General features: G+C 48.7%; 55 protein-coding genes (2 of these 55 running past the window's edge). 31 read left to right on the forward strand and 24 right to left on the reverse strand.

Annotated features, from left to right (window positions below; all coding sequences use genetic code 11):
- From ACN0VA_RS02165 to acs, 6 genes are all read left to right on the forward strand, one after another.
- Positions 1-289: the end of a hypothetical protein gene (locus ACN0VA_RS02165; protein ID WP_417819550.1), read on the forward strand. 638 nt of this gene lie to the left of the window's left edge; the window shows 289 of its 927 coding nt (coding positions 639-927); its start codon lies off the left edge, out of view; its stop codon occupies positions 287-289.
- Between the two features lie 63 nt (positions 290-352).
- Complete coding sequence (locus tag ACN0VA_RS02170) at positions 353-1,342, forward strand: NAD(P)H-dependent glycerol-3-phosphate dehydrogenase (RefSeq protein WP_417819551.1); 990 nt, start codon at positions 353-355, stop codon at positions 1,340-1,342.
- 2 nt (positions 1,343-1,344) lie between these two features.
- Entirely contained in the window at positions 1,345-1,629 is a 285-nt protein-coding gene (locus ACN0VA_RS02175; protein WP_417819552.1) for a YciI family protein, read from the forward strand.
- A gap of 14 nt (positions 1,630-1,643) precedes the next feature.
- Positions 1,644-2,051, forward strand: coding sequence for an EVE domain-containing protein (locus ACN0VA_RS02180; protein WP_417819553.1), 408 nt, complete (start codon positions 1,644-1,646; stop codon positions 2,049-2,051).
- Positions 2,052-2,053: 2 nt separating this feature from the next.
- Positions 2,054-2,395, forward strand: a complete 342-nt coding sequence (locus tag ACN0VA_RS02185; protein ID WP_188662640.1) for a Rieske (2Fe-2S) protein — start codon at positions 2,054-2,056, stop codon at positions 2,393-2,395.
- A gap of 210 nt (positions 2,396-2,605) precedes the next feature.
- Positions 2,606-4,543: an acetate--CoA ligase gene (gene acs, locus ACN0VA_RS02190; protein WP_417819554.1), complete on the forward strand. Its 1,938-nt coding sequence runs from the start codon at positions 2,606-2,608 to the stop codon at positions 4,541-4,543.
- Between the two features lie 94 nt (positions 4,544-4,637).
- On the opposite strand, the gene ACN0VA_RS02195 is transcribed toward acs, so the two are convergent.
- The 5 genes from ACN0VA_RS02195 to ACN0VA_RS02215 form a co-directional block, all read right to left on the reverse strand.
- Positions 4,638-5,303 (reverse strand): hypothetical protein, encoded by a 666-nt coding sequence (locus ACN0VA_RS02195; RefSeq protein WP_417819555.1) that lies wholly within the window; start codon positions 5,301-5,303, stop codon positions 4,638-4,640.
- 107 nt (positions 5,304-5,410) lie between these two features.
- Positions 5,411-5,680 carry a type II toxin-antitoxin system RelE/ParE family toxin gene (locus tag ACN0VA_RS02200; RefSeq protein ID WP_417819556.1) on the reverse strand — a complete coding sequence of 90 codons (270 nt, stop codon included), beginning with the start codon at positions 5,678-5,680 and terminating at the stop codon, positions 5,411-5,413.
- A complete protein-coding gene (locus ACN0VA_RS02205) occupies positions 5,680-5,889 on the reverse strand; it encodes a TA system antitoxin ParD family protein (RefSeq protein ID WP_417819557.1) in 210 nt (69 codons plus the stop codon). The genes ACN0VA_RS02200 and ACN0VA_RS02205 overlap by 1 nt, the downstream gene beginning before the upstream one ends.
- Positions 5,890-5,969: 80 nt before the next feature.
- The gene (gene fghA, locus ACN0VA_RS02210) at positions 5,970-6,812 is read right to left on the reverse strand and encodes an S-formylglutathione hydrolase (protein ID WP_417819558.1); all 843 of its coding nucleotides are present in this window, start codon (positions 6,810-6,812) and stop codon (positions 5,970-5,972) included.
- A 20-nt stretch (positions 6,813-6,832) separates the two neighbouring features.
- The gene (locus tag ACN0VA_RS02215; protein ID WP_417819559.1) at positions 6,833-7,951 is read right to left on the reverse strand and encodes an S-(hydroxymethyl)glutathione dehydrogenase/class III alcohol dehydrogenase; all 1,119 of its coding nucleotides are present in this window, start codon (positions 7,949-7,951) and stop codon (positions 6,833-6,835) included.
- Positions 7,952-8,055: 104 nt separating this feature from the next.
- On the opposite strand from ACN0VA_RS02215, the gene ACN0VA_RS02220 reads away from it, so the two are divergent.
- Positions 8,056-8,937 (forward strand): LysR substrate-binding domain-containing protein, encoded by an 882-nt coding sequence (locus ACN0VA_RS02220; protein WP_417819560.1) that lies wholly within the window; start codon positions 8,056-8,058, stop codon positions 8,935-8,937.
- 278 nt (positions 8,938-9,215) lie between these two features.
- Here the strand turns inward: ACN0VA_RS02220 and ACN0VA_RS02225 are convergent, their stop codons facing one another.
- Positions 9,216-9,650: a hypothetical protein gene (locus tag ACN0VA_RS02225; RefSeq protein ID WP_417819561.1), complete on the reverse strand. Its 435-nt coding sequence runs from the start codon at positions 9,648-9,650 to the stop codon at positions 9,216-9,218.
- Positions 9,651-9,878: 228 nt separating this feature from the next.
- On the opposite strand from ACN0VA_RS02225, the gene purH reads away from it, so the two are divergent.
- A complete protein-coding gene (purH, locus tag ACN0VA_RS02230) occupies positions 9,879-11,450 on the forward strand; it encodes a bifunctional phosphoribosylaminoimidazolecarboxamide formyltransferase/IMP cyclohydrolase (protein ID WP_417819562.1) in 1,572 nt (523 codons plus the stop codon).
- Between the two features lie 276 nt (positions 11,451-11,726).
- On the opposite strand, the gene ACN0VA_RS02235 is transcribed toward purH, so the two are convergent.
- Positions 11,727-13,499 (reverse strand): tetratricopeptide repeat protein, encoded by a 1,773-nt coding sequence (locus ACN0VA_RS02235; RefSeq protein ID WP_417819563.1) that lies wholly within the window; start codon positions 13,497-13,499, stop codon positions 11,727-11,729.
- Positions 13,500-13,631: 132 nt separating this feature from the next.
- On the opposite strand from ACN0VA_RS02235, the gene ACN0VA_RS02240 reads away from it, so the two are divergent.
- A complete protein-coding gene (locus ACN0VA_RS02240) occupies positions 13,632-13,955 on the forward strand; it encodes a heavy metal-binding domain-containing protein (RefSeq protein WP_417819564.1) in 324 nt (107 codons plus the stop codon).
- A 50-nt stretch (positions 13,956-14,005) separates the two neighbouring features.
- On the opposite strand, the gene ACN0VA_RS02245 is transcribed toward ACN0VA_RS02240, so the two are convergent.
- Positions 14,006-15,229 carry an RsmB/NOP family class I SAM-dependent RNA methyltransferase gene (locus ACN0VA_RS02245; protein WP_417819565.1) on the reverse strand — a complete coding sequence of 408 codons (1,224 nt, stop codon included), beginning with the start codon at positions 15,227-15,229 and terminating at the stop codon, positions 14,006-14,008.
- A gap of 140 nt (positions 15,230-15,369) precedes the next feature.
- On the opposite strand from ACN0VA_RS02245, the gene ACN0VA_RS02250 reads away from it, so the two are divergent.
- On the forward strand, positions 15,370-16,686 hold the full coding sequence (locus tag ACN0VA_RS02250) for a hypothetical protein (protein ID WP_417819566.1): 1,317 nt from the start codon (positions 15,370-15,372) through the stop codon (positions 16,684-16,686).
- Here the strand turns inward: ACN0VA_RS02250 and htpX are convergent.
- Positions 16,667-17,587, reverse strand: coding sequence for a zinc metalloprotease HtpX (gene htpX / locus ACN0VA_RS02255; RefSeq protein ID WP_417819567.1), 921 nt, complete (start codon positions 17,585-17,587; stop codon positions 16,667-16,669). The two genes, ACN0VA_RS02250 and htpX, sit on opposite strands and share 20 nt — an antisense overlap.
- Before the next feature lie 85 nt (positions 17,588-17,672).
- On the opposite strand from htpX, the gene ACN0VA_RS02260 reads away from it, so the two are divergent.
- The 9 genes from ACN0VA_RS02260 to ACN0VA_RS02300 all read left to right on the forward strand — a co-directional run bounded on the left by ACN0VA_RS02260 (position 17,673) and on the right by ACN0VA_RS02300 (position 27,374).
- On the forward strand, positions 17,673-17,882 hold the full coding sequence (locus ACN0VA_RS02260; protein ID WP_417819568.1) for a DUF1674 domain-containing protein: 210 nt from the start codon (positions 17,673-17,675) through the stop codon (positions 17,880-17,882).
- Positions 17,883-17,993: 111 nt separating this feature from the next.
- Positions 17,994-18,431 carry a thermonuclease family protein gene (locus ACN0VA_RS02265; RefSeq protein ID WP_417819569.1) on the forward strand — a complete coding sequence of 146 codons (438 nt, stop codon included), beginning with the start codon at positions 17,994-17,996 and terminating at the stop codon, positions 18,429-18,431.
- A 65-nt stretch (positions 18,432-18,496) separates the two neighbouring features.
- Positions 18,497-19,915, forward strand: a complete 1,419-nt coding sequence (locus tag ACN0VA_RS02270) for a hypothetical protein (RefSeq protein ID WP_417819570.1) — start codon at positions 18,497-18,499, stop codon at positions 19,913-19,915.
- Between the two features lie 101 nt (positions 19,916-20,016).
- Positions 20,017-21,033: an NAD-dependent epimerase gene (locus ACN0VA_RS02275; protein ID WP_417819571.1), complete on the forward strand. Its 1,017-nt coding sequence runs from the start codon at positions 20,017-20,019 to the stop codon at positions 21,031-21,033.
- Positions 21,030-22,316, forward strand: a complete 1,287-nt coding sequence (locus tag ACN0VA_RS02280; RefSeq protein ID WP_417819572.1) for a nucleotide sugar dehydrogenase — start codon at positions 21,030-21,032, stop codon at positions 22,314-22,316. Before ACN0VA_RS02275 ends, ACN0VA_RS02280 begins: the two co-directional genes overlap by 4 nt.
- Positions 22,317-22,329: 13 nt before the next feature.
- Positions 22,330-23,454 carry a glycosyltransferase family 4 protein gene (locus ACN0VA_RS02285; protein WP_417819573.1) on the forward strand — a complete coding sequence of 375 codons (1,125 nt, stop codon included), beginning with the start codon at positions 22,330-22,332 and terminating at the stop codon, positions 23,452-23,454.
- Between the two features lie 22 nt (positions 23,455-23,476).
- Positions 23,477-24,475 carry an MraY family glycosyltransferase gene (locus tag ACN0VA_RS02290; protein WP_417819574.1) on the forward strand — a complete coding sequence of 333 codons (999 nt, stop codon included), beginning with the start codon at positions 23,477-23,479 and terminating at the stop codon, positions 24,473-24,475.
- The gene (locus ACN0VA_RS02295; protein ID WP_417819575.1) at positions 24,468-25,412 is read left to right on the forward strand and encodes a UDP-glucose 4-epimerase family protein; all 945 of its coding nucleotides are present in this window, start codon (positions 24,468-24,470) and stop codon (positions 25,410-25,412) included. The genes ACN0VA_RS02290 and ACN0VA_RS02295 overlap by 8 nt, the downstream gene beginning before the upstream one ends.
- Before the next feature lie 60 nt (positions 25,413-25,472).
- Positions 25,473-27,374 carry a polysaccharide biosynthesis protein gene (locus ACN0VA_RS02300; protein ID WP_417819576.1) on the forward strand — a complete coding sequence of 634 codons (1,902 nt, stop codon included), beginning with the start codon at positions 25,473-25,475 and terminating at the stop codon, positions 27,372-27,374.
- Between the two features lie 32 nt (positions 27,375-27,406).
- On the opposite strand, the gene ACN0VA_RS02305 is transcribed toward ACN0VA_RS02300, so the two are convergent.
- The 6 genes from ACN0VA_RS02305 to ACN0VA_RS02330 all read right to left on the reverse strand — a co-directional run bounded on the left by ACN0VA_RS02305 (position 27,407) and on the right by ACN0VA_RS02330 (position 35,484).
- Positions 27,407-29,053, reverse strand: coding sequence for a heparinase II/III family protein (locus ACN0VA_RS02305; protein ID WP_417819577.1), 1,647 nt, complete (start codon positions 29,051-29,053; stop codon positions 27,407-27,409).
- 150 nt (positions 29,054-29,203) lie between these two features.
- Positions 29,204-31,123, reverse strand: a complete 1,920-nt coding sequence (gene cysN / locus ACN0VA_RS02310; RefSeq protein WP_417819578.1) for a sulfate adenylyltransferase subunit CysN — start codon at positions 31,121-31,123, stop codon at positions 29,204-29,206.
- Complete coding sequence (gene cysD, locus ACN0VA_RS02315; protein WP_417819579.1) at positions 31,123-32,031, reverse strand: sulfate adenylyltransferase subunit CysD; 909 nt, start codon at positions 32,029-32,031, stop codon at positions 31,123-31,125. The genes cysN and cysD overlap by 1 nt, the downstream gene beginning before the upstream one ends.
- A gap of 188 nt (positions 32,032-32,219) precedes the next feature.
- On the reverse strand, positions 32,220-33,452 hold the full coding sequence (locus ACN0VA_RS02320; RefSeq protein ID WP_417819580.1) for an ammonium transporter: 1,233 nt from the start codon (positions 33,450-33,452) through the stop codon (positions 32,220-32,222).
- A gap of 352 nt (positions 33,453-33,804) precedes the next feature.
- Positions 33,805-35,133, reverse strand: a complete 1,329-nt coding sequence (locus tag ACN0VA_RS02325; RefSeq protein WP_188662698.1) for an ammonium transporter — start codon at positions 35,131-35,133, stop codon at positions 33,805-33,807.
- A gap of 12 nt (positions 35,134-35,145) precedes the next feature.
- Positions 35,146-35,484 carry a P-II family nitrogen regulator gene (locus tag ACN0VA_RS02330; protein ID WP_188662700.1) on the reverse strand — a complete coding sequence of 113 codons (339 nt, stop codon included), beginning with the start codon at positions 35,482-35,484 and terminating at the stop codon, positions 35,146-35,148.
- A 307-nt stretch (positions 35,485-35,791) separates the two neighbouring features.
- Between ACN0VA_RS02330 and ACN0VA_RS02335 the strand changes: the two genes are divergently transcribed.
- The 3 genes from ACN0VA_RS02335 to asnB all read left to right on the forward strand — a co-directional run bounded on the left by ACN0VA_RS02335 (position 35,792) and on the right by asnB (position 40,233).
- Positions 35,792-37,018: a tetratricopeptide repeat protein gene (locus ACN0VA_RS02335; protein ID WP_417819581.1), complete on the forward strand. Its 1,227-nt coding sequence runs from the start codon at positions 35,792-35,794 to the stop codon at positions 37,016-37,018.
- Between the two features lie 81 nt (positions 37,019-37,099).
- Complete coding sequence (locus ACN0VA_RS02340; protein WP_417819582.1) at positions 37,100-38,320, forward strand: UbiH/UbiF/VisC/COQ6 family ubiquinone biosynthesis hydroxylase; 1,221 nt, start codon at positions 37,100-37,102, stop codon at positions 38,318-38,320.
- Complete coding sequence (asnB, locus tag ACN0VA_RS02345; RefSeq protein WP_417819583.1) at positions 38,320-40,233, forward strand: asparagine synthase (glutamine-hydrolyzing); 1,914 nt, start codon at positions 38,320-38,322, stop codon at positions 40,231-40,233. The genes ACN0VA_RS02340 and asnB overlap by 1 nt, the downstream gene beginning before the upstream one ends.
- 27 nt (positions 40,234-40,260) lie before the next feature.
- On the opposite strand, the gene ACN0VA_RS02350 is transcribed toward asnB, so the two are convergent.
- From ACN0VA_RS02350 to hisB, 8 genes are read right to left on the reverse strand one after another with little or no spacing between them, the layout of a single operon-like run.
- The gene (locus tag ACN0VA_RS02350; protein WP_417819584.1) at positions 40,261-40,599 is read right to left on the reverse strand and encodes a 5-carboxymethyl-2-hydroxymuconate Delta-isomerase; all 339 of its coding nucleotides are present in this window, start codon (positions 40,597-40,599) and stop codon (positions 40,261-40,263) included.
- A 16-nt stretch (positions 40,600-40,615) separates the two neighbouring features.
- The gene (locus ACN0VA_RS02355; RefSeq protein WP_188662712.1) at positions 40,616-40,942 is read right to left on the reverse strand and encodes a phosphoribosyl-ATP diphosphatase; all 327 of its coding nucleotides are present in this window, start codon (positions 40,940-40,942) and stop codon (positions 40,616-40,618) included.
- Positions 40,939-41,703, reverse strand: a complete 765-nt coding sequence (gene hisF / locus ACN0VA_RS02360; protein WP_417819585.1) for an imidazole glycerol phosphate synthase subunit HisF — start codon at positions 41,701-41,703, stop codon at positions 40,939-40,941. Before hisF ends, ACN0VA_RS02355 begins: the two co-directional genes overlap by 4 nt.
- An 8-nt stretch (positions 41,704-41,711) precedes the next feature.
- The gene (hisA, locus tag ACN0VA_RS02365) at positions 41,712-42,443 is read right to left on the reverse strand and encodes a 1-(5-phosphoribosyl)-5-[(5-phosphoribosylamino)methylideneamino]imidazole-4-carboxamide isomerase (RefSeq protein ID WP_417819586.1); all 732 of its coding nucleotides are present in this window, start codon (positions 42,441-42,443) and stop codon (positions 41,712-41,714) included.
- Between the two features lies 1 nt (position 42,444).
- Positions 42,445-43,086, reverse strand: coding sequence for an imidazole glycerol phosphate synthase subunit HisH (gene hisH / locus ACN0VA_RS02370; protein WP_417819587.1), 642 nt, complete (start codon positions 43,084-43,086; stop codon positions 42,445-42,447).
- A gap of 20 nt (positions 43,087-43,106) precedes the next feature.
- Positions 43,107-43,481 carry a DUF2628 domain-containing protein gene (locus tag ACN0VA_RS02375; RefSeq protein ID WP_188662720.1) on the reverse strand — a complete coding sequence of 125 codons (375 nt, stop codon included), beginning with the start codon at positions 43,479-43,481 and terminating at the stop codon, positions 43,107-43,109.
- A gap of 3 nt (positions 43,482-43,484) precedes the next feature.
- Positions 43,485-44,093 carry a glutathione S-transferase family protein gene (locus ACN0VA_RS02380; RefSeq protein WP_417819588.1) on the reverse strand — a complete coding sequence of 203 codons (609 nt, stop codon included), beginning with the start codon at positions 44,091-44,093 and terminating at the stop codon, positions 43,485-43,487.
- Between the two features lie 25 nt (positions 44,094-44,118).
- Positions 44,119-44,706, reverse strand: a complete 588-nt coding sequence (gene hisB / locus ACN0VA_RS02385; protein ID WP_417819589.1) for an imidazoleglycerol-phosphate dehydratase HisB — start codon at positions 44,704-44,706, stop codon at positions 44,119-44,121.
- 189 nt (positions 44,707-44,895) lie between these two features.
- Between hisB and hslV the strand changes: the two genes are divergently transcribed.
- Both hslV and hslU read left to right on the forward strand, forming a co-directional pair.
- Positions 44,896-45,447: an ATP-dependent protease subunit HslV gene (gene hslV, locus ACN0VA_RS02390; RefSeq protein ID WP_417819590.1), complete on the forward strand. Its 552-nt coding sequence runs from the start codon at positions 44,896-44,898 to the stop codon at positions 45,445-45,447.
- A gap of 3 nt (positions 45,448-45,450) precedes the next feature.
- Positions 45,451-46,761, forward strand: a complete 1,311-nt coding sequence (gene hslU / locus ACN0VA_RS02395; protein ID WP_417819591.1) for an ATP-dependent protease ATPase subunit HslU — start codon at positions 45,451-45,453, stop codon at positions 46,759-46,761.
- A gap of 63 nt (positions 46,762-46,824) precedes the next feature.
- Here the strand turns inward: hslU and tsaD are convergent, their stop codons facing one another.
- Positions 46,825-47,901: a tRNA (adenosine(37)-N6)-threonylcarbamoyltransferase complex transferase subunit TsaD gene (gene tsaD, locus ACN0VA_RS02400; RefSeq protein WP_417819592.1), complete on the reverse strand. Its 1,077-nt coding sequence runs from the start codon at positions 47,899-47,901 to the stop codon at positions 46,825-46,827.
- 214 nt (positions 47,902-48,115) lie between these two features.
- On the opposite strand from tsaD, the gene hemC reads away from it, so the two are divergent.
- The 7 genes from hemC to ACN0VA_RS02435 form a co-directional block, all read left to right on the forward strand.
- A complete protein-coding gene (gene hemC / locus ACN0VA_RS02405) occupies positions 48,116-49,060 on the forward strand; it encodes a hydroxymethylbilane synthase (protein ID WP_417819593.1) in 945 nt (314 codons plus the stop codon).
- Between the two features lie 53 nt (positions 49,061-49,113).
- Positions 49,114-51,135, forward strand: coding sequence for a uroporphyrinogen-III synthase (locus ACN0VA_RS02410; protein ID WP_417819594.1), 2,022 nt, complete (start codon positions 49,114-49,116; stop codon positions 51,133-51,135).
- Positions 51,135-52,481 carry a heme biosynthesis protein HemY gene (locus ACN0VA_RS02415; protein ID WP_417819595.1) on the forward strand — a complete coding sequence of 449 codons (1,347 nt, stop codon included), beginning with the start codon at positions 51,135-51,137 and terminating at the stop codon, positions 52,479-52,481. The genes ACN0VA_RS02410 and ACN0VA_RS02415 overlap by 1 nt, the downstream gene beginning before the upstream one ends.
- Before the next feature lie 113 nt (positions 52,482-52,594).
- Positions 52,595-53,548, forward strand: a complete 954-nt coding sequence (locus tag ACN0VA_RS02420; RefSeq protein WP_417819596.1) for a tRNA dihydrouridine synthase — start codon at positions 52,595-52,597, stop codon at positions 53,546-53,548.
- Positions 53,538-55,082, forward strand: coding sequence for an ABC transporter ATP-binding protein (locus ACN0VA_RS02425; RefSeq protein ID WP_417819597.1), 1,545 nt, complete (start codon positions 53,538-53,540; stop codon positions 55,080-55,082). Before ACN0VA_RS02420 ends, ACN0VA_RS02425 begins: the two co-directional genes overlap by 11 nt.
- On the forward strand, positions 55,079-56,152 hold the full coding sequence (locus ACN0VA_RS02430; RefSeq protein ID WP_417819598.1) for an ABC transporter permease: 1,074 nt from the start codon (positions 55,079-55,081) through the stop codon (positions 56,150-56,152). The genes ACN0VA_RS02425 and ACN0VA_RS02430 overlap by 4 nt, the downstream gene beginning before the upstream one ends.
- Positions 56,149-56,735: the 5' portion of an ABC transporter permease gene (locus ACN0VA_RS02435; RefSeq protein ID WP_417819599.1), read on the forward strand. It continues 349 nt past the right edge of the window; 587 of the gene's 936 nt are visible here — the first part of the coding sequence; its start codon is at positions 56,149-56,151; its stop codon lies beyond the right edge, outside the window. Before ACN0VA_RS02430 ends, ACN0VA_RS02435 begins: the two co-directional genes overlap by 4 nt.

Below are 56,735 nucleotides of genomic sequence, written 5' to 3' on the forward strand. Positions count from 1 at the left end.
TCGTTTGGTTTATCAAGGCGGGCAATCCCCTGCCCTGCAATTGGTGCGCCATTACAGCAATAGTGCGGCTGTCGTTGCACGCTATGATATTTTAAAGCTGGAAGATCAGAAAAATCACAAACTGGTGTGGAAACGTGGATCTGGTGGACGGATCACGGTGCGTGTGGATGATACAGTTGTGATTGACGTGAATGATCATAGTTTCAAGGATGATTTTACCGGATTTATTTTGACCAATAAAAAGGGTGATTTCACCGTCAAATCCATTTCCATATTGAATGCGCAGTAATATTTGACCCTGTCTGTTTTTCCTCGCATAAAGGGAAGAACAGAATAAACGGAAAGGCCCGAAATGAACAAAGTTGGTATTATAGGTGCCGGTGCGTGGGGTACGGCGCTGGCCTGTGCGATGCAACGCGCAGGCAATGAGGTTTTATTGCAGGCTTATGAGCCGGAAGTCGCCGAGGCGATCAATCGCAGCCACGCCAACCCGATTTATTTACCCAACACAAATTTGAATCCCAATATTCGTGCGACATCGGATTTAACAGATATCATCGGCAGCGATGTGATTTTGATGGTTGCCCCGGCCCAGCATGTGCGCGCAACCTGTCAGGCCTTGCGCCCGATTTGGAAAAAAGGCACGCCTTTGTTGATCTGTGCCAAAGGGATTGAACTGGATAGCGGTTTGATCATGAGCGAGGTTGTTGGTGAAGAATTACCGGATGCGGAAATTGGTATTTTGTCCGGTCCGACCTTTGCGATTGAAGTTGCCAATGCTTTACCGTCGGCCTGTACCTTGGCGATGAAAGAAATGGACCGGGCCATGATAATGGCCAAGGTGGTGGGGTCCAGCCGTTTTCGGATTTATGCCAGCGACGATATTGTCGGGGCGCAGGTCGGCGGTGCGGTGAAAAACGTCTTGGCGATTGCCAGTGGCATGGCATCGGGCAAAGGGTTTGGCGATAATGCACGTGCGGCCTTGATCACGCGGGGAATTTCTGAATTGACCCGTCTGGGTGTGGCCAAGGGGGCAAAGCCGGAAACCCTGATGGGCCTGTCCGGTATGGGGGATTTAACACTGACCTGTAATTCCATGCAATCGCGCAACTTTTCCCTTGGTGTCGCCTTGGGACAAGGGGAAAAACTGGAAGATATCCTCAAAGTTCGCAAAGCGGTGACCGAAGGGGTCTTTACCGCGCGATCTGTGTGTAAACTGGCTGCCAGCCTGCATGTGGACATGCCGATCTGCAAGGCCGTAAACCGGATTTTAAATGAAGGCGCCGACATTAATCAAGTTGTCGATGACCTGCTTGCCCGTCCCTTTAGAGAAGAGATTTAAATATGCTGTTTGTTGTGAAATGCGTTGATAAAGCTGACCATTTGCAAGTCCGTTTGGATAACCGCCCCGCCCATGTGGAGTATTTAAAATCCTATGGCGATAAATTATTTGCGGCTGGCCCAACATTAAGTGACGAAGACGATCAGATGAATGGTTCGGTGGTTATTCTGGATTTGGACACCCGGGCAGAGGCTGAAGAATTCTGTGCCAATGATCCTTATGCAAAAGCCGGTCTGTTTGAATCCGTAACGATTTCCAAATGGAAAAAAGTTCTGCCGGCTGAATAAGGAAACAGGTTGCCGTGAACTATTGGCTGGTAAAATCCGAACCTGGGTGTTGGTCTTGGGCCGATCACGTTCAAAAAGGCGTGGAACCGTGGGACGGTGTGCGCAATTTTCAGGCTGCGAAATATATGAAAGCGATGGAAGTCGGTGATCTTGCCTTTTTCTATCACTCCCAAAAAGAAAAGGCCGTTGTCGGTGTGCTCGAAGTTGTGACAACGGCTTATCCTGATCCCAGTGATGAAAGCGGACGTTTCGTTTGTGTTGATTTCAAAGCTTTGCACCCCCTAAAACATCCTGTTAGCCTGAAACAAATCAAAGACGACCCGCGCCTTGCGGATATGGCTCTGGTGAAACAGGCGCGTCTCTCTGTTCTGCCGGTTGCGCCGGATGCGTGGGAATTGATCAATGCCTTGGGAGGCTTATAAGAATGAGCGAGCATAAATTATGCAGCATTCACGAAATTGAAGACGAAGACAGCAAAGAATTCTTTGTTACACGCGGCGAAAGCGACCAATCTATCTTGGTGGTGAAAAAGGATGGGCAGCTTTCCGTCTTTATCAATAATTGCCCGCATTTGGGGATTCCCATGAACCTGGAACCGGATCGATTCTTGGATATGGAAAAGAATTTCATCATGTGTTCGACACATGGGGCCCTTTTTAAAATTGAAGATGGCGAATGCGTATATGGCCCTTGTCTGGGTAAGAAGTTAGCCCCCGTTCCTTATGAAATAAGGGGGGAAGAACTCTTTGTCCCCAAAGACTTGTAAGGCTTTTACCACAAAGAGAGTAGGGATTTCCCCTAATGCCTGCTCCGGTAAGACCAATTTTAAAACAATGTTGCGTCGACGAACAGTGATTTATTCACTTGTTTCGCGCTGAGTTTCTGACATAATCACGCGCAGTGCAATGCACACACGTTTAACCGAAGCACGAAAATACGTGCTCATAACAGACACACCTAGGGAGATTCGCACCAAATGTCCGACATTTACCCCGTCAACCCCGAGATTGCCCAAAAGGCACATGTTGACAACGAAAAATATTTGGAAATGTATAAGCAATCCGTTGAAAACCCTGATGCCTTCTGGGGCGAACACGGTAAGCGGATCGATTGGTTCAAGCCTTATACCAAAGTAAAAAACACGTCTTACGATACACACAACGTTGATATTCGTTGGTTTGAAGATGGCACGACAAACGTTGCTCACAACTGTTTGGACCGCCACCTTGAAACACGTGGCGATCAGGTTGCGATTATCTGGGAAGGTGACGATCCGTCAGAATCTGAAAACATCACTTATAAAGACCTGCATGCGCGCGTTTGTAAACTCGCCAACGCTATGAAGGCCCGCGGTGTTGCCAAAGGCGACCGTGTGACTCTTTATATGCCGATGATCCCGGAAGCCGCTGTTGCCATGCTGGCTTGTGCGCGTATCGGTGCAATCCATTCGATCGTCTTTGGCGGGTTCTCCCCGGATGCATTGGCAGATCGTTTGAGAGGCTGCGATGCAAAATGCTTGATCACAGCGGACGAAGGTTTGCGCGGTGGTCGTAAAGTCCCGTTGAAAGCCAATGCCGATGCAGCGATGGAAAAATTTGATGTGGAAACCTGTATCGTTGTGAAACGCACAGGCGGCAACATCAATATGAAAGAGGGTCGCGACGTTTGGTACGAAGATGTGACGGCTGCGGCATCCAGTGATTGCCCGGCAGAAGAACTTGATGCTGAACACCCGCTGTTCATTCTTTATACATCCGGCTCCACGGGTCAACCGAAAGGCGTTCTGCATACGACAGGTGGCTATTTGGTTTATGCCTCCATGACGCATCAGTATGTGTTCGATTACCATGAAGGCGATGTTTATTGGTGTACAGCCGATGTGGGCTGGGTAACCGGTCATTCGTACATCGTTTATGGTCCGCTTGCCAACGGGGCGACCACCTTGATGTTTGAAGGCGTACCGAATTACCCGAGCGTTTCACGTTTCTGGGAAGTTTGCGACAAGCATAAAGTCAATATCTTCTACACCGCACCGACGGCTATTCGTTCCTTGATGCGTGAAGGCGATGAGCCGGTGAAAAAATGCTCACTGGACAGCCTGCGTGTTCTTGGTTCTGTAGGTGAGCCGATCAACCCGGAAGCCTGGAACTGGTACAATACCGTGGTTGGTAAAGGCAAATGCCCGATCGTTGATACATGGTGGCAAACCGAAACAGGCGGTATCTTGATTACGCCGCTGCCGGGTGCAACGGATCTGAAGCCGGGTTCTGCGACCCGTCCGTTCTTTGGTGTTCAGCCAGAACTGGTGGATAACGAAGGTAATCCGCTGGAGGGTGCGACCGAAGGCAACCTGTGTATTGTGGACAGCTGGCCGGGCCAGATGCGCACATGCTATGGCGACCACGAACGCTTTATCCAGACGTATTTCTCCACATATCCGGGTAAATACTTCACCGGTGACGGCGCGCGCCGGGATGAAGACGGTTATTACTGGATTACAGGGCGTGTGGATGACGTGATCAACGTTTCCGGTCACCGTATGGGCACAGCCGAAGTTGAATCCGCCCTTGTGGCCCACCCGAAAGTGGCAGAAGCCGCCGTTGTCGGGGCACCGCATGACCTGAAAGGTCAGGGGATCTACGTTTATGTGACCCTGAACGCCGATGAAGAACCCAGTGACGAGCTGAAAACAGAGCTGGTAAAATGGGTGCGCCAAGAAATCGGCCCGATCGCGTCACCGGATTGGCTGCAATGGTCACCGGGCTTGCCGAAAACCCGCTCCGGTAAAATCATGCGCCGTATCCTGCGCAAGATCGCCGAAGACGATTTCGGTTCCTTGGGTGATACATCGACCCTCGCTGACCCGGGCGTTGTGGATGAGCTGATCGAAAACCGTCAGAACCGTTCAGACTAATCTTTTGATTATTTGACAGGTAAAGTAAAAAAACACCCCTTCTGCGTGATGTGGAAGGGGTGTTTTTATTTTGTGGGTTGTAGGTGGGGAATATTTAAACTTTAATAGGGCCATACATTCCGGTATTAATAATAGAATTCCAAACTTTCTTCATCGCCTGTCCGGCTTCTTGGTCTACAAATAATGAAGATCGACTACCGTGGGGACACCCCAGAAAATATGGGCGCATGGTCTCCCAAGTTTCCCCATAATCAGAGTTCCGCCAGCAAGGAACTTCTGTTTCCAACATCATTGCAACAGCCAAACGTTTAGGTATCATGCCATCATCTTGCATATTTAGGTTCCAATGGCATTCAACTAAAACAGGTTCAGTGCCCGTATTGTGTAATTCGACGTTTAAGCGTTCAGCTGTGATGTGAAAAATATCACTGTTAGGAAAACTTTCAACAGAATGAATGACTTCTTGACTATTATTGTACGGGCACGTCACAAATCCATTCATGAAATGCACAGTATGCTCTAATCTTTTATATCCACATCGATTATTAGGTATGGTATTTGGGCAACGCTCATCCTGATTATGTGAAACCAAGGGATGCCATGACGGATAGGCGTCAACAACATTTCCTAGACGGTTAATCAATTCTAAAACAAAGTCTTCACGTTCTCGTTTTTCTTTCCCTGTTAAACTATGGGGGACAAGGTTTTGAACTGCTCTTTCCCTGCCTTTTATTACTGCTTCATCCGCTCTAAAAGCCATATCAACTCCTATTCATAAAATTAAATTATTGCGCATAATAATTCAAAAACATGCGTAAATAAAGATTATTATGTGGAGTGTTATCCGCTGATTACTTGCGTAGACCTTTATCGTTTCAAATCACGATAGAAGTTCTCATGGCTTCCCAAGGCTAATAATTTGATGGTATCTGCTAGAGGTTCGTAAGCCAAAAGGGTCAATTGTTTGTTCATTTTAAATTTATGAACTCTGACACCGGCCAGATCTCCCATTTTTGCTTCGCCTGTGTTGGGAGCAGTGGCAATGGTGCGTATAGCTTTATCAAGCTCTTGCTTTTCCTGTTTATGCAGACGTTTGATTGCTCTTTTAAAAGTGGGTGTTTGAAGAATTTTAACCATTAATCAAAGCTATATTCTTCTGTTGCCTCTTCTTCACGGGCAATTAGAATATCTTTAATCATGGCAAAGGGTAGATCGGGGTTTTCTTCCGCGATCTTGCCCATTTGTGACCAATATTCAATTTGTTTGGGCAGGGATCGGTGATGAACTTTCCCCAAACGCTTTGCCTCGGCTACTAACTCTTCGGATAATTTCACATTCACAGACATAATAAACTCCAAAATTTAATTGGAGTTATTATAGTCCTTTTTGGACCTTTTCGGAACCTAATTATTCTTTTTTTGAGCGTTTATTCCCGATGTCCATTATGAAAACGCAAATGATCCTCGATGAAGCTCGCGATGAAGTAGTAGCTGTGGTCATAGCCTTCGTGTTGGCGCAAGGTTAGGTTTGTGCTGTTTTCTTGTGCGGCCGCAGCTAAACGTTCCGGTTTGAGTTCTTTTTCGAGAAAGTCGTCACTCAGGCCTTGATCGACCAGAATGGCTTGTGAGGCTTTGCCCTTTTTCAGTAATTCACATGCATCATAGTCTTTCCAAATTTCGCGGTCATCGCCGAGATAATGTTGAAAAGCCTTTTGTCCCCACGGGGTCTGGGTTGGGTTGCAGATGGGGCTGAAGGCGGTGATGGAACTATAAAGATCCGGGTTTTTAAGCCCGATGGTCAAGGCCCCATGCCCACCCATAGAATGCCCGCTGATGAAGCGTTGTTTCGTAACCGGAAATGTCTTTTCAATCAAGGTGGGCAGCTCAGACACCACATAATCATACATGTGATAATGTGTGTTCCACGGGCTTTGTGTGGCATTCAGGTAAAACCCTGCCCCCAGACCAAAATCGTAAGACCCGTCCACGTCATCGGGGACATCGTCGCCGCGTGGGCTGGTGTCCGGGGCGACAATGGCAATGCCAAGTTCTGCCGCGATGCGATGGGCGCCTGCTTTTTGCATGAAATTTTCATCCGTGCAAGTCAGGCCGGACAGCCAGTAAAGCACCGGAACGGGTGACTTTTCGCTGGCTTGTGGGGGTAGAAAGATCGCAAAGCGCATGTCACAGTTCAGGCTTTCGCTTGGGTGGCGATATTGTTTATGCCACCCGCCGAAGCTTTTGTTGGTCGATAGATTTTCCAAGGTCATAGCAGGGTTATCCTTTTTATTTACTTATCGAAATGAATAACGCTGCGGATACTTTTGCCTTCATGCATCAGATCAAAGGCCTCGTTGATGTCTTCCAGCTTCATGGTATGGGTGATGAAATCATCCAGTTTAAATTCACCGGCGAGATAACGTTCCACATAATCGGGCAGTTCTGAGCGCCCTTTCACCCCGCCAAAGGCGGTTCCGCGCCAGACACGCCCGGTGACAAGCTGAAATGGACGGGTGCTGATTTCCTGACCGGCCCCGGCTACCCCGATAATCACGGACTCGCCCCAGCCTTTATGGCAGCATTCAAGGGCGGAGCGCATAACGTTGACATTGCCGATACATTCAAAGGAATAATCGACCCCGCCATCGGTCATATCCACAATTACATCTTGAATGGGTTTGTCGAATTTTTGCGGGTTGACGCAATCGGTTGCCCCCAGTTTTTTGGCAAGTTCAAATTTGCTTTCGTTAATATCAATACCGATGATGCGTGATGCTTTGGCCATTGCCGCACCGATGATGGCAGACAAACCAATCCCGCCGAGGCCGAAGATTGCGACCGTATCGCCTTCCTGTACTTTGGCGGTATTCATAACCGCGCCCATGCCGGTGGTGACGCCGCAACCCAGCAAACAAACTTCTTCCAACGGGGCCTTTGGGTTGACCTTTGCCAACGAAATTTCCGGCAGGACCGTATATTCGGAAAAAGTCGAGGTGCCCATATAGTGATAAATCGGTTTTCCATCTTTATAAAAACGGGTGGTTCCGTCCGGCATCAAGCCCTTGCCTTGTGTCTCGCGGATTTTCTGGCACAGGTTGGTTTTACCGGATTTACAGAACTTACATTCCCCACATTCCGGTGTATAAAGCGGAATAACATGATCCCCAACAGCGACGCTGGTGACGCCTTCGCCAACCTGTTCAACGATACCGCCGCCTTCGTGACCTAAAATGGCGGGGAAAATCCCTTCAGGGTCTTCGCCCGACAGGGTGAAGGCATCGGTATGACAAACCCCGGTTGCCACGATCTTTACAAGGACCTCGCCTGCCTTTGGGGGCATGACCTCAATCTCTTCGATAGAGAGGGGCTGTTTCGGACCCCAGGCAATGGCGGCTTTACACTTGATCATGGTTTTGTCCTTTTCAAAGAATGAATGCGTTAAAAGGAGTATAATTATTTCTGTTGGAATGATAATGTATGAAAATAACAAAACATTTTTACTAAATAGACATAATGAAAGATTTTGACGGGCTTCTCGAATTTATCCATGTGGCGGAAACAGGCAGTTTCACAAGCGCTGCCAAGCGTTTAAGCAGTTCTGTTGCCCATATCAGTCGTCAGGTCGGCGCATTGGAAGACCGTTTGGGCGTAAAGCTGTTTCATCGCACCACACGCAAAGTCTCCTTAAGCGAGGTTGGGCATTTGTATTTTCAACATTGTCGGCCCTTGTTGGATGGCCTGCGGGAGGCGGAACGCGCGGTTTTAAACCTGCAGGACAAACCCGTGGGCAAGTTGCGTTTTACGGCACCCGTGGCCTATGGGGAAAAGATTTTGGCCCCGCTTATCGGGGATTTTATGGTCTTGCATGATGGTTTGCAGGTTGATTTGGAATTGACCAATCGACAACTGGACCTGATTGACGGTGGTTTTGATCTGGCGATCCGCTTGGGTAAACTTGAAGATTCATCCATGATTGCGAAAAAACTGGCGAGTCGCACCCTGCATATCTGTGCGGCCCCCGATTATTTAAACAGATATGGGGAACCGCATACTTTGTCAGAACTTGAAAATCATAATTGCCTGCTGGGGACGTTGGATTACTGGCGTTTAACGGTGGAAGGCAAAGCGCGCAATATCCGGGTAAGCGGCAATATGCGCTGTAATAATGGGCCGACATTGTTAAGCATGGCGCTGGCCGGGCGCGGGATTGTCCAATTGCCGGAATATTATCTGGGGGACGTGTTAAGGCGTGGCGAGATCGTGACGATCCTGAAAAATTTTCAGCCCGAACGTGAAGGCATCTGGGCCATCTATCCACCGAACCGCCATTTGTCTTCCAAAGTGCGGATTTTTATCGATTATTTGACGGAGAAATTGGCAAAACCTTTGCCTTAGAGGCAATTATTGGGGCGATTGTGTATCCATAAGCTTCTGATCCAGTGAATCCATTATGGTTCTGGCATTTTTGGACCGTTTCGAAATGACAAAATAGGCGGAGTATTTAGAGATTAAATCAATATGAAAGTCATCGGGGGCCATTTGATTTCTTTTTATGGCATTTTGTATCGGGCGTTCATAATCCAGTAAATAATCCACATTGCCGTTTTGCAATTGCCGGATGGCATCTTGATGTTTGGCTGTTTCAAGGACGGTAATTTTATTTGCGGGGTCTTTTAAGAACTGGATCCGCCCGTCATAGGCATAACCCCGAATGACCAGAACACTCTTGCCCCGTAATTCGGATAGATCGGAAATTGGGGGCGGTCTTTTTTATGGTAAGCGTTTAATGTAATGCGGCCAACCGGGTGATTGCCGTAAAAAACATGATCACTGACATTGATGTGATGGGCGGAAATGGTCATATCTATGCGCCCTAATATAATGTTTTGGGCAAGGCGTGGTGGCGGCAAGGCTTTGTAAACTGGTTGCAGGTCTAACTTCCCAAGTTCTTGATCTAAAAGGTCTTTCCATATGCCGCCGAGGGTGCCATCTTCGGCAATGATAAAATAGGGTTCAAAAGAATAGACGCCGACCGTCAATACCTGTTTGCTCTGCGCAGGCGTGTGCCATGTCAGAAGTAAGACAAGAATGATGAGAACCCGTTTCATATAAAACTCCGAATAAGGGGTTGTTCGGACGGTAACGGTCTTTTCTTTTTTTTGTTTTATATTCTAACAGTTGAATTATACAATTTCTATTATGCAGAAGTGTAATGATATAAATTCTGCCAAAGGCACGATATTTCGCATTGTACCCTTAACAAGTGCCCCTACATCTGGTATGAGGTGCGCCATATATTCCAACCCATATTATTTTGTAGGAGCTTGGGTCGTATCATGGCTACTCCCATCCGTCGCGCATTGCTTTCCGTTTCCGATAAAACCGGCCTTGTTGAGTTCGCTCAGGCCCTGGCTGACAAAGGTGTTGAGCTGTTGTCCACGGGCGGCACGTTCAAAACATTGAAAGATGCCGGTATCCCGGTGATCGAGGTTTCTTCCCATACCGGTTTCCCGGAAATTATGGATGGTCGTGTTAAGACTTTGCATCCTAAAATCCACGGTGGCTTGCTGGCCCTGCGCGACAATGACGAACATGTCGCCGCGATGGCAGAACACGATATTGCCCCGATTGATTTGCTGGCAGTGAACCTGTATCCGTTCGAATCCACTGTGGCGGCGGGTGCGGATTTCGATACCTGTATTGAAAATATCGATATTGGCGGTCCGGCGATGATCCGCGCGGCAGCGAAAAACTGGCAAGGTGTCTGTACCGTCGTGGATGTTGAAGATTACGCGCTGGTTCTGGAAGAGTTAAACGCAAACAACGGCACAACCGAAGAGTTCCGCAAAAAAATGTCGGCAACGGCTTATGCACGAACTGGTGCTTATGATGCGGCCATTTCAAACTGGTATGCCAAACAGCTGGAAATCGATTACCCGAAACGAAAAGTGTTTGCCGGGGAATTGAAACAAACCATGCGTTATGGTGAAAACTCCCACCAGTCTGCAGCCTTTTATGTCACAGGCGAAAACCGCCCCGGCGTGGCAACGGCAGAACAGTTGAACGGCAAAGAACTATCTTATAACAACGTCAACGATACGGACGCCGCGTTTGAACTGGTGTCAGAATTTAAAGACGATACGGCTTGCGTGATTGTCAAACATGCCAACCCTTGTGGTGTGGCTGTTGGCGATAACCTGAAAGACGCTTACCTGCGTGCTTATTCGTGTGATACCGAAAGTGCTTTTGGCGGGATCGTGGCCTTTAACAAAACATTGGACGGTGCAACGGCTGAAGAACTGTCTAAAATCTTCCTCGAAGTGGTGATTGCCCCGCAAATTGACGAAGATGCACTAGCGATTTTGTCCGGTAAGAAAAATGTTCGTGTTTTGCAAACTGGTGGCATGCCCAATGCAGGCGATACGGCTGATATGGTCAAAACCATGTCCGGTGGTTTGCTGGTTCAATCCAAAGACAACCAGATTTTCTCCGACGACTTCAAGGTTGTGACCGAACGTCAACCGACAGAAGCGGAAATGAAAGACCTGCGCTTTGCCTTCACCGTTTGTAAGCATGTGAAATCAAACGCGATTATTTACTGTAAAAACAACATGACCGTTGGTGTTGGCGCGGGTCAAATGAGCCGGGTAAATTCTTGCCGAATTGCCGCTTTCCGGGCTGAACAAGCGGCGAAAACCGCAGGGGATTCTGAAAGCTGGGCAAAAGGGTCTGTTGTGGCCTCTGATGCGTTCTTCCCGTTTGCTGACGGTTTGATCGAAGCGGCTGAAGCCGGTGCCACTGCCGTCATCCAGCCGGGTGGTTCTATCCGGGATGAAGAAGTCATTGCCGCAGCCAATGAACGTGGCCTCGCCATGGTCTTCACCGGTATGCGCCACTTCCGCCACTAAGGCGAAAAAGGGTTTAAACCTAAAGACAAAAAGAGCCCGTCGGACAATGACGGGCTCTTTTTTTGTCGGCAATGGATGAAAGAGATTTCCATTGTGACGCTATCGTTTTGCATTTTCCATTTTTCTCCCCCCTCCCCCCGATATACCGCCCTCCGTCATCCCGCACGTGATACGGGATCCAGCCAAATCAAAGGGTTTGTGCTTTATATCCGGGGCAGACTGGATCCCCGATCAAAGTCGGGGATGACGAAAAAGATGGGATACCGCACCACCTCCTTACTGTGCCGCAGCCTTTTCTGCCGCCAGATTTTTTTGACACTGTTCAATCATCCAATGGTCCACGGGATTTAAAATCCCTCGTTTTTCCATTGCCAATACTTGATCCACTGCCTGCTGCCAACTCACCTTGCTGCCCGGTGTGCTGGCAAGCTTGGCATAACTTACCAAGAGATCGCGTTGCCACTGGGTATTTTCCGGGTCGTGCTTTGCAAGGTTTTGCCGAATTTCCAAGGATTTTTGATAGTGGTTCAGGGCGTCATCGGCTTTTCCTTTGTCGCGTAAGACATTTGCGATTTTATTATAAGAAACGGAAAGATCGCGTTGCCACTGGGCATTTTCGGGATCGTGCTTTGCAAGTTTTAGGACAATCTCCAAGGATTTTTGATAGTGGTTCAGGGCGTCATCGGCCTTTCCTTTGTCGCGTAAGACATCTGCGATTCTGTCATAAGAAACCGAAAGATCGCGTTGCCATTCGGCATTTTCCGGATCGTGCTTTGCAAGGTTTTGCCGAATTTCCAAGGATTTTTGATAGTGATTCAGGGCGTCATCGGCCTCTCCTTTGTCGTGTAAGACATCTGCGATTTTGTCATAAGAAATGGAAAGATCGCGTTGCCACTCGGCATTTTCCGGATCGTGCTTTGCAAGTTTTAGGACAATCTCCAAGGATTTTTGATAGTGGTTCAGGGCGTCATCGGCCTTTCCTTTGTCGTGTAAGACATCTGCGATTTTATCATAAGAAACGGAAAGATCGCGTTGCCACTGGGTATTTTCGGGATCGTACTTTGCAAGGTTTTGCCGAATTTCCAAGGATTTTTGATAGTGGTTCAGGGCGTCATCGGCCTTTCCTTTGTCGCGTAAGACATCTGCGATTTTATTATAAGAAATGGAAAGATCGCGTTGCCATTCGGTATTTTCAGGGTCACGGTTGGCACGCGCTAACATATATTGGTGGACGGTTTGTAAATTGCTGTGTGCGTCTTCTCGATCACCGATGAGGATTGAAATTTTACTTTTTTCAGCCAGTAAAACAAAATAATCACGATCTTTCGCATCAATAACGGTCAGGCCTTGTTCAACGGTTGCCAAGGCATTCTCTCGTTGAGCGCTGTTGATATAAAGGCGCGCAAGATAGATATAGTCCCATGCTTGGGCATGTGGGGTCAGTTCCATCACTTTTTCAAACGCAGCGAGGGCACGTTTTCGGTCCACGCCATAGGCCAATTCCCCAATGCGTCGCCATTGATTGATGGCTTCGTGTTGGGCGGTTTCTGCATTTTCGCTGGCTTTTTGGGCTTGTGATGCCAAAAGATCAAGACCGCCGTCGATATTACCCTCGGCAATTAACGACAGGGCCTTTCGCTGTTGATCATCTTTGGCGTGAACAACCAGTTCTTTGACGGCTTGATCACGTTTTTCATCGGCTTCATCTTCAATCAGGATCCCTTGCTGGGCGGCGCGTTCGACCAGACTATCATCAATACGTTTTTCGATTTCTTCCTGAATTTTGCGCAGGCGTTCAAAACGGGGGTCTGATGGGTCTTGAATATTTTCAAGCTGCTTTTTTAAATCGTCATATAGAACGTAGAGGTCAGAAACGGCTTGGTCTTTGATGTCCTTTTTTTCGAAAACTTTGAACAGCCGAACAATACCCCAAGCGGCAATGCCAAAAGGTATAGTCAAAATTGCCAGAAGACTATCAAAGGCCCCTAAAATATCAGAGTAATTTTTGATTGTCGTGATCACTTCATTCCATAGACTTTGCTCTGCCATTTACCCTGCCCCTTATGAGTTGGGTTGATCTTACAAAACATGACATAAGGTTGCAAAATCTTTCTCCTTCCCTCTCGTCGTGATCCTGCTATTCTGTTGGGAATTGTTTTTTTGATTTAAGGGATTAAAGATATGATCGTAACCACGACCGATAGTGTTGAAGGCAAATCTGTAACGCAATATTGCGGGATCGTTTCTGGGGAAGCAATTTTGGGGGCGAACCTGTTTAAGGATTTCTTTGCCGGGATCCGTGATGTTGTGGGCGGTCGGTCCGGTGCCTATGAAAAAGAATTTCGCAAAGCCAAAGAAGCTGCCTTGGCTGATATGATGGAAGACGCGCAAAGTCTGGGGGCCGATGCGGTTGTTGCGGTTGATCTGGATTACGAAGTTATCGGTGGCGATCAAAAAACCATGTTGATGGTGTCCGCCAACGGCACAGCGGTAAAGCTGGGCTAAGTGATATAATTTAAAAGAGAAATCCCGGCTTAAGGCCGGGATGTTTCTTTTCAGGATGTTCGTTTAACTGCAACGGCGAAGAAACCGTCACCACCTGCACCGGGCAGGTTGCGATAGACATCGCCGACTTGTTCGAAATTGGCATGGCCTTTCAAGAAAGCCTTTAACATCAGCTCGCCTTCTTCGGGTTGCAGGGAACAGGTGCAATAAACGATGGTGCCGCCGACTTTTACCCAACGGCTCGCACGGTGCCAAAGGGTGCCCTGAATATCAGCCATCGCCCGGATATCGTCTGATTTTTTCGTCCATAACCCATCAGGGTGGCGGCGCAAGGTGCCGGTTGCGGTGCAGGGCGCATCCAGCAATATGGCATCAAATTCACAATCCGGTTGCCATTCCATCAGGTCTTTGGTCAGAATGTCTGCCTTAAGATGGGTGCGGGTTAGGTTTTCTTCCAATTTTTTCAGGCGGTTGGTGGATTTATCCACGGCGGTTACGTTTGCGCCAAGCGCCGCAAGCTGCATGGTTTTGCCCCCGGGGGCCGCGCAAAGATCCAGCACGGTCTTGCCTTTGACATCGCCTAACAGAGTGACGGGATGGGTGGCAGCCGCATCCTGCACCCACCATGACCCATTGCCATACCCGTCCAGTTCCTCAATCCGCCCGCCGATGGACAGACGGATGCTGCCGTTGGGCAGAATTTCCCCGTTCAAACGCTTGGCCCAAATGGCGGCTTCGTCGTTATATTTTGGGGTAATGTCCAGCGGGGGTTCTTTCAGGTGTGCCAGGGCAATGGCTTGGGCAGCCTCTTCACCATAGGCGTTTTTCCAGCTTTCGATCAACCAGATGGGAATATTTTTTTCTGCGATAAAGGCCGGGGGAAATTCTTTTTCAGCTTGTTCACGATCAATTCGGCGCAGGACCGCATTGACCAGTTTTTTATACTGCATAAAATCGACCCGCCCGGTCAAAATTTGTGCTTCGGACAAAACCGCATGCGCCGGTACATGCATAAAATAAAGCTGGGCGACGCCAAGACGCATCACGTTCAGAATATCACGGGCCGCCCCTTTGGGTCGTTTGTCCAGACATTCATCGATTAAATGATCGATAAAACCCTTATGGCGCATGGTTGTGGTTAGAAGCGCGCGGGAAAAAGACTTGGCTTTCGGCGTGAGCTTATCCAGATGGGGATGCGAATTAAAAGCCTCGTCCATCGGGCGTTTTTTACCCAAAACCTGACAAAGTACATCATAGGCAATTCGGCGTGGCATAACGATCATCCCTTTATTTGTCTGAATGGCCGACTCTTAGTTTAAAAAGGCAGAGGGGACAAGTATATTAAACCGTTCACATCCTTTCATAGAAAATGCTAAGTAGATTAATGTCATATGTTGAGTCAGGGAAGTGTCCGATGTTTTTTGTCCGTTTCTTATCGTTTCTATTTGTTGTTATTACGTTTTCTGGCTGTGTGACAAATAATAACCTGCCATCTGATTGTAAGGGGGCACGGGCCCATACTGAAGAATGTGAAAACCTTGTGCGTATGGTGGTGTATGGAAAAAAAGCGGCTCAATTTGCGGATCGAAAACAATATGAGCCAGCGATTGACTATTACAAAAAAGCCGCACAGTTGGCTTTGGCGTTCAAACCGGAACTCTATATGGAATATAAGCTCAATCAGGTGCTTTATATTCGTGAAAAAAGCAAGGATACAAACGTTGTTTATGGGTTGAAAAACGCCTTATCCGTCTTGCAACAGGTGGTTCCAGATCTGGAAAAGATTAAAAACGCTAAAACGCGCGCGCATTTCTATAACCAGTTGGGCGCAACACTCAGTGATTTAAGTGATGTTGAAGACGATATCAAATGGGCACAAGGCGCGACCAGTGCGTTTAAGGCCGCCCTTGATCAGATTGACCAAGCAGAGCATCCACAATTGTGGGCGAACCTGCATCATAGTTTGGGAGTCTCTTATTCATCTTTATATTATCTGGATCGTGATATCGCCAATTTAACATTGGCCAAAATGGCTTTTCAAGAAGCGTCTCAGGCTTATTCGCAAGAGAAAAATCTGGAACGTTGGGCCATGTCGATTAATGCGATTGCAGATATTGAAGCCATGCAAGCCATTGAAAATATGACAGAAAAGCAAGTCAAAAAGGCAACGGATGCCTATTTGTTGGTTTTGGATCGTCTAAAGGATACAGATTTATATTATACGTTAGCAACGTCCTTGCATAATCTAGGCATTTTGGTTCAAGAAGTTGGAAAAGCGCAGAAAAATATAGAATTTCTGGATCAATCCATTGGGTATTTTGATAAATCAATGGATTTTTATAATAAATCACGCGATTTAATGCCGTGGATTTCTGCGCAATCCCATCAGGCCCGCTCGATGAAACTCAAGGCGCAATTGACAGGTAAAAAGGCTGATTTTGAAGAAGCGGTTTCTTTGTATCGCAATGCAATTGAAACGCTGCCAAAAGATAAAGCCCCAATAATCTGGGCCAAATTACATCGCCAGTTAGGGTACGTTTATTCCAGTTATGGGGAGCAACTGTCCGACCCGAATGGGTTTGAATATGCGATTGGTCTGTATGAAACGGCCTTGACCGTCTATCAACGTGCCGACAATAAAACCGAGGAAGATAGACTGTTGCGTTTAATCGAGCGCAGCAAACTGTCTATGCTGGAGTTAAGGGCCGCGTCTACCCCCAAGGACCCTTGATGTTATCATTTGTTTTTGTTTCAGGAATACGCGAACGGCTGGTGCGGCGCGTGGGTTGGGTTTGTGCCATTTTTTTGAGGGCAGCGATGCGGTTTTCCATATTGGGGTGGGTGGAAAATAAACTGTCGGTTTTGCGTCCATGCAGCGGATTGACAATAAACATATGGGCGGTTGCCGGATTATTTTCCGCTGCATGATTATCAATGAGGGAAGCCCCTTGATGCATTTTGTTCAAGGCACTGGCCAGCCACATGGGTTGCCCGCAAATCTCGGCCCCGATCCGGTCCGCTTCATATTCACGGGTTCTGGAAATCAGCATTTGCACCAGCATAGCCGCCATTGGGGCGAGGATCATAATTAAAATCCCGCCGATGGGACCGAGTGGATTATTGCGGTTATCACTGGACCCGCCAAAGAAAAAGGCGAAGTTGGCCAGCATGGAAATGGCCCCGGCGATTGTGGCTGTGATGGTCATAATCAAGGTATCGCGGTTTTTAACATGGGCGAGTTCGTGCGCCATAACGCCTGCGATTTCTTCAGGTGACAGCATGTTCAGCAAGCCCGTGGTGGCGGCAACGGCTGCATTTTCAGGATTGCGCCCGGTGGCAAAAGCGTTGGGTTGCGGATTTTCCATGATATAGACTTTGGGCATGGGCAGGTTGGCCCGTTTGGCAAGGTCTGCGACCATCTGGTAAAATTCCGGTGCGCTTTGGGCATCGACGGGGCGTGCGCCATACATGCGCAAAACCACTTTGTCGGAATTCCAGTAGGAAAAGGCATTCATGCCCAAGGCAATGACAAAGGCAATGACCATACCGCTTTCGCCACCGATCATATATCCGATCGCGAGGAACAAACCGGTCATGCCAGCTAGTAACAAGGCGGTGCGTGCGTAGCTCATAGGCTCTAATTCCATTGCAAAATTACTGAACACTGAGTATTTAGGGAGAAAGAACTTAAATCCGCAACCCCTTTGAGGTTCCGTCATGTCTGAATCATCCGAAAATAAGCCGAAGTTTACAGCAACCGACGTTGTGCGCAACGAAGATGGCCGCCCGATTGCCCCGCAACCGGCCCGTAAATTTGAAACAATGGCGGATCAGGAAGATAAACCGGCAGAAGTCGGTGGACGCGAAGGCCCCGACCCGACCCGTTTTGGTGATTGGGAAAAAGGCGGGCGTTGCGTCGATTTTTAAGGGCATCTTGTAGCCTGTCTTAGACTTAGACAAATACACTTATTGGTGTGTAGATAAAATTATACTCGTTATGATATATTTCTGTTGTCGTCAGGATGGCAGGAATGATCAATGCGGTCGGTTTTCTTTTTTATCATATCAATGTGCATGATGTTGTTGGCACAGAAGGCTGAGGCCAGGGATGTTCTGCCCGGTCCGATCCGTGCCGAGGTTTTGCAGGTGATTGATGGCGATACATTGGATGTTCGTGCGCAAATTTGGCTCGGACAGTATATTCAAACCCGTGTACGGTTATCCCAAATTGATACACCGGAATTACGTGGGCGGTGCGCGGCTGAAATTGATCGCGCGCAGCAGGCTAAGAATGCGCTGACAGACATTGTCAAATCTCGCAAAATCTGGTTAAAAAATATCCATTATGGCAAGTATGCGGGCCGGGTTTTAGCGCAATTGGAAACCGATCAAGGGGTGGATCCGGTCGCATTCCTGATCGAAAAGGGGTTGGCGCGACTCTATGACGGTAAAAAACGCCGTTCATGGTGTCCGTGATTTTTATTCCATCTTAACAGTCTTTGCGCTATCCCTAGTGCTGAATGTGACGCACGGATACGTTAATGGTTACGATTTTCAACCAATTTGTAGACTGGTTTTTAAAGCGCGAAGAAGGTACTGGCGAAGAAGGTCAGGGGCCGTTGGCGCTTATGCAGGATATTGGTGACGTCCATGTGTTAATCGCCGAGCCTGAAGGAAAATTTGCCAGTGATGAAGCCAAGGAAGCCTTGCTTCAGGGCGTTGTTATCCCCTTAAATGAACGTGCCGGGTTATCTGCGCGTCGTACGGCCCATGTTTTTAAGCGAACCAATAAAGGAACGTTGGAAAATCAATTTGAAGATGTTTTGCGGGATGGGCGCGCGTTATTGCAAAAAGAAGGGGCCGACCTGTTGATTTGGGGCAAGGTGGAACCTGAATTACAGTCTGTGCGGTGGTATTTTTTAAGTGGTGTTGTGGGAAATGCCAATTTAGGCATGCCCGGTTTTGCCGAAAACTTGTTGGTGCCGTTTGAACCGGATATGGGATCACTGGATGTTTTGTATGCGGCTATTTTTGCAGCGTGTGTGCCATCTCATCCCAGTCAGGCATTGAAGATCGGTGAACATTTATTGAATGCGGTTGATCCGTTGACCAAATTACCCGCTGGATTAAGCCCGCGTAAAACCAGTCAGCCGGTGAAGGTTTCCACAATGGGCATGTGTGCGGTTGTTCTGGCCAATATTGCGCGTCGCGCCAAGGAACTTGGCTGGTTCGACCCGGCCTTAAAAGCCTTTAAGACTTGGGAAGATTTGGTTGAAAAAGAAAAAACACCGCAGGAATGGGCCTTGGTCAATAATCATTATGGTTGGTTGTTTGAAGAAATGGCAACCCATAAGGAAGATAAGCAGGCGGTTGAACATATTGAACAGGCCATTCGCCATTTTGAAGGGGTTTGCACTGTTTTCACCCCCAAATCCTATCCGTTGGAATGGGCCGCTGTTCAGATGCGTATTGCGGGTATGTGCGCGCGCATGGGCCGTAGTTTGAGCGAGCCGGATTATCTGCAAAAAGCAGCACGTTATTTTAAAAAATCTTTGGATGTTTACACACAAAAACGATATCCGCTGAATTGGGCCGATGCTATGTCGCATATGGCAAAGGCTTTGATGTTGCATGGGCAAATGGTGAAAGGGGCGCAGTCATTGGAACAAGCCGGTGTGGCCTTTCAGGCGGTGTTAAAAATCTATACACCGGAAAAATATCCCGCCCAATGGGCGAATACGCAAAATAATTTGGGGGCAACTTTATTTGCCTTAGCCAAACGTGACCCGTCAACGGTGGCCTGGATTGAACATGCCCTGATGTGTTTTAACGAAGCGCGGTCCTATTATGCGGAAAACGGCAAAGTGCAATTGGCGCATGTGATTGATAAGAATATTTTGCGGGCACAAAGTCTGAAGGAACAGATTGAAGAAGATATTGAAAATGACTTGTTAAATTGAGTCAAATAAGCCGGAAAAACGCTGAATTCGTTATTTACCCTTCTCTGCCTTGAAGCTATGATGCCGCCAAGCTGAGCTTCGCATAAGGAAAACCTGAGAAAATGAAAGTCCTCGTTACAGGAACGGCCGGTTTTATCGGTTATCATCTGGCTGAAAAATTAATTGCCAACGGCCATGAGGTGGTTGGTATTGATTGTGTCACCGATTATTACGATGTTTCCTTGAAAGAAGCGCGTCTGGCTCGTTTAAAACAACATGCGGCGTTTACGGAAATTCGCGAAGATTTGGCCAATGCTGAGGCCATTATGCAGGCTTTTGCCGATCATAAACCGACGCATTGTGTGAATTTGGCGGCTCAGGCCGGGGTGCGATACTCGTTGGAAAACCCGGCAGCTTATACCCATTCAAACATTGATGGTTTTCTCAGCATTTTAGAAGCGTGCCGTCATCATCCGGTGGACCATCTGGTCTTTGCATCGACCAGTTCTGTTTATGGCGGCAATAAGAATATGCCGTTTTCTGAACATGACAGTACCGAACATCCCATGACATTGTATGCGGCAACCAAAAAAGCCAATGAACTGATGGCCCATAACTATGCGCATTTGTTCAATATTCCGGCAACCGGAATGCGCTTTTTTACGGTTTACGGACCGTGGGGTCGACCGGATATGGCATTGTTTTTATTTACCAAGGCCATTCTTGAAGGCAAGCCGATCAATGTCTTCAATCATGGTAATATGGAACGCGATTTTACCTTTGTTGAAGATATCGTTGAAGGGATCTTCCGCCTGTTGTCCAAACCGCCGCAGAAGGATGAAAACTGGGATGCCAAGAACCCGGATCCCTCTACCAGCGGTATTGGCCCTTACCGTATTGTCAATATCGGGAATTCGCGCTGTGAAAAACTGACCCGCTATATCGAAATTCTGGAAGAAAAATTGGGTCGTAAGGCTGAAAAGAATATGTTGCCCATGCAGGACGGTGATGTCCCGGCGACCTGGGCGGATACAAGTGAATTGAATAAAATTACCGGCTATGCCCCCAATACCAGCATTGAAGAAGGCGTTGGTCGGTTTGTTGAATGGTATCTTGATTTTTATAATGTGGACGTATGATGCATAATCGTAAAATTGCCGTTATCGGCCTTGGATATGTGGGTTTGCCGGTTGCCGTGTCTTATGGTCGGGCCGGCTATCAAACCATCGGTTTTGATATTGATCAGGGCCGCGTTGCGGAACTGAACACAGGCTATGATCGCACCGAAGAAGTGGATGAAGGTGACGTTTTACACGACAGTCTAACCTATACATGTGATCTGGATGAATTGCGCAAGGCCGATTTCTTTATTGTGACGGTCCCGACCCCGATTGACGATGCGCATCGTCCCGACATGGGGGCTGTTTTGGCGGCATCGCGCACGGTTGGTTCTGTCTTGAAAAAAGGCGATATTGTTGTTTATGAGTCCACCGTTTATCCCGGTGCGACCGAGGAAGAATGCGTCCCGGTTCTGGAAGATATTTCCGGCTTGTCCAATCAAGGTGATTTTGCAGTGGGTTATTCGCCGGAACGGATCAATCCGGGCGACAAGCAACACCGTTTTGAAACCATCTTGAAGGTGGTCTCCGGTCAGGATGCAGACACACTGGATATTGTTGCAAAAGTTTATGAGTCTGTTGTGACGGCGGGTGTGCATCGCGCGGCGAACATCAAAACGGCTGAGGCCGCAAAGGTGATTGAAAATACACAACGGGATTTAAATATCGCTTTTGTCAATGAATTGTCGCAAATTTTCGAACGTGTCGGCATCGACACCCATGATGTTTTGGAAGCTGCCGGCACAAAATGGAATTTCCTGAAATTTACACCGGGTCTGGTGGGCGGTCACTGCATCGGTGTAGACCCCTATTATCTGACGCATAAGGCAGAACAACTGGGCCATCATCCGCAAGTGATTTTGGCGGGGCGCCGTGTGAATGACCGTATGGGATATCATATCGCCATGCAGGCGGTAAAAATGCTGATGAAGCGCGGGGGCAAGGATGATCCGGTCGTGACTATTTTGGGTCTGACATTCAAAGAAAACGTTCCCGATCTGCGCAATTCCAAAGTTGTGGACATTATTACGGAATTGCAGGATATGGATATTCAGGTACAAATTACCGATCCGTGGGCAGAAAAAGACGAAGCCCATGAAGAATACGGTGTAACCCTGATTGATGAAAGTGATCTCGCGCCAGCCGATGTGGTGATTATGGCGGTATCGCATCAGAAATTCCTTGATAAAGGTTGGGCGCTGCCCGTTTCCTTGTTGAAGGAGAATAAAGGCGCGGTTATCGATATTAAATCCTGTCTGGATCGCAACAGTTGTCCGGCAGATATCGAACTTTGGCGCCTGTAAGCGAGGCTCCGCCATGCAGCCCAAAGCCCTCATCGTTGTATCGGAAGACTGGTATTTTTTATCTCATCGTCTTCCCTTGGCAAAACGACTAAAGGCAGAAGGGTATGATGTGGCGCTGGCTTGTCGTTTTTCCGACAAACGCAAAGAAATTGAGAACCACGGCGTGCGTTGTTTATCTGTAGACTTTCAACGCGACGGCATTTCACCGCTTAAGGCCTTGAAAACGGTTTCGGCTTTGCGTGCGATTTATAAACAAGAACGCCCCGATCTGGTGGTTCATGTTGCCTTGTTTACCGTGCTTCTCGGTACAATAGCGTCTATTTTCTCACCGGCTAAAAAAGTACTAAATCTTGTCACAGGTCTTGGGTTTTCCTTTATTTCCAATAGCCTGAAAGCCCGTATTATTCGCACGGTTGTATCCGTTGCCTTTTGGGGCTTTGCCCGCACAAAAAAGGTCAATATGCTGGTGCAGAACCGGGATGATCTTGCCTTGATGTCGGGGTTTGGGTTTAGCGAAGATCATAATCTGTTTCTGGTGCGTGGTTCCGGCGTGGATGCGGTGCATTTTCATCCGGCACCTGCCTTGCCCCAGCCGCCTTTAATCACATTTGTCGGGCGTTTGTTATGGGCAAAAGGTGTGGGGGAGATAATAGAGGCTGCCCGGTTATTGAAAGAACGTGGACAAGATATCCGTATCGCACTTGTCGGTGATATTGATGCGCTTAACCCACAAAGTGCAACACAGGATGATCTGGCAAGCTGGCAAGCTGATGGATTGGTCGAATGTTGGGGGCGACGAACGGATATTGCCGATATTTATCGCCAATCCACCGTGGCGTTATTGCCGTCATGGCGCGAAGGATTGCCCAAAAGTCTTTTGGAAGCCGCGGCTTGTGGGCTGGCGATGATTGCAACCGATGTACCGGGCTGTCGCGAGATCGTACGGGATCAGGAAAACGGTCTTTTGGTCCCGCTTCAAAATAGCGTTGCATTGGCGAATGCGATTGAATGCCTCGCCAAGAACCCTGCCCTTTGCGCAGAATTTGGGGCTGCAGCGCGTCGTTTTGTCGATGAAGAATTAAACGATCAGGCGATAATGGATAAAACCATGTCTGTTATTCATCAGATAACGGCTTAATGGGCAGAATTTTGGAGAAGTTATGCACTATCTGACCATTTTTATTGCTGTTCTTATCCTCAGTGTGTTGGCAACGGGTGGCGTGTTGGCCTATTTACGCCATAAGGCCATTCTGGACCATCCCAACGAACGCAGTTCCCATTCCATACCAACACCGCGTGGCGGGGGGATCGGGATGTTAATTGTTATTCTGCCTGCGTTGATTGGGATTAACTTTTTCTGGGAAGACCCTTTGGCAATTGCACCGTTTGCCTTGGGCGGTGCGTTTGTTCTGGCGTTATTGTCATGGCTGGATGATTTGCGTGATTTGGGGGCCGGGGTGCGTTTTGCGGTGCAGTTTATCTGTGTCGGGTTATGTGTCTTTTTCTTACCCCCCAGTGAGACAGGCTATATCGGCGGGTTTATGCCCGTATGGCTGGAAAAAATCTTGCTGGTTTTGGGGTGGGTCTGGTTTATCAATCTCTTTAATTTTATGGACGGGATTGATGGTATCTCCGGTGTTGAAATTGCCTCCATCGGGGCGGGGCTGGCTTTATTCGGTTTTGCGTTGCATTTGGGCGATAGCTTTATTCTGACAGCCCTTGTTTTATGCGCATCTGCCCTTGGTTTTTTGAAATGGAACTGGCATCCCGCCAAGGTTTTTATGGGTGATGTCGGGAGTATCCCGATCGGCTTTCTCTTGGGATGGATGTTGATTTTGTTGGCCGGGCAAGGCTTTGTTCTGATTGCGGTGTTAATTGCGCTTTATTATATGGTGGATGCAACGTTCACCTTGATCAAACGTCTGCTACGCGGGGAAAAGGTTTGGCAAGCCCATCGCGAACATTTTTACCAACAGGCAACACAAAAAGGTTTGCGCCACGATCAGGTTGCCTTGCGCATTTTGGCATTGAATATGGTGCTGATTACTTCGGCCTGGTTAGCTTATGACGTCACTTTATTGGGCGGACTGGCCTTGGCAATTCTAAGCGTCACTGTTTTGTTGTTCCATTTTAAAAAAGGATCGCAAAACGATGTCTAATATTCTGGTGACTGGGGCCACAGGCTTTGTCGGGCAGGCTTTGTGTCAACATCTGTTGAGGAACGGGCATCGGGTTGTTGCGACTTATCGAACGCATAAAACCGATTTGAATTGTGACTGGCTTCAAATTAGCGATATGGATGGCAATACGGACTGGGCCGATAAACTCACCGGGATTGATGTGGTTATCCATCTTGCCGCTCGTGTTCATATGATGCAGGAAGGCGCGAGTGATCCCTTGGCGACATACCGTGCGATTAATCGGGATGGGACCTTGTGTCTGGCAAAAGCGGCACAATCCCAAGGGGTAACGCGATTTGTCTTTTTAAGCACCATCAAGGTGAATGGGGAGAAAACGCAAAAGGATCAACCCTTCGGGGTGGTAATTGATCAGCCCCCTGTTGACCCCTATGGTCTGTCAAAATGGGAAGCAGAAGAAGGCCTGCGCACCTTGGCACAACAGACAGGACTGGAAGTTTGTATCCTTCGACCACCGTTGGTTTATGGTCCCGGTGTCAAAGCCAATTTCCTGAGCTTTTTAAAATTGGCAGACAAAGCTCTGCCGGTACCGTTTAAATGTCTGCATAATCAACGCAGCCTTGTGAATGTGGAAAATCTGGCGGATGCACTGATGGTATGTAGCCAACATCCGAACGCGGCCCATAAAACATATTTAATCAGTGATGGGCATGATTTAAGCGTGGCTGACATGTTTGCCTTGATGGCTCAAAAACTGAAACGCCCATGCCGGATGATCCCGCTTCCTGTCTTTGTTCTGAAAATATTGGGAAGAATAACAGGCAAATCAGCCGCAATTGATCGTTTAACACAAAGTTTGCAAGTTGATGGACAAACCATCCAAAAAGAATTGAACTGGACCCCGCCTGTTTCGGTGGAAAGCGGTTTTGAAAAGATGGTGAGTTGGTATAAAGGTTGAAGTCAGCCTGAAAACAAGGTACTTGAATTATTCGGTTTTTCTTTAGTCTGCCGGGATGTCATGGCGTTTACTTTTAGCAAAATACCCGGGCGCGGATGGGTTGCCCTGTTCCATGATCTGTTGATGACGGCAGTGTCGTTTAATGTCGCGCTTTATTTGCGACTGGGCAATGATTTCCATAATTATCTGGAAGTTGTGCGCACCGGTACACCTATTTTGGTGATCTTGGCAGCAGCTGTCTTTTATCTGATGGGGCTTTATAAGGGAATTTGGCGTTATGCCTCCATGCGCGATTTGATCGCCATCACCAAATCTGCCAGTATTTTGATCCTGATTTTCGCGCTTGTGATGTTTATGACAACGCGATTGGAAGCCTTGCCCCGTTCTGTTCCTGTCATCAACTGGTTTGTGTTGATGGCTTTGTTGGGGGCACCGCGTTTTATTTATCGCATGCTGAAAGACCGTCGTCTGGATTTGTCCCATTTGGTAAGCGAAACTCCCAGAATTCCCGCACTCTTGATCGGGGCAAGCGATGGGGCGGATTTGTTTCTGCGCGCCATTGAGCGCAATCCCAACATCCCTTATCAGCCCGTTGGTCTGGTGGCAGAAAAAAAATCACGGGCCGGATTGGATATGTTGGGTGTTCCCGTTTTAGGGATGTTGGATGAATTGCCCGATATTATTGCCGACTTGGCAAAGAAGAATAAAAAGCCGCAGCGCCTGATTTTAACGAAAGATGATTGGCCCGGTGAAAAAGTGCGTAAACTTTTGGCTTTGGCGGATGAGTTGGGAGTTCCCTTGTCGCGCTTACCCAAAATGACCGATTTGCGCAGTGGTCAAGTGGACCAGATTGAGGTGCGTCCCATTGATGTGGAAGATTTATTGGGGCGTCCGCAGAAGGCCTTGGATAAATCGCTGCCTAAGGATTTGATTTCCGGTAAAAAAGTCTTGGTAACCGGGGCTGGTGGCTCTATCGGGAGTGAACTTGTTCGCCAGATTTGTAGTTTTGATCCTTGCGAGATTTTGTTGTTGGAGGCTTCAGAATATGCGCTGTATACCATCGATATGGAAGTATCGCGCACCTTCCCGGATTTAAAACGGCAGGCCTTAATTTGTAATATCCGTGATCGTTATCGCCTGAATGATATTTTCGAAACCAATAAGCCGGACTTGGTGTTTCATGCAGCGGCCTTAAAGCATGTGCCTTTGGTGGAAGAAAACCCGGTGGAAGGGATTTTGACCAACGCGGTCGGCACCCGAAATGTTGCAGACGCCTGTGTTGCCCACGGTATTCAGGCGATGGTGCAAATTTCCACCGATAAGGCCGTGAACCCGACCAATATTATGGGGGCGAGCAAACGCATTGCAGAAAGTTATGCGCAGGCCTTGGATATCAAAAAAGCAGGATGCCGGTTCACGACCGTACGATTTGGCAATGTGTTGGGATCAACCGGGTCGGTTGTCCCCTTATTTGAAAAGCAGTTGCGCGCAGGTGGACCGTTGACCGTCACGGATAAAGAAATGAACCGTTTCTTTATGACGGTTCGCGAAGCGGTGGAACTGGTTTTACAAGCCGCCGTTTTGGCGCAAAAAGACAATGTACTGGATGGGAAAATCTGTGTTCTGGATATGGGGGAACCGGTTAAAATCCTTCATTTGGCGGAACAAATGATTAAATTATCCGGTTTGCAACCTTATCAGGATATCGATATTCAGTTCACGGGGTTGCGCCCCGGTGAAAAACTATATGAAGAGATTTTCCACGGGGATGAACCGCCAACCCCCTCTACCCAAGAAGGCATTTTAATTGCCACACCGCGTGTGCTGGATGCCGATATGCTGGCGCAGACATTGGATCGTATTGAAACCAAATGTCGCAATCGCGATACAATTGCTGCCTTGCATGTGGTCAAGGAACTGGTGCCGGAACTGGATCATCCGTTTTTTAAAGAACAGATTTAAAGACGTTTTTCTTTTTTATCTGCTGCGTTTGATCACAGTTTGCTGAGACGCCATTTGACACAAACGCCTTCCCCGCGCAAGGGACCTTGCATGACAATCTGATCGGTATGTCGCACATGACCGGGACGTGCAACATAGATACTTTCGCGAATATCAAGCTTGCCACCCTGTACCCGTAAATGCCAGCCGGCGCCATTGTGGGTTTTTAAAAGAACGGCCTGCCCGTCTTGAACCAACGAGGCATGCACATCGGGATGCAGATGCAAACTGATGGCGTAGGTCGATCCACCCATACCGATTAATTTGTCTTCAACACGCAAGTCGGTGCCGGTTTTATTCATATAGACACTACGCTGATGGATCAGGCCGAAACTGGCTTGATAGGCATTGTGTTGGGCCTCGATCAGGACTTGCCCGTTATCTTCAAACCGTTGTGCCGATATGTCCGCCTGATAGGGTTTGATGCCGCCCCCATGCAAGACACTGAAACAGTTTTTATCATCAACCGTTAAACAGTTGTGTGCGGCGGTCGCAGACAAGGCATCATGCCAGCTGGGGTCGCCACCGACGGCGCAGCCGCAATTGACCAGCAATCGTTCATTATCAGAACTGACTTCTAAACTGAGCGGGGCGGCATGACCGAAGGGATGTCGTTGGATATCCGGCGGCCCGGCAACGTCCATTAACAAGACAGTGCGTCCGGCTTCAATACGTTGATAACCGCTGTGGCGGGCATCGCTGAGGGGTTGGCCGATATTGCCGGTGCGGTCCAACAATTGATCGATTGTGTCACGCTGACCTTCTTGGGAGCCATGAAACAGGGCAAATCCGCCATCGGTATGGCGCAATGTTCGGATCATGGGGGCCATACGATCAATATTCAGGCGGAAACTGTCTGGGCATTCCTTGTGCAGTTCACTAAAAATATCCATGATTTCAAGGGTCATCTGCAAAACATCGCACAGTGTTTCAGCCGAACGTGAAATATGACCGCCATCGGCAAGAATTTGGCGATCCAGTTCTTGTGTCATGCGTTCCAGAACGCGCGGTGTTTTTTTCTCAAACCCTTTGATAAACAAACTGATGTAAAGTTGTCCGCGCAAGGCGCGCAATAAGGTATAACCCGTTAAATCGCGAAAACGCGCGCGCGACAGGTGCGAGGCCTGTAAAGACAGGCTGCTTTTAAAATCACGGATAAAATCATCATCGGCACCGGTACAAAGCTTATCAATATTGGCCATCCAGTTGATCAAGCGTTCACCCATGACATCGGCACGCCATGCAAGGGGGCTCCAGACACCGTGAAGGTCCAGCCAGCTTTGGATATATTGGCGGGCAGTGACGATGGCATCTGCATCATTACTTTGGGCGAGATCGTTTAACCATGAAAAACCATGAACCCAGCTTTGCCAGGCAAGGTCATCTTGTGCTGTTGTCCAGGGATGGTCGCTACTTTTATAGGTCCGTCCGGCAAAGGGGAACTTCCCGTCTTTTAACAGCGCAACATTTTCCGGGTGGTTCACCTTCAGGTTATCAGGTAAGGCGATAACGTCCAACTGTGGATTTTTGCGCAGGGTAACCAGATAGAGCGGCGAGCGATAAAGCAAGGCGCGCGCTTTGTTCAACCCTTTTTGCCATATGGGTTGTTCGTGGATATTTTCTTTATGTTTCAATGACATAAAACCATCTCGGGCAAAAGAATGTGCGATGCAACAGAAATCACATTTATTACCTATCAGGTTCATCGAAAGGGCACAAGATGTGCGCAAAAAAAAGCGATCCGTCTTTTGAAAAAACGGATCGCCAAGAAGGGGATGTTGTACAAAAAATTAGATTTCCGGGAACCAGACGTCCAGAATGCCCAATTCTTCTAACTTCTGAACAACGACCTCTGCGGCTTCTTCCGCGTTCAGTTTGGAGCCATCCAGATGAATATCGGGGTCTTCCGGTGCTTCGTAAGGTGATGAAATACCTGTAAAGTTTGGCAAATCACCAGCGCGCGCCTTGGCATAAAGGCCTTTGACATCGCGTTCTTCGCAAATCTCCAGTGGTGTATCGACGAAAATCTCGATGAACTCGCCTTCTTCCAATAACTCACGCGCCATTTTGCGCTCTGATCGGAATGGCGAGATAAAGGATGTCAGGGTTATGAGACCGGCATCAACAAACAGTTTGGCCGTTTCACCGATACGACGGATATTTTCCACCCGATCGGCATCACTGAAACCGAGGTCTTTGTTCAAACCGTGGCGGATGTTGTCGCCATCCAGTGCATAGGTATGTTTATGCAGGGAATGCAGTTTCTTTTCCACAAGGTTGGCAATGGTGGATTTGCCCGAACCGGACAGACCTGTAAACCACAAGACACAGGAACGTTGACCTTTACGTTCAGCACGTTCTTTTTTGCTGATATCAAGGGCTTGCCAATGCACATTGCTGGCCCGGCGCAGGGCATGGTCGATCATGCCGACACCGACAGTGGCGTTGGTATAACGATCGATCAAGATGAAACGACCTGTCCCCCGGCTATCCACATAGCTGTCAAAGGCAACATTACGGTCAAGGGCAACATTACAAATGCCGACTTCGTTGAGTTCCAATGTTTTGGCGGCGGCTTCTTCCAAGGTATTGACATTGACCTTGTGTTTCAGCTCGCTGATTTGCGCACCTGCCGTTTGAGTACCGAATTTAATCAGATAAGATCGACCGGGCAAAAGGGCATCGTCATGCATCCAGATGATCTTGGCTTCGAACTGATCGGCATAATCGGGACGGGATTTGACATCGACCAACATATCGCCGCGTGAAATATCAATTTCATCTTTCAAGGTGATGGTAACAGCTTGTCCGGCAATGGCTTCTTCCAAATCACCATCCAGTGTGACGATACGATCAACGATGGAAGTTTGACCAGAAGCCGGAATGGCAATTTCATCACCCGGTTTGACGCTACCGGCTTCAATCGTTCCGCTAAATCCACGGAAATCGAGGTTGGGACGGTTGACCCATTGAACAGGCAAGCGAAACGGTTTTTCTTTCAAATCGGACGCCACTTGAACGGTTTCCAGATAATGCATCAAGGTCGGGCCGTCATACCAGTCGGTTTGCGGGCTTCGATCAATGATGTTATCGCCGTTTAATGCGGAAATGGGAATGCAGGCAATGTCTTCAAAGCCTAAATCCTTGGCAAATTCACGATAAGATTCTTCGATATTGCGGAATTTTGCTTCGTCATAATCCACAAGGTCCATCTTGTTGACGGCAACGACGATTTTACGAATACCAACGAGGGAGACAATATAGCTGTGACGTTTGGTTTGCGTCAAAATCCCTTTGCGACCATCGACAAGGATAACGGCCACGTCGGCATTGGACGCGCCTGTTGCCATGTTACGGGTATATTGTTCATGCCCCGGCGTGTCGGCAACGATGAATTTGCGTTTATCGGTTGAGAAAAAGCGATAGGCCACATCAATGGTAATGCCCTGTTCGCGTTCAGCCTGAAGGCCGTCCAGCAGCAAGGCATAATCGATTTCCCCACCTTGGGTGCCAACTTTTTTGGAATCGGCTTCAAGGGCGGCAAGCTGGTCTTCAAAAATCAGTTTAGAATCCCAAAGCAAACGACCGATCAAGGTGCTTTTGCCGTCATCAACAGAACCGCAGGTGATGAAGCGCAACAGGCTTTTATTTTCCTGTGCGTTCAGATAAGCCAGAATGTCGTCGGCGATAAGGTCGGATTGGTGAGCCATTAGAAGTAGCCCTCTTGTTTTTTCTTTTCCATTGAACCGGCTTGATCATGGTCGATCAAACGGCCCTGACGTTCGGATGTGCGCGTCAGCAACATTTCCTGTATGATCTCCGGCAAAGTTGCGGCTTCGGATTCCACCGCACCGGTCAAGGGATAACATCCCAATGTGCGGAAACGCACGGATTTCATCATCGGTGTTTCGCCGTCTTTTAAAGGCAGACGATCATCATCGACCATAATCAACATACCGTCGCGTTCCACAACCGGGCGTTCTTTTGCGTAATAAAGCGGCACGATGGGGATATTTTCTTTGTAGATATATTGCCAGATGTCCAGTTCCGTCCAGTTGGACAGCGGAAAAGCACGAATGCTTTCGCCCGGTTTAACGCGGGCGTTGTAAACATTCCACAGTTCGGGACGCTGGTTTTTGGGATCCCAGCGATGATTTTCTGAACGGAAAGAGAAAACGCGCTCTTTGGCGCGGGATTTTTCTTCATCCCGGCGCGCCCCACCGAAGGCCGCATCGAATTTATACTTATTCAAGGCCTGTTTCAGCGCATCTGTTTTCATCACGTCAGTATGCATGGCTGAACCGTGGCTGAACGGACCAATGCCTTGCTTGACACCATCTTCGTTAATATGGATCAACAGATCAAAGCCGTATTCTTGTGCAATGCGGTCGCGGAACTCGATCATTTCCTTGAATTTCCATGTGGTATCCACATGCATCAGGGGAAAGGGCGGTTTGGACGGGTAAAAGGCTTTGCGTGCCAGATGCAGCATAACGGCTGAATCTTTGCCGATGGAATAAAGCATCACCGGGTTTTCAAATTCAGCGGCGACTTCACGGATGATGTGAATGCTTTCGGCTTCAAGCTGCTTGAGGTGGGTTAAGTCTGTGGTATCCATCTTATATCCTATCTTTGGACACATGTCATTTGACAGCAACCTAGTGTGTTCAGGGATCAGAGTCAAAGATAAAATACATAATTTGTGTAAAATAAATTATATATACACAAATAAAATGTTTAATGAGACATATAAGAAACCGCTAAACCTTTTCAGTTATAGCGGTTTCTTTAGGTTTTAGGTAGCTTTTATCGACCGGATTGGGTCAGGTCTTCTTCCGGGTAGGCACCGATTTGGTGGATGGAAAGGTCTGCACCGCGAAACTCTTCTTCCTGTTCCAGGCGAATACCAACGGTTTTTGCCAGCACACCATAAACGACAAATCCGGCAATTGCAGCAAAGGCAACCCCGATGAGGGAGCCAACCAATTGTGCCATAAAGGTAACGCCGCCCATGCCGCCTAAAGCTTCCAGACCGAAAATGCCACAGGCAATACCGCCCATCAGGCCGCACATACCGTGTAAGGGCCAGACACCAAGAACGTCATCAATTTTCCATTTGTTTTGGCATTGCTCAAACCCCCAAACAAACAAGGCCCCTGCAATGCCCCCTGTTGCCAAGGCTCCGACAGGGTGCATGACATCCGATCCGGCACAAACCGCAACCAGACCAGCCAACGCCCCGTTGTGAATGAAGCCGGGGTCATTACGACCAACGATCAAGGCCGTGAGAATGCCGCCGATCATTGCCATCAGCGAATTAACGGCCACCAGACCAGTTACACCTTCAAGGCTTTGCGCCGACATAACGTTAAAGCCAAACCAACCGACACATAAAATCCATGAACCGAGCGCAAGAAAGGGAATGTTGCTGGGTGGAATACCGATGACGGAACCATCTTTTTTATAACGGCCCATGCGTGCACCCAGCATGACAACGGCGCCAAGCGCAATCCAGCCACCAACGGCATGCACGACGATGGAACCGGCGAAATCATGGAAAGCCGCACCGAAGGAATTTTCAATCCAGCCTTGCAGGCCGAAATTACCATTCCAGACAATCCCTTCGAAAAAGGGATAAACAAGGCCGGTTAAAATGGCTGTGGCCATCAATTGTGGGAAAAATTTGGCACGTTCGGCAATGCCACCGGAAATAATGGCAGGAATGGCGGCGGCAAATGTCAAAAGGAAGAAAAATTTAACCAGATCAAAGCCGCTTTTGGCGAATAAATCGCCCGTTGCCCCTGAAATAACGCTGGCAGGCGCCAAAAAGCTGACGCCGTAAGCGACCATATAACCGACGAAAAAATAAGCAACGGTTGAGACGGCAAAATCAACGATAATTTTGACCAGCGCATTGACCTGATTTTTACGACGAACTGTACCAACTTCTAAAAATGCAAAGCCCGCGTGCATGGCAAGGACCATAATCGCCCCCATAAGCACGAAGAAAACATCTGCACCAATTTTTACGGTTTCCATAATTTCTCTACCTTAGTTTTGCCCAATGATCCCTGTCGTCCCAAATCGCAAGGGATCTTCTGAAAATGAAGATTGCGCCCTTTTAATCAAGAATTGTGCCAGACGAGGTGTTTTTCGTGTGCGCGCCATATTTTCTGCCGATTCTTATGGGCATTTGTCTAAAAAATATGCAGGGGAAAATTTGCACAATTGCTAATCATATAGGCAATTACCTGTCTATTTTTTAATCATTATGCAGCGTGCACATATTTTAATCTGAGGGGAGTATATGGATAAAAGAAAGTCCCGTTACTCAATGAAGAGTAACGGGACGACCTTTGGGAAGGTAGAGATGATTGTAATCGAGGGCCGATTACATAGTTTGGGAGCCGCGACCGAATTCCGGATATGCTTCCATACCCAATTCGGCACGATCCAAACCAAGCTCCTCATCTTCAGCGGAGCAACGGATGCCAACTGTTGCTTTCAACACAGTCCAGACGATAGCAGACGCAACGATTACGAATGCACCGATAGACAGAACGCCGATCGCTTGAGTGACAAATGAGGTATCGGCATTAGTGGCCGGGACGATCATTGTGCCCCAGATACCGCATGCCAGGTGAGCGGAGATTGCACCGACAACATCGTCGATTTTCAGTTTATCCAGCAGCGGTACAACAAAGACCACAATGACACCACCGACAGCACCGATCAGGAAGGCCGAAGCCAGCGTTGGTGTATCCGGGCCAGCCGTGATGGAAACCAGACCACCGATGGCACCGTTGAGTGTCATGGACAGATCGACTTTTTTGTAAATAACTTGTGTCAGAATGGCTGCGGCGATTGTCCCGCCTACGGCTGACATATTGGTGTTGATAAAGATGTTGGAAATCGCAATGGCATCCGCCGCAGTCCCAAGGGCGAGTTGTGAGCCACCGTTGAAACCGAACCAGCCGAGCCACAGGATGAATGTACCCAATGTTGCCAACGGCAGGTTGGAGCCCGGGATCGGAGCAACGCGACCTTCAGCGTCATACTTGCCTTTACGGGCACCGAGGATGATCGCACCAGTCAGTGCGCACCAGCCACCAGTCGAGTGAACCAGCGTGGAACCTGCGAAATCGGCAAAGCCCATTTCAGACAACCAGCCGCCGCCCCACTGCCATGCAGCGATGACCGGATAAATGAAACCGGACAAGACGACAACGAAACCAAGGAACGGCCAGAATTTGATACGTTCAGCTACAGTACCGGAAACAACGGAAGCCGCAGTTGCAACGAAAACCATTTGGAAGAACCAATCGGAAGAAGAGGCATACCCACCGGAGAAATCCCCGCCAAGTGCAGTTGCGTCATCCGGTCCCCAGATAGAGAAAGACCCGATAAAGCCGCCATCAACCCCAGCGTACAGCAGGTTGTAGCCAACCAGATAGAACATAAAGCCGGAAACCGCGTAAAGAACGATGTTTTTCAGGCAGATGGTTGCGGTGTTTTTAGAGCGCACAAGGCCGGATTCCAGCATGGCGAAACCAGCTGCCATAAACATGACGAGGAAGCCGCAAACAAGAAAGAGGAAGGTGTTGAGGATATATTGTACTTCGGTTGTCGGTGCATCTTCAGCCAAGGCTGGTTCGATGGCGACGATCAGCCCCAGCAGGGCGATCCATGAGATTTTGGAGAATTTTTTCCACACAGTCATTATCAAAACTCCTTAAAGTGCTTCGTCGTCTGATTCGCCTGTGCGGATACGCACGGCTTTGGAAACGTCATAAACAAAAATTTTACCGTCACCGATGCGACCGGTTTCGGCAGAGGTGCGGATGGTTTCCACAACGCTTTCAACCATGTCGTCGGATGTAACGATTTCAATTTTGACTTTCGGCAGGAAATTCACGACATATTCTGCGCCGCGATAAATTTCTGTTTGCCCTTTTTGCCGACCAAAGCCTTTAACTTCGGAAACGGTTAAGCCATGCACACCTAATTGCGTGAGGGCTTCGCGAACATCGTCAAGCTTGAAGGGCTTGATGACGGCCATTACCATTTTCATTTTGCACTCTCCTAATAACGAGAAACTGAATAACTTGATTCAAAACAAAAGCTTACATGCTCTTGCCTCTTCTATTACAAGGACCGTGCCAACTTTTAAAAACACACAAAAACAATGGCTTAGAATATAAGTTTAGAAAAATGATGAAATATTGCACAATCTAATTGCCTATAATTTAATCATTATAGCTTATATGTATAAAATTTAGGCAAATTTTTTGAAGCGTTTGTTTCAATTAAATATGACAAGCCATTCTCAATTGAATATCCTGTGGTTTCAATCTGAACGTTAAGAGCGCGAGCCCAATATGTCCGATGCATTTAAAGAGCTTTTCAAGCAAGGTACGAATTATTTCGCGCAAGGCCGATATGAGGAGGCAAAGCGTTTTTTCTTGGAAGCCTTGGCTCTTGATCCCTCTCATGCACCGCTGAACTATTATCTTGGGACGGTTGCCGAAGAAGAAAAAGATTTTGATCAGGCTGAAACCTATTACGAAAAAGTACTCGCATGTGATCCAACCATGCGACAGGCCTATGTTCAATTGGCGCATGTCCTTTTCTTTTTAGGTAAAAAAGAAAAGGCGCTGGTGGTTTTGCGTGCAGCCGAAGAACGGTTTGAAAACAGTCATGATCTGACCTATATGCGCGGGCAGGTCGCCAGTCAGCTGTTTCCCGGTTGGCATCTGCCCATGTTGGCGGACCAACGCCGCAATGATCTTTATGAAGCGGCGATCAATGCGCAAGTTCGTCCCGGTGATGTTGTTTTAGATATCGGTACGGGGTCCGGTTTGTTGGCCATGATGGCGGCGCGCGCCGGTGCGGCCCATGTGTATGCGTTTGAGGCCCAACCCATGATTGCCCAGTTGGCGCGTGATGTGATTGCACAAAACGGACTGGCAGATAAAGTCACCGTCATTGCCAAACATTCAACTCAGGCAGTGCTGGGTCAGGACATCCCGCAAAAATGCGATATGCTGGTGACAGAAATATTTGATCGGGCTCTTGTTGGCGAAGGGGCCTTGCCCAGTATTGCGCATGCACAGGCCGAATTATTAAAACCGATGGCCCGTGTGGTTCCCCAAGGAGCGCGTTTATATGGGGCGTTAATCGAATGTGATCACCTGCAACGCTTTCATCATATCGAAACGGTGAATGGATTTGATCTCAGCGCCATGAATGTCTTATCGCATCCCCTTTTGTATAAAGAGGCGTTATTGGGCCCACAGGACAGCCCTTATCATCAGGTATTAAGCACGCCATTTTTGATTAAAGCATTTGATTTCGAACAACCGCTACCAACCCGTTTCAATACGTTGGCAACGGCGTCTGTTGTGAAAGAAGGTCAGGCAGATGCTATTTTATTGTGGTTTGAACTGCAATTGGATGCGGAAAATGTCTTATCAACAAAAGATCCTGCACCAGATAGCCATTGGCGAGAAGCTGCGCAAATTTTGTTGAAACGCCCGCAGCTTCAGATGGGAACCCCACTGGATATCAAAACTGGCTACAATGGATATTTTGATTTTCAGCTATAAGGTGAACTATTCCAAACTAGACATTGATGGAAAAAAATCCCATAAGTTTGGAACGGTTTGAGCGACAAAAAAAGGATTCCCATGTCACAACATCTGAAAACGGACGTTCTGATTGTCGGCGGCGGATTGGTTGGCGGTCTGGCGGCTTGTGCGTTGGCGCGTGGTGGGGTCGATGTGGTGGTTGTCGATGCCGATGACCCGAAAACCCTGTTGAATGCCCAATATGATGGTCGATGTTCAGCGATTGCCCGGTCTGTTCACAATGCGTTTGTCGCCCTCGGTCTATGGGAACATATGGAAGCCGAAGCCGGTGTCATCGAAGATATCCGCGTAACCGATGGTCAATCACCGTTATTTTTGCATTTTGACTCCCTTGATCTGGTTGGGGTGCCGTTCGGTTATATGTTGGAAAACCGCACGGTGCGCAACGCTCTGTTAAAAGTCGTGCCAAAAATGGATCATGCGACCTATCTGGCCCCGGTGCGTGTGGAAAAACTGGAACGTAGTGCGGCCAAGGTTGATGCGGTTTTAAGTGATGGCACAACGGTTGAGGCAAAATTGGTTGTTGGTGCCGACGGGCGCGGATCATGGGTGCGCCGCAGCGCCAATATTGACCTGACCAAATGGTCCTATGATCAAACCGCGATTGTGACAACGGTGGAAACGGAAAAACCGCATTTGAATGTGGCACAGGAACATTTCCTCCCTTCCGGCCCGTTTGCCATTTTGCCGATGCCGGGCCATCGTAGCTCAATCGTCTGGACGGAAACCAGCCGCAATGCCCCGGTGATGATGGGGCTGAACGAAGAAGCGTTTCAGGCGGAACTGGCGGAACGCTTTAGTGATTATCTGGGCGAGGTCAAGGTAGTGGGACCGCGCTGGTCTTATCCATTAACCCTGCAATTTGCCAAACGATCCATTGATCAACGTCTTGTTCTGGTGGGCGATGCGTCCCACGGTATGCATCCGGTGGCGGGACAAGGATTCAATATGGGCGCGCGCGATGCCTGCGCGTTGGCTGAATTGGTTATTGAAACGAAAAAACTGGGTCTGGATATCGCGGCGGGTCGTGTGTTGGATGATTATGATCGCTGGCGCCATTTTGATAATCACCTGATGCTGGCCTCAACAGATGCGCTTGTTAAATTATTTTCAAACAATATCGGTCCGGTGCGTTTTGTGCGCGATGTGGGGCTGGCCTTGGTTGAACAAATGCCCTTTGCTAAAAAATTCTTTACCCGTTCTGCAATGGGGCTGGTTGGGGAATTACCGCAGATCATGCAAGAGCGTGAGGCCGGATAATGTGCGGCATTGCCGGATTTTTCACCCCTGATGCGGTTGTTACACCAGAAGAAACTTTTGCCCTGTCGCAAAAAATGGGGCAGTCGCTTTATCATCGCGGCCCTGATGGCGGCGATAGTTGGATAGATGCCGCCTGTGGTTTGGGGTTGGCCCATCGTCGTCTGGCCATTATTGATTTAAGCGAAGCCGGGCACCAGCCCATGACGTCTCATGATGGGCGCTTTGTCATGGTTTATAATGGTGAAGTCTATAACGCCGATGATTTGCGTCCCGAACTGGAAGCCCAAGGCCATCAATTTAATGGTCATTCCGATAGCGAAGTGATTTTGAACGGTTTTGCCCAATGGGGAATTGAGACCACGGTAAAGCGCTTGATCGGTATGTTTGCCATTGCCTTGTGGGATAAACGTGAACAGTGCCTTTATCTGATCCGGGATCGTTTGGGGATCAAACCGCTTTATTGGTATTTAAACGATAAAACCCTGTTGTTTGCGTCAGAACTCAAAGCCTTTCACCACCATCCGGCTTTTGAAAAAAAGATAGATCGCCAATCGGTAAGTTCTTACCTGCGTCATAACTGTATCCCGGCGCCTTACAGCATATATGAAAAGACGCAGAAATTAAGGGCTGGGCATATTCTGCGCCTTGATCGTGATTTCAATCCTTCAATCCGGGCTTTCTGGTCTATGGATGATGTGGTGGGCCAAGATCAAACGGATATGAGCCGTGTTGAAGCGGTTGAAGAATTGGAAAAACTAGCCCGTGATGCGGTCAAACGACGCATGGTTTCCGATGTACCGTTGGGGGCATTTTTGTCCGGCGGGATTGATTCTTCTTTGGTGGCGGCCTTGATGCAGGCGCAATCCAAAAATCCGGTCAAAACGTTTTCGATTGGGTTTGAAGACCAAGGGTATAACGAAGCTGTTCATGCTGGCGAAGTTGCCAAACATTTGGGTACGGATCATACCGAGCTGTACGTGACAGCGACAGAGGCACGCGATGTTATCCCGTCCCTGCCCGATTATTATGACGAACCTTTTGCTGATTCTTCGCAAATCCCGACCTATCTGGTGTCGAAAATGACGCGTGAGCATGTCACGGTGGCCCTGTCCGGTGATGGTGGGGATGAATTGTTTGGCGGCTATAACCGCTATTTTCTGGCACAAAAATATGCCAAGACGATTTTTACCCTTCCGCCTGCATTGCGCAAAATTGCGGCCGGTACGTTGAATGCCTTTCCACCTGCTTTTTGGGACGGGGTTTTTAATTTTGTTCCCAAATCAAAACGACCTGCGCAGCCGAGCAATAAGGTACAGAAACTAGCCGGATTGTTAGGCGGTGATCTGGACGATCTTTATCCCCATTTGGTCAGCCATTGGGGGGAGCCGGACAAGCTGGTCAAGGGCGCAACAGAACGCCGTGATGGCCCGATCTGGTCTGAACATAGTAAAAGTCTTGTGCCTGATCTGATTGAACGGATGCAATATTTGGATGTTCTGACTTACTTACCCGATGATATTTTGACCAAAGTGGATCGGGCGAGTATGGCGGTTTCATTGGAAGCGCGCGTTCCCTTGTTGGATCATCGTCTTGTGGAATTTGCCTGGCGTTTGCCAAAAGACTTCAAAATCCATGAAGGGCAAGGTAAATGGATTTTGCGTCAGGTTCTTTATAAATATGTCCCGAAAGAATTGATCGAACGCCCGAAAATGGGCTTCGGCGTTCCCATTGATCAATGGCTGCGCGGTCCTTTAAAGGACTGGGCGGGTGATTTGTTACATATGGAGAATGATTTGCTGGATAAAGAACTTATCTTGCAAAAATGGCAGGAACATCAAAGCGGTCAGCAGAATTGGCAATATCATCTGTGGGATATTTTGATGTTGCAAAGCTGGTGCGCGCGCTGGAAATAATATATTCCAGCGCTTTCTTAGAGTGACTTATCCGCGTTTCAGATAGTTTGGCGTATCCATATCAATGGGTAGGATGCTGATGGCGACATCGTCATCGACCAGATTGGCAATCCGGTCAAAAACGCATTTTGTCATATGTTGTTTTTGGTCGTCGGTGCGCCCAACAAACAATTTAAAATCCACATGGACAAATAAGGTATCACCGCCGCCTGTTATGAAATGTTCAACCGGCAAGGCGCGGGCCTTAATGGCCGGGGGGGTAAAGAGGCCTGACTCATCGGCACCATTCCAGACTTCCTGTACCAAGTTCTGGATGTCGATTTTCTTTTCCAATGGTTTTGCGTATGAAACGACCAAATGCGGCATGGGGGACTTCCTTATTTTATGTTTCGGTTCGTGCGGCTTTTTCGTCCAGACCGGAAATACCTTCGCGTTTGGCGAGTTCGGCCCAAATTTCTTCAGGCTTCACACCCGTTTCCGCCCAAAGAACCAGAAGATGGTAAAACAGATCGGCACTTTCTGAAACAAGTTTATCATTGCCTTCGCTCAGGGCGGCGATCACACATTCCACGCCTTCTTCCCCGACTTTTTGGGCGATTTTATTACGCCCTTTGGCAAAGAGTTTTGCGGTATAAGATTGGCTGGGATCTGCCCCTTTGCGTGCGGCAATGGTTTGATAAAGCTGGTCAAGTACGGTTGCGTTTGTCATTGGTCCAACCTCACCGCAATACCGGCTTTTGCCATATGTTCCTTGGCTTCACGGATTGTATAAGTCCCAAAATGGAAGATGGAAGCGGCAAGAACGGCTGAAGCATGGCCTTCTGTGACACCTTCGACCAAGTGATCCAGATTACCAACACCGCCCGAAGCAATAACCGGAATGCGTACTGCATCCGCAATGGCACGTGTCAGTTCCAGATTGAAACCGATTTTCGTACCATCACGGTCCATTGAGGTCAGCAGGATTTCCCCTGCCCCATAGGCTTCCATCTTTTTGGCCCATTCCACCGCATCAATACCGGTTTCCTTGCGTCCACCGTGGGTGAAAATTTCAAATTTATCCGGCCCGACAGATTTGGCATCAATGGCAACGACGATACATTGTGCACCAAATTTTTCCGAGGCTTCTTTCACAAATTCAGGTCGCGTGACGGCTGCAGAGTTAATTGAGACTTTATCGGCGCCTGCCAACAACAGTTTGCGGATATCATCCACAGTGCGTACCCCGCCGCCAACGGTCAAAGGCATAAAACATTGTTCAGCGGTGCGACGAACCACATCATAAATGGTGTCGCGATTTTCATGTGTGGCGGTGATATCCAGAAAAGTCAGCTCGTCCGCCCCGGCAGCGTCATAGACCTTGGCTTGTTCCACCGGATCACCGGCATCGATCAAATCAACGAAATTAACGCCCTTGACCACACGTCCGTTTGCCACATCCAGACAGGGGATAATTCTTACTTTCAGCATGGTTTTCCCTAGCCTTTCAATACTTTCATGGCTTCTGCCACATTGATTTTCCCATCGTAAATGGCCCGACCGGAAATGGCTCCGTCCAGATTGGCCACACCTTTTTCCTTGATGGTGTTAATATCATCCATCGAAGAGACCCCGCCGGACAGAATAACCGGTGTGGAAATAGCAGCGGCCAGTTCGTTTGTGGCGTCAAGGTTTGGACCCTGCATGGCCCCGTCACGACTGATATCGGTGAAGATGATGGCTGCAACCCCGGCATCTTCAAATTTCAGGGCGAGGTCCAATGTTTTGACTTCGGAAACTTCCGCCCAGCCTTCAACGGCAACATAGCCATCGCGTGCATCAATACCGACGGCAACCTGACCGGGGAAACGTTTACAGGCTTCGATAACAAAATCGGGATCGCGCAGGGCAATGGTGCCTAAAATAACACGTGTAATGCCAAGATCGAGCCAGCGTTTTATCGTCTCAAATGTACGAATGCCGCCACCCAACTGGGTTTGGGCTTTACCGTCAACAGCGGTGACAATCTGGATGACAGCATCTTCGTTAACTGGTTTGCCTTCAAACGCGCCGTTGAGATCGACAATATGAACCCATTCACATCCGTCTTTGACAAACTGGGCGGCTTGTGCGCCGGGGTCGTCGTTAAAAACGGTTGCCGCATCCATTTCGCCACGCAGAAGGCGTACGCAATTGCCGTCTTTAAGGTCGATTGCAGGATAAAGGTTCATCTCAGGGTTTCCACTTCAAGAAATTGGTAATGACTTTCAGGCCGATGGCTTGGCTTTTTTCCGGGTGGAACTGGGTGCCCACCATATTGTCCTTGCCGACAACAGCAGTCACATCACCGCCATATCCAACGGTTGCCAGTTGGTGCGCCGGATTTGCTGTTTTAAATTGATAAGAGTGTACAAAATAGACATTCGCATGCGGCAAATCGGCCAGCAGCGGGTGGCTGTTGTCTTCAAAGCTGAGTTCGTTCCAGCCCATGTGCGGGATTTTCAAACTTTGATCGTCCGGTTCAATGGCGACGACTTCGCCGTCAATCCAACCGAGACCGTCATAAGTGCCATGTTCCAGACCGCGCGTTGCCATCAATTGCATACCAACGCAGATCCCCATAAACGGTTTTCCCTGTTGGTGGACGGCTTCGTTTAATGCGTCCAGCATACCATCGACGCTGCGCAGACCCTGTGCGCAATCCCCAAAGGCACCAACACCCGGCAGGACCACGCGGTCTGCGTTGCGGACATCGTCGGGGTTATTGGAAACCAACACATCAAGGCCAAGCTCAGCCTCGCGTGCAGCACGTTCAAAGGATTTTTCAGCCGAGCGCAGATTGCCCGACCCATAATCAATAATGACAACAGACATGATCGTCTTTTAGCCCATTTCTATTCTGTTTGAAGTGTGGCGATATAGCTGCGTAATGCATGATCGTACGAAACGCCGCTGACCACATCTTCTTCCACAAAGCCACGCCGTTTTAATGTCCAGCGCGCCAGATCGTTAGCATATACACCTACCAACAGATTGAAAGCGATATTGACCACAGCTTGCCCGAAAAGATCAAGCCCAAACAGGCCCAAAAGCAAACTAATCACGATGGAAACACCGAAAATCCCGGCACTGACCCACCAATAGCCTTTGACCAGTGACCAGAGTACGGAAAAGATAAAAGCGGCCCAGTTAAAGCCTTCTTTGACAAGACGGATATCAGGGGCCGGATCGATGCCGTATTTTTGAATGTGGACGGTGTAAAGCTTCATGGCTTAAATTTCATCCATAGATTTCCAGCGGGGCTGACTTTTCACCCGTTCAATCCAGGCTCGTACATGGGGATAATTGTTTAGATCAAATCCACCTTGATGGGCCACATGGGTGTAGGCAAATAAGGCAATATCAGCAATGGAATAACGTTCCGCTACAAAGAACGTTTTGTCTTTTAGATGGTTTTCCATCATATCCAGTGCGCCATAGCCCTTTTCCCACAATTGCGGCAAGCGTGGATCTTCTTTTTGGGTTTTGCCGAGATAATGCATGGCATAACGGGCCACCGCGATTGCGGGTTCGTGGCTGTATTGTTCCCAGAACAGCCATTGAAACATGAGCGATTTATCAAAATGATCCATTGGCATATATTGGGTTTCATCGGCGAAATGCAGCAAAATCGCGTTGGATTCTGAGAGAACCATGCCCTCATCCAATACCATTGTCGGGACTTTGCCCAACGGGTTAATGGCTCTGAATTCAGGTGTGCGGCATCCATCACCGGCGACATCGACCTCGATAATATCAAGATCATAGCCAAGTTGATGCATCAGCAAGCGCACTTTATAGCAATTGCCGGAACCCTGATCGGAATAAAGGGTCAGTGTCATGGGGTGATAACCTCCCAATTCTATGTTAAAGCGCGCCTTTGGTGCTGGGGATTGCGTCAGATTTACGCGGGTCGATTTCAACGGCTTTGCGCAACGCACGGGCCAAGGCCTTGAAACAGGCTTCGGCGATATGGTGGTTGTTATCGCCGTCAATCATGGCCACGTTCATGCTGACCCCGCCCTTGAAAGCAAAGGACTGGAAGAAATGTTGAAACATTTCCGTATCCAGTTCGCCCAAGCGGTCCTGGCTGAAATCAACTTTCCAGACCAGATAGGGACGGTTGGACAGATCCAGCGCGCAACGCACCAGTGTTTCGTCCATCGGGATATATTCACTGCCGTAACGCGTAATGCCTTTGCGATCCCCCAACGCTTGGGAAAAAGCTTCACCTAAGGCCAGCGCTACATCTTCGACCGTATGGTGCGCGTCGATATGGAGATCACCTGTGCAGCGGATTTTCAGATCAATCAGGCCGTGGCGAGACAGTTGTTCCAGCATATGATCGAAAAAGCCGATCCCGGTTTGAATGTCATACTCGCCGCTGCCGTCCAAATTCAGTTCAACAGCAATATCGGTTTCAGCGGTCTTTCGCGCGACGGATGCAGTGCGCATGGTCTTTGATCTCCACGACTTGATAAAAATTGGATATGGGACGCTTATACACCAAAATCCTTAAGGGTTAATGAGTTTATTTGTGAAAACACGAACGAAAATATGGTGGTCTAAAAAGAGGCAAGACTTGACAAAGCGCTCAAATCCGGCCAAATCCGCAAGCATGTAATCAAAAAACGGGATAATTCCATGTCACAAGATCACAAGTTCCCCGGTTGGCGCGGAACGACTATTCTTTCCATTCGAAAAGGCGACGAGGTCGTTATTGCCGGTGACGGTCAGGTCAGTCTGGGTCAGACTGTCTTAAAAGGCAATGCACGCAAAGTTCGCCGTTTGGCCGGGGGTAAGGTCATCGTCGGTTTTGCCGGTGCAACGGCGGATGCCTTTACCTTGTTTGAACGATTGGAAGGCAAGCTGGAACAATATCCCAACCAGTTGACGCGCGCCTGCGTGGAAATGGCCAAAGACTGGCGCACGGACCGTTATTTGCGCAAGCTGGAAGCCATGATGATTGTGGTGGATAAAGATGTTTCCCTCGTTTTAACCGGAACCGGCGATGTGTTGGAACCCGAAGACGGGGTGATTGCCATTGGATCTGGGGGGAATTACGCCTTATCGGCCGCGCGTGCGCTGGTGGATCGCGAAGATATGAATGTTGAAGAAATGGCGCGCAAAGCGATGAGCATTGCCGCAGACATTTGCGTTTATACCAATAACAACCTGACTGTAGAGACTCTGTAAATTATGACAAACTTCAGCCCTCGTGAAATTGTTTCGGAACTAGATCGTTTTATCATCGGTCAAAAAAATGCCAAGCGCGCGGTTGCCGTTGCCTTGCGTTCGCGCTGGCGTCGTCAGCAGTTGGAAAACCCCATGCGTGACGAAGTGTTACCGAAAAATATTTTAATGATTGGCCCGACCGGTGTCGGGAAAACGGAAATTGCGCGCCGACTTGCCAAGCTGGCACAAGCCCCGTTTATCAAAGTGGAAGCCACCAAATTTACCGAAGTCGGCTATGTCGGGCGGGACGTAGAACAAATGATCCGTGATCTAGTCGAAAGCGCCATTCATATCGTTTCCGAAAAGATGAAAAAAGACGTTCGGGCCAAGGCGGAAATTGCCGCAGAAGAACGTGTTTTGGATGCTTTGGTGGGCGATAGTGCTTCGGCTGAAACGCGCCAAAAATTCCGCGTGATGTTGCGCGAAGGCAAGCTGGATGATCGCGAGATCGAGTTGGAATTGGCCGATAATTCATCCCTTTCCATGCCGACAATGGATATTCCCGGTATGCCCGGTGCACAAATGGGCATGTTGAATTTAGGCGATATGTTCGGCGATGCCTTTGGCGGTCGTCGTAAAAAACGCAAAGTGACGGTTGAAGACAGCTACGGTCTGTTACTGGATGAAGAAGCCGATAAATTACTGGATAACGATAAAGTCGTTACCGAAGCCCTGCATTCTGTTGAAAATAACGGGATCGTCTTTATTGATGAGATTGATAAAATCACAACACGTTCGGACAAGGCAGGCGGTGATGTGTCTCGTGAAGGGGTGCAGCGCGACTTGCTGCCCATGTTGGAAGGTACAACGGTGACCACCAAACATGGCACAGTCAAAACCGATCATATCCTGTTTATTGCCTCTGGCGCGTTCCATGTGGCAAAACCCAGTGATTTATTGCCGGAATTACAAGGGCGTCTGCCCAACCGTGTCGAATTGTCGGCTTTGACACAGGAAGATTTCAAACGCATTTTGACGGAACCGGAAGCCAGCTTGATCAAGCAATATGTGGCATTGATCGGCACCGAAGATGTTACCTTGGAATTTGATGACGGTGCAATTGATGAAATTGCAACGCAAGCCGCAGAGATTAACCAGAATGTGGAAAATATCGGAGCACGCCGCCTTCACACTGTTCTGGAACGTTTGTTGGAAGAAATCAGCTTTACTGCAACGGACCGCAGTGGAGAAGAAATTGTCATCACACGCGAGATGGTGAAGGAAAGCGTCGGTGAGTTGGCAAAAGACACCGATCTTTCCAAGTTTATCCTGTAAGCTGCTTTTAAGTCTGACGGAAAAGGGCCTGTGTATATGCGCAGGCCCTTTTTTATTTGCGCTTTATGCCTTTTTCCCTCCGGCATAAGCCGCTTTTGGGGCATCGGGGTCCAAGGGCCAGCGCGGACGTGGGGCAAAATCCAGTGTGTCGCGCTGTCCAGCCTTGAAAGCTTCCAGTCCAGCCCAGGCGATCATGGCCCCGTTGTCTGTGCATAATTTCAAGGGCGGGGCGACCATTTCCATTTTATATTTGTCACACATTTGGCTTAGACGTTCGCGGATGGCCTTGTTGGCGGCGACACCACCGGCAACGACCAGTGTATTCCCGCTTGGATAATCGCGTTTAAACATTTTAAGGGCGCGTGTGCAGCGATCGACCAATGTATCGGCGGCAGCAATTTGAAAAGCCGCGCACAGATCGTTTAAATCTTCGTCTTTGAACGGGCCGGGGGGCAATTTTTCTGCGGTTTGGCGCACTGCCGTTTTCAGACCGGAAAAGGAAAAATCACAACCCGGTTTGCCTTTCATGGGGCGGGGCAGGCTAAAACGTTCAGGATTTTCAGATAAGGCGGCGGCCTTTTCCACATGGGGACCACCGGGATAACCCAATCCCAACAGTTTGGCAGATTTATCAAAGGCTTCGCCCAATGCATCATCAATGGTGGTGCCCAAACGTTTATATTTACCGATACCTTCCACGGCGAGAAGCTGGCAATGCCCACCGGAGACAAGTAATAAAAGATAGGGAAATTCAACTTGTTCGCTCAGCCGTACCGTCAGGGCATGGCCTTCCAGATGATTGACGGCGACAAAGGGTTTATTGTGGGTCAGTGCAATCGCCTTGGCCGTCATCACCCCGACAATAACCCCACCGATCAGGCCCGGGCCACCCGTTGCGGCGACACAATCAAGATCGTCAAAAGAAACACCTGCGTCACGCATTGCCTCGTCAACAATGCGGTCGATATGGTCAAGGTGGGACCGTGCGGCAATTTCCGGGACAACACCACCATAAGGACGGTGCTCATCCAGTTGGGATAAAACCACGTTGGATAGAATGCGGGCATCTCCATCGGCCTGATCGGTCACGACCGAGGCAGCGGTTTCATCACAGCTTGTTTCAATGCCCAGTACTCTCATCGAAAAGCAATCCTTTATGGTTCTGTCGTTTGCCCGTTTTAGCCCCCACCAGCTTAAAAGACAAATCACTTTTGACCAAACGCAGGGTTTTCAGGTTTAAAAAGAATTATGGATTTTACATGATTTTTTGTCTTAAAGATGTCGTAATTGTCTTGTAGGCAGTCTTCAACGTTACAGTTTACTTAATTCAACATTTAGAAATAGAGACTTCATTATGTCGGATCAGCCCAAAATCGTTATCGGAACCCGTGGTAGCCCCCTTGCCTTGGCACAAGCGCACGAAACGCGTGATCGTTTGCAGGCCGCACATGAAGAACTGCGCGCAGAAGGCATTATTGAGATCGAAGTGATTAAAACCACAGGCGATATGATTTTGGATCGCCCCCTGTCTGAAATCGGTGGCAAAGGTCTGTTTACCAAGGAAATCGACGATGCGCAGTTGGAAGGCCGTATTGATATTGCGGTCCATTCCATGAAAGATGTCCCGACTTGGTTGCCTGATGGTATTGATTTACCTTGTATCTTGCCGCGTGAAGACGTGCGTGATGTTTTTATTTCCAATAAAGCCAAATGCTTGGCTGATTTACCGGAAGGTTCGGTTATCGGTTCGGCTTCTTTGCGCCGTCAGGCCCAAATCAAGGCCCGTTATCCACATTTAGAAGTCATTACATTTCGCGGCAATGTGCAAAGCCGTTTGCGTAAATTAAATGAAGGCATTGTAGATGCGACTTTGTTAGCAAATGCAGGTTTGCGCCGTTTGAAAAGCGAAGATGTGATTACCTCTATCATTGAAGAAGACGAGATTTTACCTGCTGTTGCACAAGGGGCCATCGGGATCAGCTGTCGCAGCAATGACGAACGGATGAAAAAATATCTTGAACCGCTGCATTGTCCGCAATCTGCAATTCGTATCGAAGCTGAACGGGCGTTGCTGCGTATTCTGGATGGCTCGTGCCGCACACCGATTGCTGCCCTTGCGACTATCGAAGGCGATGAGATCGTTTTACGTGGCTTGATTGCCAAGCCGGATGGTACAGAAGTTTTGACCAATGAAATGCGCGGTCCGATCAGCGACCCGGATGGATTGGGTACGAAAGCAGGACAAGAGTTAAAAGATCGTGCGGGTGTAGATTTTCTAGCGGAAGCGACGCAAGCCTAGTACACTCCCCGATAACGAGTTTGAGACTCAAATGGGGATTGAAAGGGGTTAGCATGCGTTTATTGATCACGCGTCCAAAAGAAGATGCCGTGTCCCTCGTTACGCTTTTAAAGGAAAAAGGGCACGAAGCCGTTCTTTTTCCTTTGCTGGAAATTGTGGCAGAACCGGACGGGGAAAAGCAGCTTAAAGATCATAAAGTATCGGATATTCAAGCCCTGTTGGTGACCAGTGCCAACGGGGTGCGTGCTTTTGCACAGGTTGATAAACGTCGCTCTTTTCATGTGTTGGCTGTGGGCGCAGCATCAGCCGAAGCCGCACAAGAAGCCGGTTTTAAACATGTGGACAGTGCCGAAGGCGATGTGATTGCGCTGGCAAAATTGGTGCGCGAAAAATGCAAGCCGGAAAAAGGCAAGTTGTTACATATCGCGGGTTCCAGTGTTGCCGGGGATTTAAAGGGCCTGCTTGAAAAAGATGGATTCGATTTTGATCGGGCCGTTTTATATCGTGCTGATAAAGTTACGCAGTTTAGCGATCCGTTAAAAGCAGAGATCAAAGCCGGAAAGATCGATGGTGTTTTGCTGTATTCACCACGTACAGCCGCCTCTTTTGCCGAGCTGATTGAACAAGATGGTTTGAAAAATGACATAAAAAACATGCTCGCCTATGGACTTAGTGAGGCGGTTGCGTCAAAAATCAAACATCTGGCATTTAAAGATATAAAAATTGCGGCCACGCCGGATCAGGAGGCCTTGCTCAAAATCATTGGTGAACCCGAGGATGAGAAGATGACTGAGAAAAAAGACGACAAAAAAGCAGCTGATCCGAAGGTGATCGATGTAAAAGCCGAAGAGGTAAAAATTAAAGAAACGGCTCAGAAACCCGAGACACCAAAAGAAGGCACAACAAAGCCGGATGACAAAAACAAACCGGGCACGGCCTCTAAAGATGCGAAAACACCACCCAAAACAGAAGACCCGGTTGAAAAAGCGCTGAATGCGAAAAAGAACGAGCCCGTGAAAAAGAAAGGTTCATTCAAGGCCAAAGCGATTGCCGCCGGCGTTCTGATTATAGCCGCAGGGGGGACAGGAGCCTATTTCACGCAAAATATGTGGGTGCCGAAAATCAAAGCCCAAATTGCTGAGACATTGAATATCGAAACAGCCTCGATGCAGACACAAGTGTCGGCTGAAGTGATACAAAGTCTTACAGATCGAATACAGGCTTTGGAAAATAAGCCTGCACCTTCTGTACAATCGGTTGATGTTCAACCCTTGTTGGATCGTATCGCGGAACTCGAAAATAGCCTTAACAGTTTGAAAGAAAGTGTTTCCACTATTCAAATTGGTAATGGTAGCGAAGAAAAGTTAGCAGAATTTAAAGAGCTTGCGGCCCGTCTGGAAGCCGTGGAAGGCAATGAGGTACAGGATTTAACCCCCTTGCAGGAAGAAAATCAGCGCCTCAGCCAACTGGTGCAGGAATTGAATGTTCGCCTAAGTGATGTGGAAGCTGCACGGATTGAAGCACGCAGCAGCGGGGAAAATGCCCAAGCCCTGATTGCGGGGCTAAGTGTCCTGCGTCAGCGTTTGCAAACCTCCACCCCTTTTAGTGCGGAATTACAAGCCTTGTCCGTTTTGGCCCAAGGTGATGTGGTTTTGGAAGAAGCTGTACAGAAATTGCAGGATCATGCAGAAACAGGTCTGGCGTCTTATAGTTCCCTGCAGGCCTCGTTTGAAAAAACCGCCAATGACGTTGTGCGTGCCAGTGCTGTACCTGAAAGTGCTGGATGGGTCGAACAGACGGTGAAAAATATTACGTCATTGGTGACGATTCGCAACGCACCGGGCAATTTGGATGGTGAAGGTCCGTTGGGGATTGTCGCACGCGCGGAACATAATGTGCGCGCTGGCGATTTTACCGGGGCGATTGGGGAATTGCGTCAGTTGCAAGGTAAGCCGCTGGAGGCCGCAACCCCGTGGATTGATGCGGTGGATGCGCGCCTAAAGGGTGATGAAACCCTGTCGTTGATCCAAGCCCATATCTTGTCCTTACTGGCAACAGCAGGGGGACAGGGATAATGTTTAGCCGCATTGTTAAATATATTGTGTTGCTGCTGGTGCTGGTGGCAATCGGGATTTGGTTTGCCGAAAATCCCGGTCATGTTTCCATTGAATGGCAGGGTTTGATTGTCGATGTACCGATTATTCTGGCCTTGATTGCGACTTTGATTGTCATCGGGATCTGCGCCCTGATCTATCGCGGTTGGTTGTTTATGCGCCGCAGTCCCAAGGCATTTGGCAGTTATCGAAAAGAGCAGCGCACCCATAAAGGATATGATGCTCTGACCAAAGGCATGGTTGCGGTTGCCGCCGGTGACACACAGGAAGCGCGCAAACATGCCCGTAAAGCAGACAGTCTTTTGGAAGACCCGTCCTTGACCATGTTGTTATCGGCGCAAGCCGCACAGTTGGAAGGGGACGATAAGGCCGCGACCCGTTTCTTTGATGAAATGTCGCAAACCAAGGGGATGGAATTTTTGGGGTTGCGCGGTTTGTTGAATCAGGCGATTGCGCGCGGTGACAATGAAGAAGCCTTGAAACTGGCCAAACAGATGTATCGTTTAAAACCGAAAACCGAATGGTTGTCGCGCAATCTGTTTGAACTGCAACTGGAAAAAGCACAATGGGCAGAAGCCGAAAATACCTTGGCTGGATTAATCAAGAATAAGCAGGTTGATGGGGATAAAGGCATCCGTCAAAAAGCGGTTCTGATGGTGGAGCGTGCCAAACAGGCAGAGGCTGAAGGCCAGATTGAAGCCGCCATAAAATTGCTGGGTCAGGCCTTGAAACTGGATAGCGCCTTGATCCCGGCAGCACAGGAATTGGCCCGCTTGTTGGCACAAACCAATAAAGTCCGCAAAGCCATCAGTGTGATCGAAGAAATGTGGATGCGTAATCCTCACCCTGCGCTTTATGATCTTTATCAGGATTTACAGGGAGAGCCGGATGCCTTGAAACGGGTTCGTCTGGCCGAAAAATTAGCAGGTAAATACCGTCAACATGTGGAAAGCCGTGTGATTATCGCACGTGCCGCCCTTGAGGCCCAATTGTGGGGAGAAGCGCGGGATGAGTTGGAAACTTTGTTGATCGAAGCCCCAAGTGCGCGTGTTTATGCCTTGATGGCCGAATTGGTTGAAACTGAAAATGGGGATCTTAGCGGGGCGCGTGAATGGCTGCGCAAAGCAACCGAAGCCCCGTCCAATCCGGCGTGGGTGTGTGACAGTTGCGGGGATGTGAGTGCCCAGTGGTCTGCGGTTTGTCCGAAATGCCAGGGCTTTGATACCCAAAAATGGCAAACACCCCCACAGGCCAGTGTGGCACAGATCGAGTATCAAACAGAGGTGAACAAACCCGTCGTTGTGTAAAGGGCGGGTTTACCCACGTTTTCATGTGAATTTACTGCGTTTAGTTAAAGACAAAGCCAAGGTGATTTGCTAAAACGATTTTTTTACCAACTGGTCAAGGATTGGACCGCACCATGACGATCACACTTGCCCCGATGGAAGGGGTTGTTGACGTCCATATGCGCGATATGATGACACGCATCACCGGGTTTGATCTGTGTGTGACCGAGTTTGTGCGCGTTTCCCAAAGTGTTGCTCCGCGTGAATGGTATTTAAAATATTGCCCGGAACTGGATCAAAATAGCCATACTCCCAGCGGCACCCCCGTGCATGTGCAATTGATGGGGGGGGAAGCCGATGTCATGGCTGAAAATGCGGCCTTTGCCGCCCATGATTTAGGGGCCATCGGTATTGATTTGAATTTTGGCTGTCCGGCGAAAACGGTCAACCGCCATATGGCGGGGGCGGCTTTGCTGCAATGGCCTGAAAAACTGTATGAAATTACATCTTCGGTCAAATCTGCGTTAAACGGCGCGGTGCCTTTGAGCGCAAAAATGCGTTTGGGTTTTGAAGATAAATCATTGGCCCTTGAAAATGCACAGGCCTTGGCAAGTGCGGGGGCTGAGAAACTGACCGTTCATGCCCGCACCAAGTTGGAAGGGTATAAAGCGCCCGCCCATTGGGAATGGATTGCCCGTATTCGCGAGGTCGTTGATATCCCGGTGGTGGCCAATGGCGAGATTTGGACGCCCGAAGATGCGCTGAAATGTCGCGAAATCAGTGGATGTGAAGATATTATGATCGGGCGCGGCGCGATTGCCCGTCCTTCGCTAGCACGTGAAATTAAAGGCGGCGAGTTTGCCCAATGGATGGAAGTCCTGGAATGGCTGCAAATTTATTGTTCTTTGATGATGGATACCAAACGACCCAAATGGGGGGAAGGTCGTATGAAACAATGGATTAAACTGTTGGGCCGGACATATCCGGAAGCCAAGACCCTGTTTGATCGGGTGAAAACCCTGAAAGACCCGCAGATGATTTATAATCTGGTTGGTATGCAAAAGGGTGAGGTCAAACATGTCGCCTGAACATTTGCGCCTTGAGTTACAAGGCATTACCAAGAAATTCCCGGCTTGTATCGCCAACGATCAAGTGAATTTTGAGGTGAAGCCCGGTGAAATTCATGCTCTTTTAGGGGAAAACGGTGCGGGCAAGTCTACTTTGGTGAAGATGATTTACGGCATTATGCAGCCCGATGCCGGTCAGATCCGATGGGAAGGCAAGAACGTTCAAATTGACAACCCGGCAATGGCGCGAAAGCTGGGGATTGGCATGGTCTTTCAGCATTTTTCTTTATTTGAATCCATGAGTGTTCTTGAAAATGTTGCGCTTGGCATTAATGAAAAGGGTCCGCTTAAAGACCTTGCCAAACGCATCATTGAAGTTTCTGAAAAATACGGTCTGCCCTTGGACCCGATGCGCCACATTCACACCTTATCGGTTGGCGAACGTCAGCGGGTTGAGATTGTGCGCTGCCTTTTACAAGATCCCCGTCTTATTATTATGGATGAACCGACATCGGTTCTCACTCCGCAAGAAGTTGATAAATTATTTGTGACCCTGCGCAGTTTGCGTGAAGAAGGCTGTTCCATTCTTTATATCTCTCATAAGCTGGATGAAATTAAAGCTTTGTGTGACCGCGCCACCATTTTGCGGGCGGGCAAAGTTGTCGGTTATTGTGATCCGTCACAGGAAAGTGCGCGTTCTATGGCGCAAATGATGGTGGGCGAAGAAATCAAAATTCCGGCGAAAAAAGAAGGGGTGCAGGCAGGTGATGACTGCCTAGTGGTCAATAACCTGTCGATGTCGTCCGGTGATGTGTTTGTTGCTGATTTGGACAGTGTGTCTTTCAGTGTTAAATCCGGTGAAATTTTCGGGATTGCCGGGGTGGCAGGTAATGGGCAAAACAATTTGCTGTCTATTCTGGCTGGGGAAAGATTATGCCCGGATGATCGTTCTATCTTGATGAACGGGCGATCGATTGCCCATTTAGGTCCGCAAAAACGGCGCAAGCTTGGCTTGGCCTTTGTCCCGGAAGAACGTTTGGGGCATGGCACGGTGCCGGAAATGTCTTTGGCCGATAATACGGTTTTGTCCGGGCACGGGGTATCTGATTTGGTGCAAATGGGCTGGTTGCGGTTTTCCAAATCGCATGCGCTGGCAAAAAAGATCATTGATGCCTTTGATGTGCGTACAGGCGGTTCAAAATCCGAAGCTAAATCCCTGTCCGGTGGCAATCTGCAAAAATTTATTATCGGACGGGAACTGTTGAAAAATCCCAAGCTGTTAATCGTTGCCCAACCCACATGGGGGGTAGATGCCGGGGCGGCGGCGGCCATTCATCAGGCCTTGATGGATTTGCGCGATCAGGGGTGTGCAATTTTGGTTGTCTCACAGGATTTGGACGAACTGTTTGCCATCAGTGACCGGATTGCGGTGATTTCCAATGGCCGTTTATCACCGGCACGACCCAGTCACGATATGTCGGTGGAACAGGTTGGTTTGCTCATGGGGGGCATGTTTGATCAAGTGGATGAATGGGACGAGGGTGCGCAACGATGATTAGAATTGAGCCACGTCTCAGTCCCTCCAAAATCATGGTCTATGGGGCACCGTTATTGGCGGTTGGTCTGACTTTGGTTGCCGGGGCGTTGTTGTTTGGCGCGTTGGGCTATAGCCCAACAAAGTCTATGTACTTATTTTTCATCGCACCTATTAGTGATTCTTATGGCCTGACCGAGCTTTTCCTTAAGGCAACACCTTTAACATTATGCGCGGTTGGCTTGGCGGTTGGCTTTCGGGGCAATGTCTGGAACATCGGGGCCGAAGGGCAATTAACGATGGGAGCAATCGCTGCCGGGGCCATTGCGGTGACATGGCATGACAGTACCAGTTTCCTGCTTTTACCAATTATGATGATTGCCGGGGTTCTGGGCGGTCTGGCATGGGCGGCGATTCCAGCTCTTTTGAAAACACGCTTTCATGCCAATGAGATTTTAACCAGTTTGATGCTGACCTATGTAGCGTCACTTTTTCTGGGGTATTTGGTCAATGGACCGTTGCGTAATCCAGAAGGTTTTAATTTCCCTGAATCGCGCATGTTTGGTGATGCCGGCCTTATGCCTTTGCTGGTGGAAGGTTCGCGTTTGCACATCGGGGCGTTGATTGCCTTGTTTATTGTGTTGCTGGCTTGGTTGATTATGAGCCGCACCCTGATCGGTTTCCAGATCAAGGTGGTCGGCCTGACACCCTTGGCGGCGCATTACGCCGGGTTCAGCCCGAAAAAAATTATTTGGATGAGCCTCCTGCTTGGCGGTGGTCTGGCTGGTTTGGCGGGCATGTTTGAAGTTGCCGGCCCCATTGGACAGCTTCAGCCGGTTATTTCACCCGGTTATGGGTTCACGGCTATTATTGTTGCTTTTTTAGGGCGTTTACATCCGGTCGGTATTTTATGCGCGGCCCTGTTGGTGGCCTTGTCTTATCTGGGTGGGGAAACGGTTCAGATGGAATTAAGTTTGCCCTTGGCGGTCACGGGTGTTTTTCAGGGGATGCTGCTGTTTTTCCTGCTGGCTTGTGATGTTTTAATCAATTTCCGCTTTGTGTTGGGCAGCAAAAGAAAGGCCGTACCATGATCGGGTTTGAAGTTGAAACGTTGATTGCGATTTTGCTGGGGGTTGCGCGCGGGGCGACGCCACTTGTTTTTGCAGCGATCGGGGAATTGATTACGGAAAAATCCGGTGTGTTAAATCTTGGTGTCGAAGGCATGATGCTGGTGGGTGCTGTTTCCGGTTTTATTACGGTGGTTGTGACGGGCAGTCCGGTTCTGGGTTTCTTTGCCGCCATGCTGGCGGGGGCATTGTTGTCCAGTTTATTTGCAGTGCTGGTTTTGTTTCTCCATACCAATCAGGTGGCGAGCGGGCTGTCTTTGACCATCTTTGGAATTGGTCTGTCGGCCTTTTTCGGTTTGGGGTATATCGGTACGCCGATTAAAGGATTGCAGGCGATTCATATCCCGGGTCTTAGTGAAATTGCGATCATCGGACCGTTGGTGTTTGGTCATGATATCATGGTGTATCTGGCGTTTGTTCTGGTGGCGGCAACGGCTTGGTTTCTTGGAAAATCGCGCTGGGGTATGATTTTGCGGGCAGTGGGTGAATCCCATCATGCCGCCCATGCCATCGGCTATCCGGTTGTGGCGATCCGATTTGCTGCGAT

This window comes from Terasakiella sp. (assembly GCF_048267425.1).
In the GTDB taxonomy this organism is placed as follows: Bacteria; Pseudomonadota; Alphaproteobacteria; order Rhodospirillales; family Terasakiellaceae; genus Terasakiella.

What these genes read in the sequence shown, in the direction of transcription:
- ACN0VA_RS02170 (WP_417819551.1), top strand. Translation starts at nt 353, where the DNA reads ATGAACAAAGTTGGTATTATAGGTGCCGGTGCGTGGGGTACGGCGCTG.
- ACN0VA_RS02175 (WP_417819552.1), top strand. Translation starts at nt 1,345, where the DNA reads ATGCTGTTTGTTGTGAAATGCGTTGATAAAGCTGACCATTTGCAAGTC.
- ACN0VA_RS02185 (WP_188662640.1), top strand. Translation starts at nt 2,054, where the DNA reads ATGAGCGAGCATAAATTATGCAGCATTCACGAAATTGAAGACGAAGAC.
- acs (WP_417819554.1), top strand. Translation starts at nt 2,606, where the DNA reads ATGTCCGACATTTACCCCGTCAACCCCGAGATTGCCCAAAAGGCACAT.
- ACN0VA_RS02195 (WP_417819555.1), bottom strand. Translation starts at nt 5,303, where the DNA reads ATGGCTTTTAGAGCGGATGAAGCAGTAATAAAAGGCAGGGAAAGAGCA.
- ACN0VA_RS02200 (WP_417819556.1), bottom strand. Translation starts at nt 5,680, where the DNA reads ATGGTTAAAATTCTTCAAACACCCACTTTTAAAAGAGCAATCAAACGT.
- ACN0VA_RS02205 (WP_417819557.1), bottom strand. Translation starts at nt 5,889, where the DNA reads ATGTCTGTGAATGTGAAATTATCCGAAGAGTTAGTAGCCGAGGCAAAG.
- fghA (WP_417819558.1), bottom strand. Translation starts at nt 6,812, where the DNA reads ATGACCTTGGAAAATCTATCGACCAACAAAAGCTTCGGCGGGTGGCAT.
- ACN0VA_RS02215 (WP_417819559.1), bottom strand. Translation starts at nt 7,951, where the DNA reads ATGATCAAGTGTAAAGCCGCCATTGCCTGGGGTCCGAAACAGCCCCTC.
- ACN0VA_RS02220 (WP_417819560.1), top strand. Translation starts at nt 8,056, where the DNA reads ATGAAAGATTTTGACGGGCTTCTCGAATTTATCCATGTGGCGGAAACA.
- ACN0VA_RS02225 (WP_417819561.1), bottom strand. Translation starts at nt 9,650, where the DNA reads ATGAAACGGGTTCTCATCATTCTTGTCTTACTTCTGACATGGCACACG.
- purH (WP_417819562.1), top strand. Translation starts at nt 9,879, where the DNA reads ATGGCTACTCCCATCCGTCGCGCATTGCTTTCCGTTTCCGATAAAACC.
- ACN0VA_RS02235 (WP_417819563.1), bottom strand. Translation starts at nt 13,499, where the DNA reads ATGGCAGAGCAAAGTCTATGGAATGAAGTGATCACGACAATCAAAAAT.
- ACN0VA_RS02240 (WP_417819564.1), top strand. Translation starts at nt 13,632, where the DNA reads ATGATCGTAACCACGACCGATAGTGTTGAAGGCAAATCTGTAACGCAA.
- ACN0VA_RS02245 (WP_417819565.1), bottom strand. Translation starts at nt 15,229, where the DNA reads ATGCCACGCCGAATTGCCTATGATGTACTTTGTCAGGTTTTGGGTAAA.
- ACN0VA_RS02250 (WP_417819566.1), top strand. Translation starts at nt 15,370, where the DNA reads ATGTTTTTTGTCCGTTTCTTATCGTTTCTATTTGTTGTTATTACGTTT.
- htpX (WP_417819567.1), bottom strand. Translation starts at nt 17,587, where the DNA reads ATGAGCTACGCACGCACCGCCTTGTTACTAGCTGGCATGACCGGTTTG.
- ACN0VA_RS02260 (WP_417819568.1), top strand. Translation starts at nt 17,673, where the DNA reads ATGTCTGAATCATCCGAAAATAAGCCGAAGTTTACAGCAACCGACGTT.
- ACN0VA_RS02265 (WP_417819569.1), top strand. Translation starts at nt 17,994, where the DNA reads ATGCGGTCGGTTTTCTTTTTTATCATATCAATGTGCATGATGTTGTTG.
- ACN0VA_RS02270 (WP_417819570.1), top strand. Translation starts at nt 18,497, where the DNA reads ATGGTTACGATTTTCAACCAATTTGTAGACTGGTTTTTAAAGCGCGAA.
- ACN0VA_RS02275 (WP_417819571.1), top strand. Translation starts at nt 20,017, where the DNA reads ATGAAAGTCCTCGTTACAGGAACGGCCGGTTTTATCGGTTATCATCTG.
- ACN0VA_RS02280 (WP_417819572.1), top strand. Translation starts at nt 21,030, where the DNA reads ATGATGCATAATCGTAAAATTGCCGTTATCGGCCTTGGATATGTGGGT.
- ACN0VA_RS02285 (WP_417819573.1), top strand. Translation starts at nt 22,330, where the DNA reads ATGCAGCCCAAAGCCCTCATCGTTGTATCGGAAGACTGGTATTTTTTA.
- ACN0VA_RS02290 (WP_417819574.1), top strand. Translation starts at nt 23,477, where the DNA reads ATGCACTATCTGACCATTTTTATTGCTGTTCTTATCCTCAGTGTGTTG.
- ACN0VA_RS02295 (WP_417819575.1), top strand. Translation starts at nt 24,468, where the DNA reads ATGTCTAATATTCTGGTGACTGGGGCCACAGGCTTTGTCGGGCAGGCT.
- ACN0VA_RS02300 (WP_417819576.1), top strand. Translation starts at nt 25,473, where the DNA reads ATGGCGTTTACTTTTAGCAAAATACCCGGGCGCGGATGGGTTGCCCTG.
- ACN0VA_RS02305 (WP_417819577.1), bottom strand. Translation starts at nt 29,053, where the DNA reads ATGTCATTGAAACATAAAGAAAATATCCACGAACAACCCATATGGCAA.
- cysN (WP_417819578.1), bottom strand. Translation starts at nt 31,123, where the DNA reads ATGGCTCACCAATCCGACCTTATCGCCGACGACATTCTGGCTTATCTG.
- cysD (WP_417819579.1), bottom strand. Translation starts at nt 32,031, where the DNA reads ATGGATACCACAGACTTAACCCACCTCAAGCAGCTTGAAGCCGAAAGC.
- ACN0VA_RS02320 (WP_417819580.1), bottom strand. Translation starts at nt 33,452, where the DNA reads ATGGAAACCGTAAAAATTGGTGCAGATGTTTTCTTCGTGCTTATGGGG.
- ACN0VA_RS02325 (WP_188662698.1), bottom strand. Translation starts at nt 35,133, where the DNA reads ATGACTGTGTGGAAAAAATTCTCCAAAATCTCATGGATCGCCCTGCTG.
- ACN0VA_RS02330 (WP_188662700.1), bottom strand. Translation starts at nt 35,484, where the DNA reads ATGAAAATGGTAATGGCCGTCATCAAGCCCTTCAAGCTTGACGATGTT.
- ACN0VA_RS02335 (WP_417819581.1), top strand. Translation starts at nt 35,792, where the DNA reads ATGTCCGATGCATTTAAAGAGCTTTTCAAGCAAGGTACGAATTATTTC.
- ACN0VA_RS02340 (WP_417819582.1), top strand. Translation starts at nt 37,100, where the DNA reads ATGTCACAACATCTGAAAACGGACGTTCTGATTGTCGGCGGCGGATTG.
- asnB (WP_417819583.1), top strand. Translation starts at nt 38,320, where the DNA reads ATGTGCGGCATTGCCGGATTTTTCACCCCTGATGCGGTTGTTACACCA.
- ACN0VA_RS02350 (WP_417819584.1), bottom strand. Translation starts at nt 40,599, where the DNA reads ATGCCGCATTTGGTCGTTTCATACGCAAAACCATTGGAAAAGAAAATC.
- ACN0VA_RS02355 (WP_188662712.1), bottom strand. Translation starts at nt 40,942, where the DNA reads ATGACAAACGCAACCGTACTTGACCAGCTTTATCAAACCATTGCCGCA.
- hisF (WP_417819585.1), bottom strand. Translation starts at nt 41,703, where the DNA reads ATGCTGAAAGTAAGAATTATCCCCTGTCTGGATGTGGCAAACGGACGT.
- hisA (WP_417819586.1), bottom strand. Translation starts at nt 42,443, where the DNA reads ATGAACCTTTATCCTGCAATCGACCTTAAAGACGGCAATTGCGTACGC.
- hisH (WP_417819587.1), bottom strand. Translation starts at nt 43,086, where the DNA reads ATGTCTGTTGTCATTATTGATTATGGGTCGGGCAATCTGCGCTCGGCT.
- ACN0VA_RS02375 (WP_188662720.1), bottom strand. Translation starts at nt 43,481, where the DNA reads ATGAAGCTTTACACCGTCCACATTCAAAAATACGGCATCGATCCGGCC.
- ACN0VA_RS02380 (WP_417819588.1), bottom strand. Translation starts at nt 44,093, where the DNA reads ATGACACTGACCCTTTATTCCGATCAGGGTTCCGGCAATTGCTATAAA.
- hisB (WP_417819589.1), bottom strand. Translation starts at nt 44,706, where the DNA reads ATGCGCACTGCATCCGTCGCGCGAAAGACCGCTGAAACCGATATTGCT.
- hslV (WP_417819590.1), top strand. Translation starts at nt 44,896, where the DNA reads ATGTCACAAGATCACAAGTTCCCCGGTTGGCGCGGAACGACTATTCTT.
- hslU (WP_417819591.1), top strand. Translation starts at nt 45,451, where the DNA reads ATGACAAACTTCAGCCCTCGTGAAATTGTTTCGGAACTAGATCGTTTT.
- tsaD (WP_417819592.1), bottom strand. Translation starts at nt 47,901, where the DNA reads ATGAGAGTACTGGGCATTGAAACAAGCTGTGATGAAACCGCTGCCTCG.
- hemC (WP_417819593.1), top strand. Translation starts at nt 48,116, where the DNA reads ATGTCGGATCAGCCCAAAATCGTTATCGGAACCCGTGGTAGCCCCCTT.
- ACN0VA_RS02410 (WP_417819594.1), top strand. Translation starts at nt 49,114, where the DNA reads ATGCGTTTATTGATCACGCGTCCAAAAGAAGATGCCGTGTCCCTCGTT.
- ACN0VA_RS02415 (WP_417819595.1), top strand. Translation starts at nt 51,135, where the DNA reads ATGTTTAGCCGCATTGTTAAATATATTGTGTTGCTGCTGGTGCTGGTG.
- ACN0VA_RS02420 (WP_417819596.1), top strand. Translation starts at nt 52,595, where the DNA reads ATGACGATCACACTTGCCCCGATGGAAGGGGTTGTTGACGTCCATATG.
- ACN0VA_RS02425 (WP_417819597.1), top strand. Translation starts at nt 53,538, where the DNA reads ATGTCGCCTGAACATTTGCGCCTTGAGTTACAAGGCATTACCAAGAAA.
- ACN0VA_RS02430 (WP_417819598.1), top strand. Translation starts at nt 55,079, where the DNA reads ATGATTAGAATTGAGCCACGTCTCAGTCCCTCCAAAATCATGGTCTAT.